Annotated in this window: 52 protein-coding genes and 1 pseudogene; 26 read left to right on the forward strand and 27 right to left on the reverse strand. The window is 61.6% G+C overall.

Annotated features, from left to right (window positions below):
• Nucleotides 1–46 precede the first annotated feature (46 nt).
• On the reverse strand, nt 47–1,291 hold the full coding sequence (locus tag ACTJJN_RS15080; RefSeq protein ID WP_003254615.1) for a putative porin: 1,245 nt from the start codon (nt 1,289–1,291) through the stop codon (nt 47–49).
• Nucleotides 1,292–1,553: 262 nt separating this feature from the next.
• Here ACTJJN_RS15080 and ACTJJN_RS15085 point away from each other — a divergent pair, with 262 nt between their 5' ends.
• The gene (locus ACTJJN_RS15085; RefSeq protein ID WP_003254614.1) at nt 1,554–2,681 is read left to right on the forward strand and encodes a GNAT family N-acetyltransferase; all 1,128 of its coding nucleotides are present in this window, start codon (nt 1,554–1,556) and stop codon (nt 2,679–2,681) included.
• A gap of 69 nt (nt 2,682–2,750) precedes the next feature.
• On the opposite strand, the gene ACTJJN_RS15090 is transcribed toward ACTJJN_RS15085, so the two are convergent.
• The 4 genes from ACTJJN_RS15090 to ACTJJN_RS15105 all read right to left on the reverse strand — a co-directional run bounded on the left by ACTJJN_RS15090 (nt 2,751) and on the right by ACTJJN_RS15105 (nt 6,946).
• Nucleotides 2,751–4,583 (reverse strand): ABC transporter ATP-binding protein, encoded by a 1,833-nt coding sequence (locus tag ACTJJN_RS15090; RefSeq protein WP_012051527.1) that lies wholly within the window; start codon nt 4,581–4,583, stop codon nt 2,751–2,753.
• Between the two features lie 62 nt (nt 4,584–4,645).
• Nucleotides 4,646–5,203, reverse strand: coding sequence for a peptidylprolyl isomerase (locus ACTJJN_RS15095; protein ID WP_003254612.1), 558 nt, complete (start codon nt 5,201–5,203; stop codon nt 4,646–4,648).
• Nucleotides 5,197–6,009: an alpha/beta fold hydrolase gene (locus ACTJJN_RS15100; protein ID WP_012051529.1), complete on the reverse strand. Its 813-nt coding sequence runs from the start codon at nt 6,007–6,009 to the stop codon at nt 5,197–5,199. Before ACTJJN_RS15100 ends, ACTJJN_RS15095 begins: the two co-directional genes overlap by 7 nt.
• A 13-nt stretch (nt 6,010–6,022) precedes the next feature.
• Nucleotides 6,023–6,946, reverse strand: a complete 924-nt coding sequence (locus ACTJJN_RS15105; protein ID WP_003254610.1) for a LysR family transcriptional regulator — start codon at nt 6,944–6,946, stop codon at nt 6,023–6,025.
• A gap of 48 nt (nt 6,947–6,994) precedes the next feature.
• Here ACTJJN_RS15105 and ACTJJN_RS15110 point away from each other — a divergent pair, with 48 nt between their 5' ends.
• The 3 genes from ACTJJN_RS15110 to ACTJJN_RS15120 all read left to right on the forward strand — a co-directional run bounded on the left by ACTJJN_RS15110 (nt 6,995) and on the right by ACTJJN_RS15120 (nt 9,152).
• A complete protein-coding gene (locus ACTJJN_RS15110; protein ID WP_012051530.1) occupies nt 6,995–7,309 on the forward strand; it encodes a hypothetical protein in 315 nt (104 codons plus the stop codon).
• Between the two features lie 112 nt (nt 7,310–7,421).
• Entirely contained in the window at nt 7,422–8,021 is a 600-nt protein-coding gene (locus tag ACTJJN_RS15115) for an FMN-dependent NADH-azoreductase (RefSeq protein WP_003254608.1), read from the forward strand.
• A gap of 255 nt (nt 8,022–8,276) precedes the next feature.
• On the forward strand, nt 8,277–9,152 hold the full coding sequence (locus ACTJJN_RS15120) for a carboxylate/amino acid/amine transporter (protein WP_003254607.1): 876 nt from the start codon (nt 8,277–8,279) through the stop codon (nt 9,150–9,152).
• A 41-nt stretch (nt 9,153–9,193) separates the two neighbouring features.
• Here ACTJJN_RS15120 and ACTJJN_RS15125 read toward each other — a convergent pair.
• The 5 genes and pseudogenes from ACTJJN_RS15125 to ACTJJN_RS15145 form a co-directional block, all read right to left on the reverse strand.
• A pseudogene (locus tag ACTJJN_RS15125) lies at nt 9,194–9,390 on the reverse strand (mechanosensitive ion channel family protein); the annotation flags it as partial.
• A gap of 84 nt (nt 9,391–9,474) precedes the next feature.
• The gene (locus tag ACTJJN_RS15130; protein WP_014755714.1) at nt 9,475–10,800 is read right to left on the reverse strand and encodes an ATP-binding cassette domain-containing protein; all 1,326 of its coding nucleotides are present in this window, start codon (nt 10,798–10,800) and stop codon (nt 9,475–9,477) included.
• Between the two features lie 2 nt (nt 10,801–10,802).
• Complete coding sequence (locus tag ACTJJN_RS15135; protein ID WP_041167296.1) at nt 10,803–11,519, reverse strand: DUF6875 domain-containing protein; 717 nt, start codon at nt 11,517–11,519, stop codon at nt 10,803–10,805.
• Between the two features lie 124 nt (nt 11,520–11,643).
• A complete protein-coding gene (locus ACTJJN_RS15140; protein WP_139139796.1) occupies nt 11,644–11,829 on the reverse strand; it encodes a hypothetical protein in 186 nt (61 codons plus the stop codon).
• A gap of 594 nt (nt 11,830–12,423) precedes the next feature.
• On the reverse strand, nt 12,424–13,725 hold the full coding sequence (locus ACTJJN_RS15145) for a mechanosensitive ion channel family protein (protein ID WP_041167298.1): 1,302 nt from the start codon (nt 13,723–13,725) through the stop codon (nt 12,424–12,426).
• A 103-nt stretch (nt 13,726–13,828) separates the two neighbouring features.
• Here ACTJJN_RS15145 and ACTJJN_RS15150 point away from each other — a divergent pair, with 103 nt between their 5' ends.
• Nucleotides 13,829–15,190: a DEAD/DEAH box helicase gene (locus ACTJJN_RS15150; RefSeq protein WP_012051553.1), complete on the forward strand. Its 1,362-nt coding sequence runs from the start codon at nt 13,829–13,831 to the stop codon at nt 15,188–15,190.
• A gap of 71 nt (nt 15,191–15,261) precedes the next feature.
• Here the strand turns inward: ACTJJN_RS15150 and ACTJJN_RS15155 are convergent, their stop codons facing one another.
• Nucleotides 15,262–15,534 carry a hypothetical protein gene (locus ACTJJN_RS15155; RefSeq protein ID WP_012051554.1) on the reverse strand — a complete coding sequence of 91 codons (273 nt, stop codon included), beginning with the start codon at nt 15,532–15,534 and terminating at the stop codon, nt 15,262–15,264.
• A gap of 215 nt (nt 15,535–15,749) precedes the next feature.
• Here ACTJJN_RS15155 and ACTJJN_RS15160 point away from each other — a divergent pair, with 215 nt between their 5' ends.
• The 4 genes from ACTJJN_RS15160 (at nt 15,750) to ACTJJN_RS15175 (ending at nt 17,764) form a co-directional block, all read left to right on the forward strand.
• Entirely contained in the window at nt 15,750–16,028 is a 279-nt protein-coding gene (locus ACTJJN_RS15160; protein WP_010955211.1) for a BrnT family toxin, read from the forward strand.
• Nucleotides 16,006–16,260, forward strand: coding sequence for a BrnA antitoxin family protein (locus ACTJJN_RS15165; RefSeq protein WP_004576871.1), 255 nt, complete (start codon nt 16,006–16,008; stop codon nt 16,258–16,260). Before ACTJJN_RS15160 ends, ACTJJN_RS15165 begins: the two co-directional genes overlap by 23 nt.
• A 76-nt stretch (nt 16,261–16,336) precedes the next feature.
• Entirely contained in the window at nt 16,337–16,732 is a 396-nt protein-coding gene (locus ACTJJN_RS15170; protein ID WP_003254595.1) for a hypothetical protein, read from the forward strand.
• Between the two features lie 105 nt (nt 16,733–16,837).
• Nucleotides 16,838–17,764: a DMT family transporter gene (locus tag ACTJJN_RS15175; RefSeq protein ID WP_014755720.1), complete on the forward strand. Its 927-nt coding sequence runs from the start codon at nt 16,838–16,840 to the stop codon at nt 17,762–17,764.
• A gap of 52 nt (nt 17,765–17,816) precedes the next feature.
• On the opposite strand, the gene ACTJJN_RS15180 is transcribed toward ACTJJN_RS15175, so the two are convergent.
• A complete protein-coding gene (locus ACTJJN_RS15180; RefSeq protein ID WP_014755721.1) occupies nt 17,817–18,989 on the reverse strand; it encodes an MFS transporter in 1,173 nt (390 codons plus the stop codon).
• 106 nt (nt 18,990–19,095) lie between these two features.
• On the opposite strand from ACTJJN_RS15180, the gene ptrR reads away from it, so the two are divergent.
• Together ptrR and ACTJJN_RS15190 are read left to right on the forward strand one after the other, a co-directional pair.
• A complete protein-coding gene (gene ptrR, locus ACTJJN_RS15185; protein ID WP_003254589.1) occupies nt 19,096–19,989 on the forward strand; it encodes a putrescine utilization regulator PtrR in 894 nt (297 codons plus the stop codon).
• A gap of 124 nt (nt 19,990–20,113) precedes the next feature.
• Nucleotides 20,114–20,242 carry a PA1414 family protein gene (locus ACTJJN_RS15190; protein WP_009683677.1) on the forward strand — a complete coding sequence of 43 codons (129 nt, stop codon included), beginning with the start codon at nt 20,114–20,116 and terminating at the stop codon, nt 20,240–20,242.
• Nucleotides 20,243–20,368: 126 nt separating this feature from the next.
• Here the strand turns inward: ACTJJN_RS15190 and ACTJJN_RS15195 are convergent, their stop codons facing one another.
• Both ACTJJN_RS15195 and speB read right to left on the reverse strand, forming a co-directional pair.
• Nucleotides 20,369–21,748, reverse strand: a complete 1,380-nt coding sequence (locus ACTJJN_RS15195) for a sodium:solute symporter (protein ID WP_012051556.1) — start codon at nt 21,746–21,748, stop codon at nt 20,369–20,371.
• 132 nt (nt 21,749–21,880) lie between these two features.
• Nucleotides 21,881–22,831: an agmatinase gene (gene speB, locus ACTJJN_RS15200; RefSeq protein ID WP_003254586.1), complete on the reverse strand. Its 951-nt coding sequence runs from the start codon at nt 22,829–22,831 to the stop codon at nt 21,881–21,883.
• 224 nt (nt 22,832–23,055) lie between these two features.
• On the opposite strand from speB, the gene ACTJJN_RS15205 reads away from it, so the two are divergent.
• From ACTJJN_RS15205 to ACTJJN_RS15215, 3 genes are all read left to right on the forward strand, one after another.
• Complete coding sequence (locus ACTJJN_RS15205; protein WP_003254585.1) at nt 23,056–23,949, forward strand: LysR family transcriptional regulator; 894 nt, start codon at nt 23,056–23,058, stop codon at nt 23,947–23,949.
• Nucleotides 23,950–24,086: 137 nt separating this feature from the next.
• Complete coding sequence (locus ACTJJN_RS15210; protein ID WP_070096451.1) at nt 24,087–25,652, forward strand: methyl-accepting chemotaxis protein; 1,566 nt, start codon at nt 24,087–24,089, stop codon at nt 25,650–25,652.
• A gap of 64 nt (nt 25,653–25,716) precedes the next feature.
• On the forward strand, nt 25,717–26,316 hold the full coding sequence (locus tag ACTJJN_RS15215) for a tRNA-uridine aminocarboxypropyltransferase (RefSeq protein WP_017148157.1): 600 nt from the start codon (nt 25,717–25,719) through the stop codon (nt 26,314–26,316).
• A 62-nt stretch (nt 26,317–26,378) separates the two neighbouring features.
• Here the strand turns inward: ACTJJN_RS15215 and ACTJJN_RS15220 are convergent, their stop codons facing one another.
• The 3 genes from ACTJJN_RS15220 to ACTJJN_RS15230 all read right to left on the reverse strand — a co-directional run bounded on the left by ACTJJN_RS15220 (nt 26,379) and on the right by ACTJJN_RS15230 (nt 29,009).
• Nucleotides 26,379–27,737 (reverse strand): TolC family outer membrane protein, encoded by a 1,359-nt coding sequence (locus ACTJJN_RS15220; protein WP_017148158.1) that lies wholly within the window; start codon nt 27,735–27,737, stop codon nt 26,379–26,381.
• Nucleotides 27,738–28,048: 311 nt separating this feature from the next.
• Nucleotides 28,049–28,414, reverse strand: a complete 366-nt coding sequence (locus ACTJJN_RS15225; protein WP_003254578.1) for a YbaN family protein — start codon at nt 28,412–28,414, stop codon at nt 28,049–28,051.
• Nucleotides 28,415–28,421: 7 nt separating this feature from the next.
• Nucleotides 28,422–29,009 (reverse strand): YecA/YgfB family protein, encoded by a 588-nt coding sequence (locus ACTJJN_RS15230; protein WP_010955200.1) that lies wholly within the window; start codon nt 29,007–29,009, stop codon nt 28,422–28,424.
• A 243-nt stretch (nt 29,010–29,252) separates the two neighbouring features.
• On the opposite strand from ACTJJN_RS15230, the gene recQ reads away from it, so the two are divergent.
• On the forward strand, nt 29,253–31,400 hold the full coding sequence (recQ, locus tag ACTJJN_RS15235) for a DNA helicase RecQ (RefSeq protein ID WP_088513405.1): 2,148 nt from the start codon (nt 29,253–29,255) through the stop codon (nt 31,398–31,400).
• Between the two features lie 151 nt (nt 31,401–31,551).
• Complete coding sequence (locus ACTJJN_RS15240; protein ID WP_003254575.1) at nt 31,552–31,989, forward strand: MarR family transcriptional regulator; 438 nt, start codon at nt 31,552–31,554, stop codon at nt 31,987–31,989.
• A gap of 33 nt (nt 31,990–32,022) precedes the next feature.
• Here ACTJJN_RS15240 and ACTJJN_RS15245 read toward each other — a convergent pair whose 3' ends face one another.
• On the reverse strand, nt 32,023–34,209 hold the full coding sequence (locus tag ACTJJN_RS15245; RefSeq protein ID WP_440781379.1) for a patatin-like phospholipase family protein: 2,187 nt from the start codon (nt 34,207–34,209) through the stop codon (nt 32,023–32,025).
• Between the two features lie 67 nt (nt 34,210–34,276).
• Between ACTJJN_RS15245 and ACTJJN_RS15250 the strand changes: the two genes are divergently transcribed.
• Nucleotides 34,277–34,558 (forward strand): SelT/SelW/SelH family protein, encoded by a 282-nt coding sequence (locus ACTJJN_RS15250; protein ID WP_003254571.1) that lies wholly within the window; start codon nt 34,277–34,279, stop codon nt 34,556–34,558.
• Here ACTJJN_RS15250 and ACTJJN_RS15255 read toward each other — a convergent pair whose 3' ends face one another.
• Together ACTJJN_RS15255 and ACTJJN_RS15260 are read right to left on the reverse strand one after the other, a co-directional pair.
• The gene (locus ACTJJN_RS15255) at nt 34,559–35,449 is read right to left on the reverse strand and encodes a DMT family transporter (RefSeq protein ID WP_003254570.1); all 891 of its coding nucleotides are present in this window, start codon (nt 35,447–35,449) and stop codon (nt 34,559–34,561) included. It abuts the gene before it with no gap.
• A gap of 218 nt (nt 35,450–35,667) precedes the next feature.
• Nucleotides 35,668–36,435 carry an AraC family transcriptional regulator gene (locus ACTJJN_RS15260; protein WP_440781380.1) on the reverse strand — a complete coding sequence of 256 codons (768 nt, stop codon included), beginning with the start codon at nt 36,433–36,435 and terminating at the stop codon, nt 35,668–35,670.
• 126 nt (nt 36,436–36,561) lie between these two features.
• On the opposite strand from ACTJJN_RS15260, the gene ACTJJN_RS15265 reads away from it, so the two are divergent.
• Nucleotides 36,562–37,359, forward strand: a complete 798-nt coding sequence (locus ACTJJN_RS15265) for a UDP-2,3-diacylglucosamine diphosphatase (RefSeq protein ID WP_003254566.1) — start codon at nt 36,562–36,564, stop codon at nt 37,357–37,359.
• A gap of 38 nt (nt 37,360–37,397) precedes the next feature.
• On the opposite strand, the gene ACTJJN_RS15270 is transcribed toward ACTJJN_RS15265, so the two are convergent.
• Nucleotides 37,398–37,709 carry a DUF962 domain-containing protein gene (locus ACTJJN_RS15270; RefSeq protein WP_003254563.1) on the reverse strand — a complete coding sequence of 104 codons (312 nt, stop codon included), beginning with the start codon at nt 37,707–37,709 and terminating at the stop codon, nt 37,398–37,400.
• A 153-nt stretch (nt 37,710–37,862) separates the two neighbouring features.
• Here ACTJJN_RS15270 and ACTJJN_RS15275 point away from each other — a divergent pair, with 153 nt between their 5' ends.
• Nucleotides 37,863–38,924, forward strand: coding sequence for an AraC family transcriptional regulator (locus ACTJJN_RS15275; protein ID WP_010955193.1), 1,062 nt, complete (start codon nt 37,863–37,865; stop codon nt 38,922–38,924).
• On the opposite strand, the gene ACTJJN_RS15280 is transcribed toward ACTJJN_RS15275, so the two are convergent.
• A complete protein-coding gene (locus ACTJJN_RS15280; RefSeq protein WP_004576878.1) occupies nt 38,881–40,335 on the reverse strand; it encodes a TrkH family potassium uptake protein in 1,455 nt (484 codons plus the stop codon). The two genes, ACTJJN_RS15275 and ACTJJN_RS15280, sit on opposite strands and share 44 nt — an antisense overlap.
• A 102-nt stretch (nt 40,336–40,437) precedes the next feature.
• On the opposite strand from ACTJJN_RS15280, the gene ACTJJN_RS15285 reads away from it, so the two are divergent.
• Nucleotides 40,438–40,995: an NAD(P)H nitroreductase gene (locus ACTJJN_RS15285; protein WP_003254557.1), complete on the forward strand. Its 558-nt coding sequence runs from the start codon at nt 40,438–40,440 to the stop codon at nt 40,993–40,995.
• A gap of 130 nt (nt 40,996–41,125) precedes the next feature.
• Here the strand turns inward: ACTJJN_RS15285 and ACTJJN_RS15290 are convergent, their stop codons facing one another.
• From ACTJJN_RS15290 to ACTJJN_RS15310, 5 genes are all read right to left on the reverse strand, one after another.
• Entirely contained in the window at nt 41,126–42,466 is a 1,341-nt protein-coding gene (locus ACTJJN_RS15290) for a sensor histidine kinase (RefSeq protein ID WP_012051566.1), read from the reverse strand.
• Between the two features lie 58 nt (nt 42,467–42,524).
• Nucleotides 42,525–42,941 (reverse strand): Spy/CpxP family protein refolding chaperone, encoded by a 417-nt coding sequence (locus ACTJJN_RS15295; protein ID WP_003254553.1) that lies wholly within the window; start codon nt 42,939–42,941, stop codon nt 42,525–42,527.
• A gap of 160 nt (nt 42,942–43,101) precedes the next feature.
• Entirely contained in the window at nt 43,102–43,779 is a 678-nt protein-coding gene (locus ACTJJN_RS15300) for a response regulator transcription factor (protein WP_003254551.1), read from the reverse strand.
• Between the two features lie 332 nt (nt 43,780–44,111).
• Complete coding sequence (locus ACTJJN_RS15305) at nt 44,112–44,411, reverse strand: YciI family protein (RefSeq protein ID WP_003254549.1); 300 nt, start codon at nt 44,409–44,411, stop codon at nt 44,112–44,114.
• A gap of 1 nt (nt 44,412) precedes the next feature.
• The gene (locus ACTJJN_RS15310; protein WP_010955188.1) at nt 44,413–45,006 is read right to left on the reverse strand and encodes a septation protein A; all 594 of its coding nucleotides are present in this window, start codon (nt 45,004–45,006) and stop codon (nt 44,413–44,415) included.
• 67 nt (nt 45,007–45,073) lie between these two features.
• Between ACTJJN_RS15310 and ACTJJN_RS15315 the strand changes: the two genes are divergently transcribed.
• The 6 genes from ACTJJN_RS15315 to ltrA all read left to right on the forward strand — a co-directional run bounded on the left by ACTJJN_RS15315 (nt 45,074) and on the right by ltrA (nt 51,335).
• Complete coding sequence (locus ACTJJN_RS15315; RefSeq protein WP_012051568.1) at nt 45,074–45,934, forward strand: PHP domain-containing protein; 861 nt, start codon at nt 45,074–45,076, stop codon at nt 45,932–45,934.
• 13 nt (nt 45,935–45,947) lie between these two features.
• Nucleotides 45,948–46,577 carry an L-threonylcarbamoyladenylate synthase gene (locus tag ACTJJN_RS15320; RefSeq protein WP_003254544.1) on the forward strand — a complete coding sequence of 210 codons (630 nt, stop codon included), beginning with the start codon at nt 45,948–45,950 and terminating at the stop codon, nt 46,575–46,577.
• A gap of 110 nt (nt 46,578–46,687) precedes the next feature.
• A complete protein-coding gene (locus ACTJJN_RS15325) occupies nt 46,688–47,428 on the forward strand; it encodes a segregation and condensation protein A (RefSeq protein ID WP_162470266.1) in 741 nt (246 codons plus the stop codon).
• Entirely contained in the window at nt 47,415–48,182 is a 768-nt protein-coding gene (gene scpB, locus ACTJJN_RS15330) for an SMC-Scp complex subunit ScpB (protein ID WP_088513401.1), read from the forward strand. Before ACTJJN_RS15325 ends, scpB begins: the two co-directional genes overlap by 14 nt.
• A 187-nt stretch (nt 48,183–48,369) precedes the next feature.
• A complete protein-coding gene (gene rluB, locus ACTJJN_RS15335; RefSeq protein WP_003254539.1) occupies nt 48,370–49,437 on the forward strand; it encodes a 23S rRNA pseudouridine(2605) synthase RluB in 1,068 nt (355 codons plus the stop codon).
• Between the two features lie 476 nt (nt 49,438–49,913).
• A complete protein-coding gene (gene ltrA / locus ACTJJN_RS15340; protein ID WP_221101214.1) occupies nt 49,914–51,335 on the forward strand; it encodes a group II intron reverse transcriptase/maturase in 1,422 nt (473 codons plus the stop codon).
• Nucleotides 51,336–51,406 lie beyond the last annotated feature (71 nt).

The raw sequence follows: 51,406 nt of genomic DNA on the forward strand, positions 1-51,406 counted from the left end.
TGGGGTCGGCGTTTCCCGCTTCAAGTGAAGCAGAGCAGGGTGTTGCTTAGAACTTGGCTTCCAGGTCTACCTGCAGGGTGTCGACGTCAGCATTGCTGTTCGGCAGCTGCGACAGGTCGGTCTTGGCCATCAGGTAGGCAGCACCCAGGGAGAAGTTCTTGTCGATCTCGTAACCGACCTTGAACTTATGACCGCGCGAACCGGTGTAGCCGTTGCCGAAGTCCGAATCGGTGAACAGGCTGACCACCGCGTTACGCTGCACATCGCGGTAGTTGTAGTCCAGGCTCCAGGCACCCATTTTGGTTTTCAGGCCAGCCAGCCAGGCCTGATCTTCGCCGTCGGTGCTGTCGGTGTTCTTCACGTACTGGCCATAGGCCGACAACGGAATGGCCAAGCCAGTGAAGTCGATCTGGCCAAAGCCTTCCACCAGATTGAACTCGTTGGTGGTGTTGCCGAACGACTGCAGGATGGCGGCTTCCTTGTCGTTGTCGTAACCATAGATGCTGGCACCCACGGTGAGCTTGAGCACGTCGGCCGGCGCGAACTTGGCGCCCAACTGGCCGTGGTAGACCTGTGCATCGTGCTTGTACTGGACGCCGTCACCATCGACGTTGTCCTTCAAGGTGTACTGACCGGCGCTGGCAAACACTTCGGCCCCGCCCAGGTCAGCCTTGTAAGTGGCCGCCACACCTTCCGGGTTGATGTCGCTATCCCAGATGATGTCGCCCATGCTCACCCAAGGCTGTTGCATCTTGCCGCCAATCAGGTGCAGGTTAGGGACTGCAGTCGGGTGCCAGTCGAGGTAGGCCAGGTCGACCCACAGCGACTTCTTGTCGAAGTAGTTGTCGAAGCTCTGGTTGGTCGAACGTCGGTCAGCGCTGCTGCCAGTGGCGATACGAACCCCAGCGTCAACCTGCGGGTTGATCTCGCTGTAGAAGCCGACACGGGCACGTACTCGCTGGCGGTCCTGGTTGCCGCTGCTGCTGTTCGGATCGTCGACGTTGACGTCTTCGTAACGCAGGCGCACGTCACCCTTGATCTGGGTCTTGGCGGCCCATGCCACTTTTTGTTCAAAGGAGCTCATACGTTCGGACTGAGCTTTCTGGTCGGCCTTTTCCTTGGTTTCTTTTGCCAGGTCGCCCTGCAGTTCGTTGTACTGCGCCTGGTTGATCGAGCCATTGGCGCGGAGCATTTCGAGCAGCTTGGCGTCGACAGCAGCACTGGCCGGGGCACTCAGAGCCAGCATCATGCCGGTGAGGCTTACTCCGGTAAGTGTGGAAACAAGACGCATAAGGTTCTCCCTACTGAAAAAAATGGGGGAGGCTCAAGCGCCTGCCCCTGCGTTGGCATGTCTTCGGAAAGGGCCTGAATAGACAGGTTCTAGGGTTCCGGAAAACAGGCGCAAGTATTGCGGGGGCCAATGACAGATTAATGTCTGATTAGTGGCACTGTTGTTAAGTAATTGAGTATTAAAGGACCCACCCGGCGTTCGTCATTTGAGCGACGGGCCTTCCTTGGGGATACTGACGGTCTTCAGACAGCGAGCCGAAAACGTGACCAGCCTGTACAGCCTTGCCCACTTGCGTGATCTGCCGACGGCCACCTGGGATGCCCTTGTGCCAGCCGGCCAACCCTTCCTGCGCCATGCTTTTCTCAGTGCAATGGAGGACAGCGGCAGCGTGGCGCGCAACACTGGCTGGGCCGCCGAGCACCTGGTGCTGGAGCGTGACGGACAGGTACGGGCGCTGTTGCCCGCGTACCGCAAGTGGCACTCGTTTGGCGAGTATGTGTTCGATCATGGTTGGGCCGATGCGTGTGAGCGGGCCGGTATCGCCTACTACCCAAAACTGCTTGGCGCTGTGCCGTTCAGTCCGGTCAGCGGCCCACGGCTGCTGGCGGCCGATCCGGCTGACGGTTTGTTGATGCTGCAGGCCCTGCCGGAGTATCTGGGCAAGGGTGGGCTGTCCGGAGCGCACATCAACTTCACCGACCCGGCGCTGGACGCGCAGTTGGCGGGCCTGCCTGGGTGGATGGAACGCCTGGGTTGCCAGTTTCACTGGCAAAACCGGGGGTATCGCGACTTCCAGGACTTTCTCGACAGCCTCAGCTCGCGCAAGCGCAAGCAGATGCGCAAGGAGCGCGAGCAGGTGGCGGGGCAGGGTATCGACTTCCGCTGGTACCGCGGTGATGAACTGGACGAGGCACAGTGGGACTTCGTCTTTCTGTGCTATGCCAACACCTATGCGGTGCGCCGTCGTGCCCCCTACCTGACGCGCGAATTTTTCAGCCTGCTGGCCGAGCGCATGCCCGAGGCGGTGCGCGTGGTGATGGCCCGCCAGGGTGGTCGTGATGTGGCCATGGCCTTGAGCCTGGTGGGGGGCGACAGCCTGTTTGGCCGCTACTGGGGCTGCCTGGATGAGTTCGACCGGCTGCATTTCGAGACGTGTTTCTACCAGGGCATGGACTTTGCCATTGCCGAGGGTTACCAGCGTTTCGATGCCGGGGCACAGGGCGAGCACAAATTGATACGCGGGTTCGAGCCGGTGTTGACGCGGTCGTGGCATTACCTGCTGCACCCAGGGTTGCGGCGGGCGGTGGAGGATTTTCTGCTGCAGGAACGGGAAGGGGTCAAGGGGTATGCCGAGGAGGCGCGGGGGATGTTGCCCTACCGCCGGGACTGAGAGATCTGTGTTGCCTGTGCCGGCCTTTTCGCGGGTAAACCCNTTACCCGCGAAAAGGCCGCACAGGTGTCAATCGACCCCGACAAAGCCTCCGGTCTGGTGATGCCACAACCGGGCATACAGCCCTTGCTGCTCCAGCAACTCACTGTGGCTGCCACTCTCGACAATTCGCCCCTTGTCCAGCACCACCAGCCGGTCCATACGGGCAATGGTGGAAAGCCGGTGGGCAATGGCGATTACCGTCTTGCCCTGCATCAGCGTCTCCAGGCTTTCCTGGATCGCCGCTTCCACTTCCGAATCCAGCGCCGAGGTGGCCTCGTCCATGATCAGGATCGGCGCGTTCTTCAGCAGCACCCGTGCAATGGCGATACGCTGGCGCTGGCCTCCCGACAGCTTGACCCCGCGTTCGCCCACATGGGCATCGAAACCGGTGCGGCCCTGGGCATCCGAAAGCTGTGGGATGAACTCGTCAGCCCGCGCGCGGCGCACAGCTTCGTGCAGTTCTGCATCGCTGGCACCGGGGCGGCCGTACAGCAGGTTTTCGCGGATCGAACGGTGCAGCAGCGAGGTATCCTGCGTGATCATGCCGATCTGTGCACGCAGGCTGGCCTGGCTCACCTTGGCAATGTCCTGGCCGTCGATGAGGATGCGCCCACCCTGCACGTCGTACAGGCGCAACAGCAGGTTGACCAGGGTCGACTTGCCTGCCCCGGACGGGCCAATCAAACCGATTTTCTCGCCCGGGCGGATGTCCAGGTTGAGCCCTTCTATGACATTGGTGGCCTTGCCGTAATGGAAGTCGACGTCATCGAAACGCACCGCGCCGCGGCTGACCTTCAGGGCCGGCGCATTGGGCAGGTCGGTGACGGTGACCGGCTGGGCGATGGTCTGCAGGCCGTCCTGCACCATGCCGATGTTCTCGAAGATGCCGTTGACCACCCACATGATCCAGCCCGACATGTTGACGATGCGGATCACCAGGCCAGTGGCCAGGGCGATGGCACCCACGGTGATCAGCGATTGGCTCCACAGCCACAGGGCAAGGCCGGTGGTGGCAACCACCAGCAGGCCATTGAGGGTGGTGATGACCACGTCCATGCTGGTGATCACCCGGGAGGCCAGCTGGGTTTTCTCGGTCTGCTCGCGGATTGCCTCACGCGCATACTGCTGTTCGTAGTCGGTATGGGCAAACAGCTTCAGCGTTGCGATGTTGGTGTAGCCGTCGACGATACGCCCCATCAGCTTGGAACGTGCGTCCGAAGACACCACCGAGCGCTCCTTGACACGTGGCACGAAGTAGAACAGCGCGGCAATGTAGCTGACGATCCACGCCAGCAGCGGCAGCATCAGGCGCCAGTCGGCCTCGGCGAACAGCACCAGCGAGGTGATGGCGTAGATCAGCACATGCCATAGCGCGTCCACCGCCTGCACGGCGGAATCGCGCAGCGAGTTGCCGGTCTGCATGATGCGCTGGGCAATACGCCCGGCGAAGTCGCTCTGAAAGAAGTTCAGGCTCTGCTTGAGCACATAGGTATGGTTTTGCCAGCGGATCAGGCTGGTCATGCCGGGGTTGATGGTCTGGTGCACCAGCAGGTCGTGCAGGCCGAAGAACAATGGCCGCAGCAGCAGAATCACCACCAGCATCCAGATCAGCTCGCCGCTGTGCTCGCTGAAGAAGTTGGCATTGGGCGTACCCTGGGCCAGGTCGATGATGCGGCTGAGGTAGCTGAACATCGCCACCTCGATCAGCGAGGCAACCAGGCCGACCACCAGCAGGGCCACGAAGCTGGGCCACACCTGGCGCAGGTAATACAGGTAGAACGGCCACACCGTGCTCGGGGGGGCTTCGCTCGGTGCCTCGCGGAAAATATCGATCAGTCTTTCGAAACGGCGGTACAGCATGGGCGACAACACTCCTGTTCGTCCGACCTTCAGGCGGTTTCACATCCTTGTGAAGCCTGCGGTCAGTCGATACGTTTGGCGGACTTGATATAGACCGGATCGGCCGGTACGTCGCGCATGCCTTTTTTGATCGTGGTCGGCGAGTTGACGATCTGGTCGACCACCTCCATGCCCTTGGTCACTTTGCCGAACACGGCATAACCGGCGTCGCGGCCCGGGTTGAGGAAGTCGTTGTCGGCGACGTTGATGAAGAACTGGCTGGTGGCCGAGTTCGGGTTGGACGTGCGCGCCATCGACAGGGTGCCGCGGGTGTTCTGCAGGCCGTTGCTGGCCTCGTTCTTGATCGGGGCCTTGGTATCTTTTTGCACCATCTGGTCAGTGAACCCACCGCCCTGGACCATGAACCCCGGGATCACGCGGTGGAAGATGGTGTTGTTGTAGAAGCCGCTGTCGACGTACTCCAGGAAGTTCTTGGTACTGAGCGGTGCCTTCTCGGCGTTCAGCTCGATTTCGACCTGGCCGAAGCTGGTGTCCAGCAGGACGTGCGGGGTCTTGTCGGACGCCATGACACTGGTGGCAAAGGCGACCGAGCAGGCGGTGAGCAGGAGTTTTTTCAGCATGGGCTCAAAGATCCTTGAGAGGTGGAAGCGGCTGCGAGGAACTGCAGCAGGGTCTGGTTGAAGACCTCGGGTTGATCGAGGGGTGTAGCGTGCCGGGAATCGTCGACGACGACCAGCCTGGCGTTGGGTATGAGGGCGACATAGCGCTGTTTCAGTTGTATCGGCGTGTAATCGTGGTCGGCGGCGATCACCAGGGTAGGACAGTGAATCTGCCCGATGCGTTCCTGCACGCCCCAGTCGACGATGGCGTCGAAGCTTTTCAGGTAGGCGCGTTTGTCATTGCGCGCCCAGCGCTGGGCCATCTTCTGCCGCAGGTCTGCTTGTTGTGGTTTGGGGAACAGCCGCTCGGCCAGCCCCTTGCCGACGGCTTCGACACTGAGCACACGCGCCAGGCTCCAGCGCTTGAACCACCATAGCCAGTCACTGCGGGTGCGACGCTTGACCTCGGGGGCGCTGTTGACGATGCACAGGCTGCGCAACCATTGAGGGTGGTCGACGGCAAACTGGAAGCCGACCATGCCGCCCATGGACAAGCCGACGAAGTGCACCGGGCCTGTGTGCAAGTGTTCGAGCAGGGCCAGCAGGTCGGCACTGAAGGTGGCGATCTGGTAACCGTCAGCGGGTTTGTCGGAGCGACCGTGGCCGCGGATGTCCATGAGTATCACCCGGTAGTGGCGGCTGAACAGCGGCACCTGCAACTCCCAATCCTGGCAGCTGGAGCCCAGGCCGTGCAGCAACACCAGGGGTTCGCCCTGGCCATATTCCTCGTAATGCAGCGTGCATCCTTCGTGTTCGAAATAGGCCATGGGCGCGGTCCTCTCAGGCTTGTGGGGGGGCTGCGAAGGGCACGTCCAGTGGCGCGGTGTCGAAATTGCGCAGCAGGTCGATGAGAATCTGCGTGGCCGGGCCCAGGGTCTTCTCTTTGCTCGAATAAAGGTAGAACAGTGGATGGCGGCTGCCACCCTGATCCAGCGGCAATGGCTTGAGCACGCCTTCGCGCAGTTCGCGCTCGATCATGTGACGGGGCAGCCAGGCAAAACCCAGGCCGCTGCTGACGAAGGTGGCGGCGGTGCCCAAGCTGCCGACGGTCCAGCGCTGCTCGGCGCCCAGCCAGCCGACGTCGCGCGGTTGGGCGCGGCCAGAGTCGCGGATCACCACCTGCAGCTGGCTTTCCAGGTCCTGGAAGGTCAGTTCGCGTCCCAGGCGGTGCAGGCTGTGCTCGGGGTGGGCGACGGCGATGAACTCCACTGCGCTCAATTCGGCGCCCAGGTAGCCGCCGATGCTGTAGCTGCTGATGGCCAGGTCGGCGATGCCTTCGTGCATCACTTCCTCCACGCCAGACAGCACTTCTTCACGCAGGCGTACCCGGCAGCCGCGGCTTTGTGGCATGAATGCAGCCAGCGCGCGTACCAGACGGGCGCTGGGGTAGGCGGCATCGACCACCAGGCGCACCTCGGCTTCCCAGCCCTGTTCCATGTGGTGGGCCAGGTCTTCGAGCTGGCTGGCCTGCTTGACCAGGTGGCGCGAGCGGCGCAGCAGCACATTGCCGGCCTCGGTCAGCACCGCCTTGCGGCCATCGATGCGCAACAGCGGGACGCCCAGTTGCTCCTGCATGCGGGCCACGGTGTAGCTGACCGATGACTGCGAGCGGTGCAAGGCCTCGGCGGCCTGGGCAAACCCGCCGTGATCGACCACTGCTTGCAGGGTTCGCCACTGGTCAAGGGTTACGCGCGGCGCTTTCATCTTTCGCTCCTGTTGTCCTAAGCTGCGCTCTTTCAAGGAGAGCGGCCCATGAAGAAATGTTGTGCGGCAATACTGATGTGCCTGCCCCTCGGGGCCATGGCTTATCCCATCGATGTGGAGAAGGAGCTGACCGGGGTCAAGCTCGACTACACCGCCTATGACACGGCCTATGACATTGGCGCCATCACCCTCAACAACTATGGGCAGGTCCCGGCTGCATGCAAGGTGACCTTCCGCAATGGCCCGGAGGCACCGCGGGTACGCCGTGTGAACGTACCGGCAGGTAAAAGCGTCGATGTCACTGCCAAATTCAATCGGCAAATCATCAAACTGCGGATCGCCTTGAACTGCAGTGCGGAATAAACGGATTAATCGATAGATTGGACCCACTTTTTACGCTTTTTTATCGATAGGTCAAGCCTTAATCTCACCTCCATCGAATCGCACCCTTTTTTGCCGATGGAGGCACCCCCCCATGTCCCGCGTACTGATCATCGAAAGCAGCGCCCGCCAGCAGGATTCCGTTTCCCGTCAGCTGACCAAGGACTTCATTCAGCAATGGCAGGCCGCTCACCCGGCCGATCAGATCACTGTGCGCGACCTGGCAGTAAGCCCGGTTCCCCACCTGGACGCGAACCTGCTGGGTGGCTGGATGAAACCCGAAGAACAGCGCAGCGCCGCCGAACTGGAGGCCCTGGCCCGTTCTAACGAGCTGACGGATGAATTGCTGGCTGCCGACGTACTGGTGATGGCTGCGCCCATGTACAACTTCACCATCCCCAGCACCCTGAAAGCCTGGCTGGACCATGTGCTGCGTGCCGGCATCACCTTCAAATACACCCCGACCGGCCCGCAAGGCCTGCTGACTGGCAAGCGCGCCATCGTCCTGACTGCCCGCGGCGGCATCCATGCGGGTGCCAGCAGTGACCATCAGGAACCGTACCTGCGCCAGGTCATGGCTTTCATCGGCATCCACGATGTCGACTTCATCCATGCCGAAGGCCTGAACATGAGCGGCGAGTTCCACGAGAAGGGCGTCAACCAGGCCAAGGCCAAGCTGGCAGCGGTGGCCTGAGGCTTCACGAATTCCCAAACCTGACACCTGTTTTTGCTCCTTTGGGTGTACCTGCCCGGCTTGTATGGCCGGGCTTTTTTATGCCTGGGGTTTTTTGGTGGTCAGTGCCGGCCTATTCGCTCGCCGGAAGATATGCAGGTCCCTGTGGGAGCGGGCGTGCCCGCGAAGAGGCCGGTACAGCCCCTACATTCCTCATGGTTGAACTTCTTCGCCGCAACCCGCTAAGGTCGCCGCCTTGATTCACGAGAGGCAACCATGGGCTACCTGATAATCGTCGCGCTGATCCAGGCGTTTTCCTTCAGCCTGATCGGCGAGTACCTGGCCGGGCACGTCGACAGCTATTTCGCAGTGCTCGCCAGGGTGCTGCTGGCCGGCCTGGTGTTCCTTCCGCTGACCCGCTGGCGCCAGGTCGAGCCACGCTTCATGCGTTCCATGCTGCTGATTGGCGCGCTGCAGTACGGCATCACCTATGTCTGCCTGTACCTGAGCTTCCGCGTGCTTACCGTACCGGAGGTGCTGCTGTTCACGATCCTCACGCCGCTACACGTGACCTTGATCGAAGATGCCCTGAACCGGCGCTTCAATGCTTGGGCGCTGGTGGCCGCGCTGGTCGCCGTGGCCGGTGCTGCCGTGATCCGCTTCGACAGCATCAGCGGCGAGTTTTTCATCGGCTTCCTGCTGCTGCAACTGGCCAACTTCACCTACGCTGCCGGCCAGGTGCTGTATCGTCACCTGGTCGCTCGCCACCCCAGCGACCTGCCACACTACGCCCGCTTCGGTTACTTCTACCTCGGTGCCTTGCTGGTGGTGCTGCCGGCCTTCCTGCTGTTCGGCAATACCCAGCACTTGCCGAGCACTGACGTGCAATGGCTGGTGCTGTTGTTCCTGGGGCTGTGTCCGACGGCGCTGGGGCTGTACTGGTGGAACAAAGGTGCATGCCTGGTTTCTGGCGGTACGCTGGCGGTGATGAACAACCTGCATGTGCCGGTGGGGCTGCTGCTGAACCTGTTGATCTGGAACCAGCACGAGCCGCTGGGGCGGCTGTTCATCGGCGGGGGGATCATCCTGGCGTCGGTGTGGCTGAGCCGCCTGGGTGGGCGCGCACAGGCGCCGCTGGCTGGCAAGGCCTGACTCGCCCTTTGATCCGGGGCTGCAGGGCAGCCCCGGCAATCTCAAGCCTCGCTCATATCTTCAATGCGACGCGGCATCGGCTCTGCCGCCGTGCGCCCGGCCAACCCCACGCGCATGTCATTGCCACTGGGCTGCTGGTACAAGCTCAAGCCAAACTCCGGCAACACCGCCAGCAGGTAGCGAAGATATCCCCCTGGATCCGTTCGTAATCCGCCCACACCGTGGTGGTGAAGCAGTAGAAACATCGCTGTAAACACGCTGAAAAAAAGGGTGCTGGTTTTACACATTTGTTTTTGGATGCAATCTCCATGGGAGCTGAAGTTTAGCGTCTATGCCTGGCCTCAATAACCACAATATTCTTTGCCGCCGAATCAAGAATAGCATTGAAGCGGCTAATGTTATCTAAATCTAAGTTGGCATCCCATTCGTCTAGCATTACGATTGGCGGTGGTGCGGACAAAACTTTCTCAATTTGTAACAATCTTCGCTCACCCGTGGAAAGATTGTTTTCCAGCTTAACAAATTGCGCCTCGGGCGTCATCAGGAGAGCGTCATGTACAGCAGCTTTAATTCGTTTAAGGTAGGAGGATTTTCCTGATCCGTTATTTCCGCTAAGTAGATAGCGACCCACTGTTGTTGAGCCGTTTTTTAGTTGGTCTAACAGTTCGGAAGGCGTAATGCTCTGAGAGGAGTTGCATTCTTCAATCTTGATGTTGCTCAAGTTCATGGAGGAAAGGTTTTCATGCTTTTCAAGTTCGGAAGCGAAACGGTAAAGGTTTCTCATTTTAGTACGAACCAAGAGGAGTTGACTAAAATAAATGCTCAAGGAGTGAATGTTCCCGAATACCTGCAAGCTTCTTGGTAGCATTGCCACCAAAGCGCCTATGTTTGCGGCAGTGATGATGTTTGGAGTCTGAATGGTCGCGGCTACAATAATGGTTGCAAGAGCAATAGGCAAACATGCAATGAACTGTTCTAGTAAAACGTATCTATTTACTTCGCCAAAATACGAACGCGCTTTTTTTTCTAAAGATTCAAAGCTATCTGCTTTCATTTTTCGGCTGCCTAAGGTCGCTGAGTCCCAAGTGAGCTCAATGGACAATAGCGCATCAAGTCGCTTTCGCTGCATGTTTCCGGCAGTATGCTTGATTCTGTTCTTTAAGATGCTCACTAATGCGGCAGATATTAAAAGTGAGATCGAAATGGCTATCGTAATCTCTAAACCGGTCGTGAAATAAAACACAGCTAGCGTCATGATCACATTCAGGCATGTCGATATTAACCCAACGTAAAAACCACAAGCATGTGTAATAGTAGAAGACGCCTCCCCGCTGATCCACTGCGCTAGACTTTTTTTGTTTTTATCTGATGCGTATCGCATGTCACTAGAGGCTTCACGTAGCACAGACTTCGTGTAGTTAAGCCATATGGCGTTTGCCGCTTTAGTAACATATATTGAAGACATGGAGCTCACAATATACGCAGCAAGCGCAAATCCAAAAAAAAGAGAAATGTAGCGTAAAATCAGCGTTAAATTACCATCGGCTAGCGTAGTCCCGGCCTTGGCAATGAAGTACGTGGAAAATGCAAGTAGGGTTTGCTGTGCAACAGCAAAAAAAATAGCAAGAACAAAGCTTCTGTCTTTCATGCTCAATTAATTCCTAATGCGAGCAAGGTACATAAAGCAACCGAGGCGCTCAATATGACTAAGGCTACAGTGTTTTTCATTCTGGTTTTTGCGTAAGCGTTCCTCAAAGCTTTTGCTTGAGCGAGCTGCTTGCCTGTGAAGCCCTTGCCATCATGGGGGCTGAATTTATTTATGAATGAGTCCAAAAACCCTATCTTTTGTTTGATGTTATAGTGATCAGGATTGAGAAATAATAAGTCCTGGGACGTGAGATCTCTAAGCACCAACGTGGGGGTGGTAGTTCTAAGGGGGAAATAGCTATTGGAATGCAAGCTTGGAGCTGGGCTGTCTTTGTATAGTGCGCCTATCATCAACTCGCTTTTTATACAAATCGGCTTCGCCTCGATGTGTATGCGAAGAAGGCGGCTAGTATCTAGATCTGGTTCGAAGAGAATTATAATGGCGCCCGGGGTTTTTCTTGCTCGCGCCTTATAGAATGTGATGCAATTCTCAATCAGTGAGATAATTTCTTGATCTGATCGGCGCTTTTCAATGCAAGAAAAATAAATCTCATTCGACAATAAAGCCTTTGGCATGAACGGGCACATTACCCCCTTTCTATAAGGGTGGGGCCCAGTTAAAAAGGTTTCTAAATAAGGCTTGATATTGTTATAGGCTTCAATTACGAATTCGGGTGCCTCAGCGGGAGGTGGCTGCTGGATCGTCCATAAAAATGTCATATCTTCTTCCTTGAAGCAATGAAACCCCTTTCAAGTTGGAAAGGGGTCTACTGTAGCCGATCAGTATTCTGACTCAAATTCAGTGAATTTGAGATTACAGGTAATCTAACTGCTTAGAGCTTGTTTACCAATTCCAGCCACCACTACCGCAGATATGAGCCCAACCTGGGGAGCATGGCGGATTAGCAAGGTTAAAAAGAGCAGATTTGAGTTTCTTGAGTAGGGTCTTTGGGCTTGCGTCGGCAAGCGTCATCCCCTTGTGCTCCGTTGTAAAAGCTTTAGACAAGGGATTTGAATAGTCGATTTTCATAAACACTCCATGTGAATGATAATTGAATGCATCAAGTAATGATGCGCATTCAGTATATAGGTGTTTAATCTGGGTTTTGATCTTAAATTTCGATGTTTTTTTTGATATTGAACATTTAAGGAATCAGAAAAATCGATATATAGTGGGGTGAGAGGTATTTTCTTGAAGCAAGCACGTTCATGCTGGTGCTGGCCACCACGCCGTGCGGCCTCGGTATTGCAGGGTGCATTCCTGGCAGAAAGCGTGGGGGTGCGCAAGCCAGCTCGTGGCCACTGGTGGGCTTGAAGCTGGTGGGGCAGCCGGCGCTGACTTGGGTGCTGGCATACAAGGTATTCAACCTGCCGACCGGCACCGGGCCGTTCATGCTGGCGGAGTATTCCAACCTTGAGGCGGGGTTGATTTCGCGGACGATCCTGTTGTCCCCCCTCGCTGGTGACCTTGACGGGGTTGTTGTACCTGCTGGGTTATGCGGAGTAGCTGCCGGCCCATTCGCGGGTCAACCCGCTCCCACAGGGTGGCAGCACGGCTGATGCTGTGAGGTCCCTGTAGGAGCGGGTTCACCCGCGAATGGGCTGCAAGGCAGCCCCGGCAATCTCAAGCCTCGCTCATTTCTTCCAGGCGACGAGGCAATGGCTCTTGGGCTGAACGCCCCGCCAAACCCACCCGCATGTCATTGCCACTGGGCTGCTGATACAAGCTCAAGCCAAACTCCGGCAACACCGCCAGCAGGTAGTCGAAGATGTCCCCCTGGATGCGCTCGTAATCCGCCCACACCGTGGTGGTGGTGAAGCAGTAGATCTCCAGCGGCACGCCTTCGGCGGTGGTCTGCATCTGCCGCACCATGCAGGTCATGTTCGGGTGCACGTTGGGATGGTTCTTCAGATAGGCCAGGGCAAACGCGCGGAAGGTGCCGATGTTGGTCAGCTTGCGGCGGTTGGCCGACAGGTCCGCCACCGGCCCCAGCGCCTCGTTCCAGTTTTGCAGTTCCTGGCGCTTGCCCGCCAGGTAGTCACTCAGTAGCTGCACCTGGCTCAGGCGCTGTTCTTCTTCGCGGGTGAGGAAGCGCACGCCGGCGGCGTCGATGAACAGGCTGCGCTTGATGCGCCGGCCACCGGACTGCTGCATGCCGCGGTAATTGCGGAATGACTCGCTCATCAGGCGCCAGGTGGGGATGGAAACGAGGGTCTTGTCGAAGTTCTGCACTTTCACCGTGTGCAAGGTGATGTCCACCACGTCGCCATCGGCGCCTACCTGCGGCATTTCGATCCAGTCCCCGACATGCAGCATGTCGTTGCTGGTCAGTTGCACGCTGGCGACGAATGACAGCAGGGTGTCCTTGTACACCAACAGCAATACCGCCGACATCGCACCCAGGCCGGACAGCAGCAACAGCGGCGAGCGGTCGATCAGGGTGGCGACGATGATGATCGAGGCGAAGATCCACAACATCATCTTGGCCAGTTGCACGTAGCCCTTGATCGAGCGGGTGCGGGCGTGTTCGGTGCGGGCATAGATGTCGAGCAGGGCATCCAGCAGGCATGACAGCGCCATGGTCATGAACAACAGGGTGAAGGCCAGGGCGACATTGCCAAGGAAGTGCTGAGCGGTGTCGGACAGCTCAGGCACCAGCTTCAGGCCGAACTGCAGCACCAGGGACGGGGTCGTTTGTGCCAGGCGGTGGAACACCTTGTTGTGGCGCAGGTCGTCCAGCCACTTCAGTGCAGGCTGGCGGGCCAGCAGGCGCGCGCCGTGCAGTATCAGGAAGCGCGCCAGGCGGCCGACTGCCAGGGAGATGAGCAGCAGTACTGCCAGACCGATGGCAGCGTGCAGCATAGGATGTTGGTCGAGGGTGCCCCACAGGTCGAGGGAGTCACGCCAGATTCGTTGGATATCCATGGGCTTGCATACAGTCTTGTTGCGAAACGAAGCCGTATTAGAGCGCGGATAGCGACAAAGTTGCCAAAAGAAATTCGGCTAAGGCTGCAGAAAACGTTACCCTATGCAACTGAATTTCCCGCACTTGTCTGAGGTTACCTCCGTGTTCTCCCAATTCGCCCTGCATGAACGCCTGCTTAAAGCCGTGGCCGAGCTTAAATTTGTCGAGCCAACCCCGGTGCAGGCCGCGGCCATCCCCCTGGCCCTGCAAGGGCGGGATCTGCGTGTGACTGCGCAGACCGGCAGCGGCAAGACGGCGGCCTTCGTACTGCCACTGCTCAACCGTCTGGTCGACCTCAGCGGTCCGCGTGTCGAGATTCGCGCGTTGATCCTGCTGCCGACCCGTGAGCTGGCCCAGCAAACCCTCAAGCAGGTGCAGCTGTTCTCGCAGTTCACCTACATCAAGTCGGGCCTGGTGACTGGCGGCGAAGACTTCAAGGAACAGGCCGCCATGCTGCGCAAGGTGCCCGACGTGCTGATCGGCACCCCGGGTCGCCTGCTCGAGCAGCTCAATGCCGGCAACCTCGACCTGTCCCACGTGCAGGTCCTGATCCTGGACGAAGCCGACCGCATGCTCGACATGGGCTTTGCCGAAGACATGGAGCGCCTGTGCAAAGAGTGCGAGAACCGCGAGCAGACCTTGCTGTTCTCGGCTACCACCGGTGGTGCGGCCCTGCGCGACATCATCGGCAAGGTGCTGAAAGACCCTGAACACCTGATGCTCAACAGTGTCTCGCAACTGGCTGAAGGCACCCGCCAGCAGATCATTACCGCCGACCACGACCAGCATAAAGAGCAGATCGCGCAGTGGTTGCTGGCCAACGAAACCTTCGACAAGGCGATCATCTTCACCAACACCCGCGCCATGGCCGACCGCATCTACGGTCACCTGGTGGCCAAGGACGTGAAGGCTTTCGTGCTGCATGGCGAAAAGGACCAGAAGGACCGCAAGCTGGCCATCGAGCGCTTCAAGCAGGGCAGCTCCAAAGTGCTGGTGGCGACCGACGTGGCAGCCCGTGGCCTGGATATCGACGGCCTGGACCTGGTGATCAACTTCGACATGCCACGCAGCGGTGACGAGTACGTACACCGTGTGGGCCGTACCGGCCGTGCCGGTGGCGAAGGCCTGGCGATCTCGTTGATCACCCACAACGACTGGAACCTGATGTCGAGCATCGAGCGCTACCTCAAGCAGCAGTTCGAGCGCCGGGTCATCAAGGAAGTGAAGGGCACCTACAACGGGCCGAAGAAGGTCAAGGCCTCGGGCAAGGCGGCCGGCAGCAAGAAGAAAAAGGTCGAGAAGAAGACCGGCGACAAGAAAGCTGCCGCCAAGCGCAAGCCTACTGCCAAGCCGAAGGCCAACGCGCCTCTGGCCAGTGCAGATGGCCTCGCACCGCTGAAGAAGCGCAAGCCTGCTGCTGAATAAGACTCACGCAGGCCCTTTGCAGAAGCGACGCAAGTTCGCATCTGCGAAGGGCGTGCGCAGGCGACGAACGATCACTCCGCCTTTTTCTCTGCCTGCTTCAACTCCTTGATCCGCTGGTCGATCAGCTGACATTTGTCGGGCAAGTCCTTGCTCGCCGTCCCCAGATCCATCCCCTGAAGCTCATCATTGATCTCCTTGGCCTTTTGCGGGTTCTGCTCGGTCAACTGAGTGACCAGCCCGGCCAGCTCCTCACGTTTCTGCGTTGCTTCTTCAGGTGTGCAGGCCCAAGCGGGCAGGGCGCAGAGCAGGGCAGTGGCACAGGCTATGGGCAGTAGCGGTTTCATCCTTCCAACCTCCGGCGGTGGTGATGCCCGGTGGAGGGCTGTGGGGGCAGGGAAGTTCAGGGCTTGCGACCGATGGAAGATTTCTTTGGTGGTGGTAGTCCGTTTCTGAAACGCTCCCGTATCCCTCCAGCGCCGTTGAGCAGCACGCTACATCGCTCTAGTCTCGAAGGAAAAGAGGGGGTATTGTATGTACAGCTGTAAATACAGGTCGTCCCATGTTCTTTGAATGGGACGAAGGGAAAAACCAGAGCAATATCCGCAAGCACGGCATCGACTTTGCCGACGTTCCTGACATGTTCAACCATCCCATGCTGATCCGGCGTGATGAGGATGTGGAATGTGCTGAAGAACGTTGGGTCAGCCTGGGATGGCTAAAGGCGCTGATAGGTGTCGTCGTGTACACGGAGAGGCGGGGTGAGGTGATACGCATCATTTCTGCAAGAAAAGCCACCAAACGGGAGGCCAGGTACTATGACCAAATCATCGAGAACTGACTGGAGCCGCCTGGCCCGACAGGACGACAAGGATATCGACACATCAGATATCCCTGAACTGGACCAGGACTTTTTCCGCCAGGCCGAGCTGCGCGTTCCCGCCAAGCAGACGGTGACCATTCGACTGGACTCAGATGTCCTCGCCTGGTTCAAGGAGCAGGGCAGCGGCTACCAGACCCGCATCAATCAGTTGCTGCGCCAGTACATGCAAGCGCAACAACGCCAGCGCTAAGCGCTTCGGAACGCTTGGCAACCCTGGCAGGTCCCAATCTGTGTACCCCTTTCGTCCACAGCAGGAGCCCGTAGCCATGAGCATCGCCTACGACTGGGACCTGATCGAACGCTTGCTGCACGAAGTGCAGAACGGCGCCGGTCACAGCTTCACACCCCGCCCTTATGCCGAACAGCATGCTGCTGCACTGGCCGCCAAGGGTGAGCCGGTGGGTGACGTGGATCACCTGAAAACCCGTGCATGCGAGTATGAAAAGCTGCTATTTGAGCGCGGATTCATTGAATGCCGGCCTGAAGAGGACGGCGGCAATGGCGAAAACTTCGTCCTGACCGAACGCGGCTCGCGCTTGATGAGCCTGATCGACAGCAGCATCCCCGGCTTCGAGCACCCGCGCCAGGTGCTGGATGAGCAGGAGGATGCGCTGGACGAAACGACGTTCGAACAGGTATCTGCAAAGGCTCAGATTGCTTGAGGTCGTTTTAAGGCTGGCAAGTGCAGCGTTCAAAACCCGATAATCGGTAGCTTCTGAACGCTGCCGAGCCTTGCCCATGCCTACGATCACCCCAGAGGCCCGCTTATGAGCGCGGTCCGCAAGAACCCTGACGCCTTTGCCTTCCAGGTAATGCTGGGCCTTTGCCTGATCTGGGGCTGCCAGCAGGTGCTGATCAAGACCGCCGCCGTCGACATCGCCCCGGTGATGCAGGCAGCACTGCGCAATGGCATTGCCGCTGTGCTGGTAGGCCTGATGCTGTGCTGGCGGGGTGGCTGGGAGCAGGTCGGCAGCACCTGGCGCGCAGGGTTGGTGGCGGGCGGGCTGTTCGGGGTGGAGTTTCTGTTCATTGCCGAAGGGCTGAAACTGACCTCGGCGGCGCACATGTCGGTGTTCCTCTATACCGCGCCGGTATTTACCGCCTTGGGCCTGCATTTTCGTCTACCCAGTGAACGCTTGCGGCTGCTGCAGTGGCTGGGCATTCTGCTGGCCTTCGGCGGCATTGCCATGGCCTTTGCCGGTGGCACTTCGTTCGAGCACATGGACAGCCGCACCTTGCTGGGAGATGCCTTTGGCGTGATCGCCGGGCTGGCCTGGGGCGCGACCACGGTGGTGGTGCGTTGTTCACGGCTATCGGAGGCGCCGGCGACCTTGACCCTGTTCTATCAGCTGGCGGTCGGTTTTGCCGGGCTGCTGCTGATTGCCCTGCTCAGCGGGCAGATCGGCGCGGTGTCGCTGACGCCGCTGGCGATGGGCAGTGTATTGTTCCAGGGGATTGTGGTGTCGTTTATCAGCTACCTCACCTGGTTCTGGTTGCTGCGCAAATACCTGGCGTCGAACCTCGCGGTGTTTTCCTTCATTACTCCGTTGTTTGGGGTGACCTTTGGCGTTTTGCTGCTGGATGAGCCGCTCAGTGCGAATTTCGTGGTGGGCGCGTTGATGGTATTGCTGGGTGTGATCCTGGTAAGTGCCGAGCCTTGGGTGAAACAACAATTGCGGCGGTTGGTAGGGTGATGGATAGCCTGTACCGGCCCCTTCGCGGGCGGCCGGAGCAGGCTACATCGACTCAGGATGCAGCCTTGGCCTGACAGGCGCTTCCCTGCTGTGCGTTACCCGGCAACTGGACCAGTACGCCAGCCACCGCCAACCCGCCCGCCGCCAGCATCAATGCCGGTTGCAGCCCGCCACTGTAATGGCTGCTGAGCGCCGCCAGCAGCGGCCCACTCAACTGCCCCAAGGCAAAGCACGCGGTCAGCAGCCCGGCATTGCGCTGTGTGGCATGTGGCGCCAACTCGCGCGAGCGCTGCATGACCAGTTGCATGCAGGCCAGGAACGGCCCGCCACACAGCGCAACACCCAGCACCAGCCCGATACCTCCACCCATCAGGCAGGCCAGCACACCCAGCCCTTGCAACCACAGGGTGGTGGTCAACCAGGTCGAGGTGCGGCCACCACGGCTTACGCTCACCAGCAAAACGCCCAGCGCCGCCGCCAGGCCAAACGCCGGCCAGAACAGGTCAGCCAGCCACTGCCCGCGAAACTGCTGATTGGCCATCTGTGACAGAAAGGTGGCTGGCAGGATGTAGCCCATGCCATACAGGCCATACACCAACCCCAGGCGGCCAGTGCCGACACTGCGCGTCGGGCCTTGTCGCACTGGCGGCCGAGCCGGTGCCGCTTGCAGTGCCCGTGGCAACCACGGCTGCACGGCCAGCAGCATCACCAAGGCAGCCACGGCATAGATCAGCCACAGTGCAGCCGAGCCCAACCCCTGCACATGCGCGGCCAGTGCCAGTAGCCCGGTCACGGCAATACCCAGGCCGGGTCCGGCGAAAACCAGCGCTCCCAGGCGCTGGCGGTTGTGGGCATTGGCTACTTGCTGGCTGAGGCTGGTGATCATCACCAGCACCCAGGCGCTGGCCACGCCTGTGCCGAAGCGCAGCAGCAGGTGGCCCCAAAAGCCGTCGGCAGCCCATGAGGCCAGGGTCAGCAGCACACACAGCCACAGCCCCCCGTGCAGGCGCAGCCGTACCTGGCCTGGCGAGCGGGCGAACATGGCGTCCACCGCACCCACGAAATAGCCCAGGTAATTAGCCGCCGCGACCAGCCCGGCGACTGTCAGGTCGAGCTGGCCTTCGGCAATGAGTTGTGGCAGTTGCGGGGTGAGGGCGAAACGGCCGATGCCCATGGCCATCATCAGCGCCACGGCGCTGGCGAGCAGTTGAATGAGTGGCGACATGACAGGTCTCCTGCGCGGATATAAGTGATGGCTGGCAGGTTAGGGTGCTTTTATTTTCAATAAAATTGAATAATGATGATCAAGTTGTTCTGTTTTGGAGAATGCTGTGGAGTTCAGCCAACTGCGTATCTTTCAGGCCGTGGCCGAGGAAGGCTCGGTTACCCGCGCCGCAGAGCGCCTGCACCGGGTGCCATCAAACCTCTCCACGCGCCTGCGCCAACTTGAGGAGCAGCTGGGCGTCGAACTGTTCCTGCGCGAACGTCAGCGCCTGCAACTGTCGCCAGCAGGCAAGGTGCTGCTGGACTATGCCAACCGTATGTCCGCCTTGCGCGACGAAGCGCTGGGCGCCGTGCGTGGCGGTCAGCCGGCTGGGGACTTCGTGCTGGGGACCATGTACAGCACGGCGGCGACCCACTTGCCGGCGTTGCTGGCGCGCTATCACCAGGCTTACCCGCAGGTGAACCTGCAAGTGCGTGCAGCACCCAGCGGCGAGTTGCTTGAAGGGCTGTTGAACCACTCCCTGGATGCTGCTCTTGTGGACGGGCCACCGAGCCTTGCCGGGTTGGATGGCGTGCCGCTGTGCGATGAGCAACTGGTACTGATCACCAGCCCCGAGCACCCGGCGGTCCTCACCGCCAAGGACGTGGCGGGCAAGGCGGTGTTCACCTTCCGCCAGGGCTGCTCGTACCGCATGCGCCTGGAGGCCTGGTATGCCCATGCCCATACGCCGATGGGGCGGGTGATGGAGATCGAGTCGTACCAGAGCATGCTGGCCTGTGTGATCGCGGGTGCGGGTGTGGCGATGATGGCCCAGTCGATGCTCGACAGCCTGCCTGGACGTGATCGGGTGAGGGTGCACCCGCTGCAGGCACCTTTCGATCAGGCGGTCACCTGGCTGATGTGGCGCCAGGGTATGCGCGGGGCTAATCTGCAGGCATGGATCGACCTGCAACAAAGCGAAACGATTAACCAGTCGTCGGAATGCGCCGCCACGGCTTGATCCGAGTCAAAATCGCCCTTATCTGTAGGAACAGAGGCATGCGTAATACAGGACATAGGGCTATGATCTGTATGAAACATCGCAGGATTGATTTGCCGTGAGGCTGACCCGTCAAGGGGGCATTATGAATAAACCACTGTCAAACTGGCTCCACGACCTGGCCGTCGCCTTGGGGCTGATTCCACCACCCTTGCAGCCGGTGCCGATCCCGACTGATGAAGAGCAGCGCAAACGTCAACCGCGTCGGCGCTGATTAACGACAAAGGCCGCTTCACCCGAGTGGGTGCAGCGGCCTTTTTGTGTCTGCTGATTGTCTATTGCGTGTACTGGCCCTTTCGCGCGTGCAAGCCTGCTACAAACGAAAGGGCCGGTACAGCAGTCAGGCCAGCTTCACCGCCGCCACCGACTTGCGCGACACCAGGCTCACGCCCACAAAGCTCACCAGCCCTACTGCCAGGCTGTAGTAGATCGGCGTATTAGCCTCCAGCCCGTCCAGGAACATGAACAGCAGGGCGGTGGCAAAGCCCAGCGACATGCTGGCAATCGCGCCTGCGGTGGTCGCACGCTTCCAGAAGATCGCCCCGATCAGCGGGATCAGCATGCCGCCGACCAGCAGGTTGTAAGCCAGGGTCAGGGCGTTGATCACATCATTCACCATCAGCGCGATGCCCAGCACCACCAGGCCGGTGAGCAGGGTGAACAGGCGGCTGGTGCCCAGGCTCGACTGCTTGCCGCCACGCAGCTTGGGCAGCAGGTCTTCGGTCACGGTGGTCGAGGCAGCCAGCAGACCGGCGCTGGCGGTGGACATCATGGCCGCCAGGGCCGCGGCCATCAGCAGGCCACGGATGCCATCGGGCAGGGTGGTCTTGATCATCTCGGCAAAGGCGTTGTTCGGATTGGCCAGGTCGGGCATCAGCACATGCGCAGCCATGCCGATCGCCGCACAGGCCAGGCCATACAGCACGCAATACACACCGGCGGTGGTGCCGGCTCGCTGACAGACCTTTTCGTCACGGGCGGTGAACACTCGCTGCCAGATGTCCTGGCCGATGAGGATGCCGAAGAAGTAGATCAGGAAGTAAGTGATGATGGTGTCCCAGCCAATGGTAGTCAGCTGGAAGCTGGCCGCTGGCAGTTTGGCCACCAGGGTGTCCCAACCACCGGCCTTGTACAGGCACACTGGCAGCAGGATGAACATCAGGCCGACGGTCTTGATCACGAACTGGACGATATCGGTCAGGGTCAGCGACCACATGCCGCCGATGGTCGAGTACAGCACTACCACGCCGCCGCCGAGCATCAGCGAAGCCCAGAACGGCAGGTCCAGCAGCACCTGCAGGACGGTGGCCATGGCCAGGGTCGAGGTGACCCCGATCATCAGCGCGTAAGCCAGCATGATGACGGCGCTGGCCTGGCGTGCGGTGGGGTTGTAGCGCTGTTCCAGTACCTGGGTCACGGTGAAGATGCGCAGGCGCAGCAGCGGTTTGGCGAGGAACAGGTTGATGGCGATGATGCCCAGGCCCAGGGCTGCGCACAGCCAGAAGCCGGAAATGCCGTGGACGTAGCCCAGGCGCACGGTGCCGACGGTGGAAGCGCCACCGAGTACGGTGGTGGCCATGGTGCCCATGTACAGCACCGGGCCGAGGTTGCGCCCGGCTACCAGGTAGTCTTCATGGGTTTTCGCGCGGCGCATGCCATACCAGCCAAGCCCGAGCATGCCGGCGGTGTAGATCATTACAACAATGATGTCCAAGGCCATTGGGGGTCTCCCGATTATCTTTATTATGGCGAGATCGACCGCGCGGGCGTTTGCACGGCGCCCGGCGGTCTTTTCTTGTGTTGGCGGGCCTCAGTGGCCCTCCCTCATGGCTCCTGCCGGGGTAGAGCGGTATTAGCGACGCACCACGCCAGGTAGCACGCAGAGCATCTCGAACAGCAGGTTGGCACCGAGCAGCGAGGTGTTGCCGGTGGTGTCGTAAGGCGGGGAGACTTCGACAAGGTCACAGCCGATCAGGTCCAGGCCGTGGCAGCCGCGAATGATCTCCATCGCCTGGATGGTGGTCAAGCCGCCGATCTCCGGGGTTCCGGTACCGGGCGCCCAGGCCGGGTCGATGCCATCGATGTCGAAAGACAGGTAAACCGGGCCACCGCCGACTTTTTCCCGCACTTCGGCCATTAGTGGCTCCAGTGACTTGTGCCAGCACTCTTCGGCCTGGACCACGCGGAAGCCCTGGCGACGGCTCCAGTTGAAGTCATCGGCGGTGTAGCCCTGGGCGCGCAGGCCGATCTGCACCACGCGGTCACAGTCGAGCAGGCCTTCTTCCACGGCACGGCGGAAGGTGGTGCCGTGGGCGATCTTCTCGCCGAACATGTGGTCGTTGACGTCGGCGTGGGCATCGATGTGTACCAGGCCGATCTTGCCGTGTTTCTTGTGCAGCGCACGCAGGATCGGCAGGGTGATGGTGTGATCGCCCCCCAGGGTCATGGGGATGACGTTGTGCTCGACGATCTCGTCATACGCTTCTTCGATGATGCGCACGGCGTCCAGCAGATTGAAGGTGTTGATTGCCACATCGCCGATATCGGCGACCGACAGCGAGTCGAACGGGGCGGCACCGGTCGCCATGTTGTACGGGCGGATCATCACCGATTCGGCGCGGATCTGCCGCGGGCCGAAGCGGGTGCCGGAGCGTAGCGAGGTACCGATATCCAGCGGTACGCCAATGAAGGCAGCATCCAGGCCTTCGGCGCTTTGCAGGTGGGGGAGGCGGAGCATGGTGGCGATGCCGCCGAAACGCGGCATTTCGTTGCCGCCCAGTGGTTGGTGGAGAGTCTTGTCCACGGTGGGCCTCATCAGTCGGTCGATTGTTGTGTTTGTTCGAACCTGTGCCGCCGCGCGCCATTCACGTTTGGTTTGCCGGCGGGCAGGGACATTTCGGCCAAGTCTGCTCAAGGGAGTACCGGGGAAGAATCGCTACCGACAAATACTTAGTTCAGGATTTTCTGAACTAAAGGCGGGTAGAGCAGTTAGACTGCGCGCACATACCCTTGTGGAACCGTTGCATCATGGCCTCGACCTTGCCCGACCTGAAACTGCTGCGCATCTTCATCAGCGTGGTGCGCCACCAGGGCTTTGCCAACGCCCAGCGCGAGCTGAACCTGTCGACCTCGGCCATCAGTACCTACATGAGCCAGCTGGAGGGCGCGTTGGGTATCGTGCTGTGCCACCGGGGTCGGGGTGGCTTCAGCCTGACCAGCAAGGGCGAGCTGTTCCATCAGGAAACCCTGCGCCTGCTGGCCGAGCTGGACGGTTTCGAGCAGTATGCCGCCGCCCTCAAGGGCGAACTGCGTGGCACCCTCAACCTTGGCGTGATCGACTCCACGGTCGGTGACCGCGCCTTGCCGCTGGCCGAAGCCATCGGTGCCTACAGCCAGGAGCACCCGGCGGTGCACCTGCACCTGTCGGTGTCCAGCCCCTACGAGCTGCAATTGGGTGTGCAGGACAACCGCCTGGACTTGGCCATCGGTGCGTTTTCTTCGCGGATGAGCGGCTTGCTCTACCAGCCGTTGTACCGCGAACAGCACTGGCTGTACTGCAGCAGCCGCCACCCGTTGTATGCCGAGCGGCGCATTCCCGAGCAGGTGGTGACCCAGCAGCGCATGGTCGGCCGTGGTTATTGGAGCCAGGCCGAACTGGCCCGGCATGGCTTCAAGCACAGTGCGGCGACGGTTGAAAGCATGGAGGCGCAGCTGATCCTGATCCTTTCCGGGGCCTATATCGGCTACTTGCCTGAACACTACGCCCAGGCCTGGGTCGACAAAGGTGACTTGCGTGTACTGTCGCCGTCGACCTTTGGTTACCAGGCCCCGTTCTCGCTGATCATTCGCCGCGGGCGCAGCCGCGAACCGTTGATCCAGACCTTCCGTGACCTGTTGAAAAGCCAGCTCAACGTGGGCTGAGATGCGACGCATTCATGCATTCCGTCGGGAGCGGGTTAAATTCCGGTAAACGCTGGCCGCTAACCTGATAGCGCTCTGCTACATATCAACTTGCGCTGATGATTTCCCCTTATTTCATCCTGCAAGGATCGCCCAAGATGCGCATGAATTTGCCCGTCACTGAGCACGAAAGAACCTTCCCCGGCGATCAACGCCTTATTTCCACGACTGACCTCGGCAGCCGAATCACCTACTGCAACGACGCCTTTGTGGCAATCAGCGGCTTTACCTATGACGAACTGGTCGGCCAACCGCACAACCTGGTGCGCCACCCGGACATGCCGCCTGCGGTGTTTGGCCACATGTGGGAGACCATCAAGCAGGGCAAACCCTGGATGGGCATCGTCAAGAACCGGGCGAAGAACGGCGATTACTATTGGGTAAGCGCCTATGTCACGGCGATATACGAACAAGGCCGGATCAGTGGCTACGAGTCGGTGCGCTCGGTGCCCACGCGCGAGCAGATCCGCCGTGCCGAGGCACTGTATGCGCGTTTGCGTGATGGTCGCGGCCCAGTGCCGTGGGCTGCTCGCCTGGGGCACGGCCTGGGCCATGGCTGGCCACTGATCGGCGCAGGCCTGCTGTCGGCGGCGGGTTACCTTTGGTTGCCCCCCTATGCGGCGCTCGCGGTGCTGATGGCAAGTCTGCTGCTGGCTTGGTACTGGGTCGAGCACCGGCAGAACCAGGCCATTCGCCGCACGTTGGCTGAGCATCCCAAGGCCTTTACCAGTCCGTTGGTGGCGCTGACCTACAGCGACAACCCAGGCCTGCAGGGCCAGCTCGACCTGGCCATCATCAGCGAAGAAGCCCGCCTGCAAACGGCCCTGACCCGGCTGGTGGATGCCGGTGTCGGGGTAAAGTCGCGGGCGGCGCAGTCTTCCGACTTGTCCGATGCCCAGGCGCAGATGCTCGACCGGCAGCGCAGCGAGACCGACCAGTCCGCCACGGCGATCGCGCAGATGGCGGCAACCATCCAGCAGGTCACCCACAACGTGCAGAGCACGGCACACGCGGCAGGTGATGCCGACCAACTGGCGCAGCAGGGCAGCGAGCTGGCCCTGAAGAGCCTGCAAGCCATGGGCAGCATGAGCGACGCGGTCAATGACATTGGTCAGGCGGTCAACGCCTTGGCCGAGCAGACCCAGTCGATTGGCAGCGTGGTCGACGTGATCACTTCGATTGCCGAGCAGACCAACCTGCTGGCGCTTAACGCCGCCATTGAAGCGGCGCGCGCCGGTGAGCAAGGGCGGGGGTTCGCCGTGGTGGCTGATGAGGTGCGGTCATTGGCGCAGCGTACCCGCGCGTCGACCGAAGAGATCCACCATATCATTGCCTCGTTGAGGGCCGGGGCGGAGCGAGCGGTGAGCACTGCCAGCCGGGGCGAGCAGATTTCCCGGGACAGTGTGCACAGTGTCGAGGCGGTGCAGGCGGCACTGAGCGGGATTGCCCTGGCGGTCAGCCGCATCACTGGCATGAGCCAGCAGATGGCCACGGCATCGGAGCAACAGAGCCATGTGGCTGAAGACATCAACCAGCAGATCGTGAGAATTGCCCAGCTGTGCGACCAGAGTGCCGGGCAAGCCAGGCAAGGCGCGGAAATCAGCCAGGACCTCGAGCGCATGGCGGAGTACCTGCATAGCCTGGCGGAAAGGTTCAACCGTTGAAATCGCGGGGCCCGCAAAGCGAGCCCCGGTTATGTGGCAAACTGTCCCCGCCAAGGAGACCGTCATGCCCAGACCCCGCTGCGAGCGCTGCCAGCGCCCGCTCGACCATTGCCTATGCCCACTGATCCCCGCGCTCGACAGCCGCACCCGTGTGATCCTGCTGCAGCACCCCAGTGAAACTGCCCATGCCCTGAACACGGCGCGCCTGGCTGCCCTTGGCCTGAACAATGCCGAGCTGCGGATTGGAGAGGTGTTCGATGACCTGCCTGACCTGCTCGCCACCCCCGGATACCAGCCGGTGCTGCTGTTCCCGGGTGATGACGCCCAGGTGCTGACAGCCTATGGCGAGGCGGGCGACAAACCTTTGCTGCTGATCGTGCCCGACGGCACCTGGCGCAAGGCGCGCAAGCTGCTGTACCTGAACCCGTTGCTGGGGGGGCTGCCACGGGTGACGCTGGCCCAGGCGGCCGCTTCACGCTATCGGTTGCGCAAAGCGCCGGAGGCGGGTGCATTGTCGACGATCGAGGCGGTGGTCGGGGCATTGAACACGCTGGAGCAACCGGCCTGTTTCGATGCACTGCTGGCGCCGTTCGAGGCGTTGATCGAGGGGCAGATCAGGGCCATGGGCGTAGAGACTTTTCAGCGTAATCATGGCCGCGAATGAGGGTTGGGGGCTGCTTTGCAGCCCATTCGCAGCACAAAGCAGCCCCGCTACCTAAAACCCGCTCAACGCATCTCAGGCAGACGCGCCTCGGTGCGGACTTCCGTGGTCGCCAGCGCCTCTGGTGGCAACGAAATATGCTGTTTGCTCAGCAATTCACCCATGGTCGCCAGTACGCGGTAGCGCGAGAACTCTTCGGTATAACGCACCTCGGTGTAGCGACGGTCTGCGTTGTACAGCTCGTTCTCACTGTCGAGGACGTCCAGCAGGGTGCGCTGGCCCAGGCCGAACTGGTCCTGGTAGGCCGCGCGCACACGTTTGGTGGTCTCGGCGTATTCGCGCGCGGTTGGCAGCTGCTTGCTGGCGTTGTTCATGGCGTTCCACGCCAGGCTCAGGTTTTCGGTCAACTCACGCAGGGCGTTGTTGCGAATGTCCAGTGCCTGGTTGATCTTGTGCGCGTCGGACTGCAGGCGAGCCTTGTCGCTGCCACCGCGGAACAGGTTGTAGTTCATCTCCACGCCAGCTTGCCAGTCGTTGTTGTTGTGGCCTTTCTCGCCGCCGGTGTTGTTGTTGGCACCGGTTGCCAGAACGGCGTCGAAGCGCGGGTAGAAGGTCGACTTGCCCACTTCGTACTGCCGCTCGGCGGCGTTGACGTCAGCCTGGGCAGACTTGATGTACGGGTTGTTCTGGCGCATGCCGTCGCGGGCTTCGTCGAGGGTGCCTGGCACCTCGCCCTTGATGCTCTGCGGGCTTTCCAGCTCGTCCGGGGCGCGACCGATCACGCTGAAGAAATTGGCCTCGGCATCGGCCAGGTCGACTTCGGCGGTGTCCAGGTTGTTTTCCGCCAGGGCGCGACGTGCGCGGGACTGGTCGAGGTCGGCGGTGCTGCCGACGCCGCGCTCGTTGCGCAGGCCAATCTGGTCGTTGACGCGCAGGTGAGCTTGCAGGTTGTTCTTGGCCAGCGTCACCAGTTCACGGCGTTTGAGCACTTCCAGGTAGACCTCGACTGCACGCAGGGCGACATCCTGGGCAACGGCCTGGGTGTAATAGGCGCGCGAGGTAGAGACCGCCTCGGTGCGGCCTACTTCATTCGCGGTGTTGAAGCCGTCGAAGATCATCTGCCGCAGGCGCAGTTCGGACTGGGTGTAGTTGAGGGTTTCCTTGTTGTGGTTACCCTCGGCACGGGTCGTGGCATTGTCCGAGCGCTGGCGGCCATAACCGGCAACCAGGTCCACGGAAGGGTAGTAGCCACCACGCGCGAACTTCACGTCTTCATCGGCCGACAGCTTGCTGTTACGGTTGGAGCTGACTTGTGGGTGGTAGTCCACGGCGCTTTGGACAGCCTCGGTAATCGACATCGCCTGTACGTTGGCACTCGCCAGGGCCAACAGTAAAGCACTGGTGATGGGGTTCAAAACGCGCATGGTACATCTCCCTGATCCTGGAATTGATCCTGCTGTTCGCCAAAAAAATGACGATAAACGTATCGCGTATAGTGTTGCAGGTTTTTAACAACACAGCTAAGTACATTCAACGCGATAGATAAGAAGATTTATTCATATCAAATTGCCATATAAGATCGTTGTTGTCTAATAGGTGTGTGTTCAAGGGCGCGGAACGAAGGCGGGAAATGCCTTGAAAACCCATGGATACAAGGTCTACACGCGGTTCCAGAACTAATTCGGATAAAGAAGGTGTTGATTAGGCGAAAGCGATATTTGGCGACAAAATATTGTCACTTTGGCTTGTGCAGGGTTTTCAGCCTGAGCAGGTACAGGGTAACCAGTACGGCACTGGTCAGCATGAAGGTACGTGCCCAGAACAGCGGGACCAGGTAGCACGAAAGGCCAATGCTGGCCCACATCAGGCCGATGGCGTAGACCTTGCCCTTGAGGGGGATGCCTTCACCACTGAGGTAGTCACGGATCCATGGCCCCAGCTTGGGATGATGGACCAGCCAGTGATGGAAGCGCGGCGAGCTGCGGGCAAAGCAGGCCGCCGCCAAAAGCAGGAATGGGGTGGTGGGCAATACCGGCAGGAATATCCCCAGCACCCCCAGCGCGACGCTGAGCCAGCCAGTGGCCAGCAGCAGGTAGCGCACAGGTAGCTCAGTGGTGGCGTGGCTTGAGCAGCGCCGGTTTTTCGTCAGGGGCGTGCAGCAGCAGGAACAGTGCGCTCAGTGCCTCAGGGATCTGCACGATCATGTCATCCTGCAGGTTGGCGTTGCTGGCGATGTCGGCGAACTCTGGTTGTTCGTCGAACAAGCCCGAACCCACCATGATCGGCAGCAGCATTTCGCTGACTTCTTCCTCGGCGTTTTCGAACCACGCCTCTTCCCGCAGGAACACGCCTTCCATGAAACCGATGCACCAGCCGCGCAGGTCGGAATCGTCCGGCTCATCGGTCAGGTCGAGGTCGCAGGGCAGGTCGAATTCTTCGTCGCTGGCCAGCTGGCGGGCAATGTGCGCCTTGAGCGCCACCAGGGTGGCCTCGATCTCGGTGCGCTGGGCTTCGCTGGCGTAGTGCGGCTCCTCGGCGAACAGGGCGTCGATCCACTCGCGCTCGGGCACGTCCTCGGCGTTGATCGAAAGAGCGGTGAGGTAGCCGTGTGCGGCGACATAGTCCAGCGCTTCTTCGTGCAGCTCGTCGGCGTCGAGGAAGGCTTGCAGGCGGGTCAGTTGCTCGGCGAAGGACATTACAGGGCTACCTTGGGGAATAAACGATAACGAATTCTAGCACCTTGCAGCGGCAGCGGGGCAAAGGGAACGTCTATCGCCGCGGTGCATGTGCAGCACGGTGCTGCGGTATACTTCGCGATTTTTCATCCAGGGGCAGGTTTTAACGGCTGCCTGGCAAAAACCGCTTACGCATTTGGCGTGTGCGGGGCGGGTTTTTCGTCCAGCCTTTATCCAGGATGGTACGGCGATTTGGAGTTGCACATGCTCGAACAGGCTCAGCGCGTTCTCAAGGACATCTTCGGCTACGACAGTTTCCGTGGGCGCCAGGCAGCGATCATCGAATGCGTGGCCAATGGCGGCGATGCCTTGGTACTGATGCCCACCGGTGGCGGCAAATCGCTGTGTTTCCAGGTGCCGGGGCTGCTGCGCCCGGGCCTGACGGTGGTGGTATCGCCACTGATCGCGCTGATGGACGACCAGGTCGCCACCCTTGACGAGCTGGGTGTGTCTGCGGCCGCCCTGAACTCTACCCTGACGGCGGAGCAGCAGCGTGAACTGGCCGGGCGCCTGCGCCGTGGTGAAGTCAAGATGCTGTACCTGGCGCCGGAACGCCTGGTGCAGCCGCGCATGCTCGACTTCCTGCGCGATCTGGACATCTCGCTGTTCGCCATTGACGAGGCCCACTGCGTTTCGCAATGGGGGCACGATTTCCGCCCCGAGTACCTGCAGCTGGGCCAGCTGGCCGAACTGTTTCCGCATGTGCCGCGCATTGCGCTTACCGCTACGGCCGACATGCGAACCCGCGAGGAGATCGTTCAGCGCCTGCACCTGCAGGGCGCCGAGCGCTTTCTGTCGAGTTTCGACCGGCCCAACATCTTCTACCGCATCGTGCCCAAGGAGGCACCGCGCAAGCAGTTGATGGCCTTCCTCGGCGAACGTCGTGGCAACGCAGGCATCGTCTACTGCCTGTCGCGCAAGAAGGTCGACGAAACCGCCGCCTTCCTCTGCAGTCAGGGGTTCCCTGCGCTGCCGTATCACGCCGGCCTGGCCGCCGAGACACGTGCGGCCAACCAGCACCGCTTTCTCAACGAGGAAGGGCTGATCATGGTCGCTACCATTGCTTTCGGCATGGGTATCGACAAGCCCAACGTGCGCTTCGTTGCTCACCTCGACCTGCCCAAATCGCTTGAGGCCTACTACCAGGAAACCGGCCGGGCCGGCCGTGACGGCCTGCCCTCCGATGCCTGGATGGCCTACGGGCTGCAGGACATGGTGATGCTCAAGCAGATGCTGCAGAACTCCGAAGGCGACGAGCGCCACAAGCGTATCGAGCAGCACAAGCTGGACGCCATGCTGGCGCTGTGCGAAGAAACGCGCTGCCGCCGCCAGTCGCTGCTGGCCTACTTCGACGAAACCCTCGAACAACCGTGCGGGCACTGCGACAACTGTGTCGACAACGTCCAGACCTGGGACGCCACCGAGCCGGCCCGCCAGGCGCTGTCGGCGGTGTTCCGCACCGGCCAGCGCTATGGTGTTGGCCACCTGGTCGATGTGCTGTTGGGCAAGGACACCGAGAAGGTGCGCAATTTCGGCCACGAGAAGCTGTCGGTATTCGGCGTTGGCAAAGGCTTGGCCGAGGTCGAGTGGCGTTCACTGTTCCGTCAGCTGGTGGCGCGCGGCCTGGTCGATATCGACCTGGAAGGCTACGGCGGTCTGCGCCTGTCCGACAGCTGCCGGCCGCTGCTGCGCGGCGAGGTGACCTTGCAACTGCGCCGAGATCTCAAACCGCAGACCACAGCCAAAACCTCGTCGTCCAGCGGCGGCAGCCCGGCCAGCCAGCTGGTGCGTGCCGAAGAGCGCGATCTGTGGGAAGCGCTGCGTACCCTGCGCCGCAAGCTGGCCGAAGAACACAGTGTGCCACCCTACGTCATCTTCCCCGACTCGACACTGCTGGAGATGCTGCGCAGCCAGCCGGTCAGCCTCAGCGACATGGCCCAGGTCAGCGGTGTGGGGGCGCGCAAGTTGGAGCGCTACGGGCAGGCGTTCCTCGAAGTGCTGAACAGCAGCGGTGGCACCGACGAGGCACCGAAAGTGGTGCTCGACCTGCGTCACGAACTGGTCAGCCTGGCCCGTGCCGGCATGACCCCGGCGCAGATCGCCGGGCAGCTCAACTGCAGCGAGAAGAATGTGTATAGCCTGCTGGCCGAGGCGCTGGGCCGCCAGGAGCTGAGTCTGGACCAGGCCATCGACTTGCCGGAAGACCTGATGATGGAGGTGCAGGACGCCTTTCTTGATGGCGAGGGTGAGCTGCCACCGGTGTCGGCCATTGCCCCGCAGTTCGGGGCGCGGGTGCCGGAGGGCGTACTTTATTGCGTGCGCGCAGCGCTGGCGGCGGAATTCGAATTGTAAACGCATGCAGGATCGAAGGCAGAAGCGCCATCTGCTGACCTTTGTCATGCTTTTTGACGATTATCGAACGCGTAACCATGGCCGAGCCTTGCCTCGTGGGGCAGGGCATGATTAGCTGCCTAATAATTAGATCTACTCCAATGAGTTCCTTATGCCCCTGAACGACAACCAACACCGCTTTGGCATGCAACTGGCCCAGATGTCCCGAGGTTGGCGTGCCGAGCTGGACCGCCGCCTGGCCGGGCTCAACCTGTCCCAGGCGCGCTGGCTGGTGTTGCTGCACCTGGCGCGCTTCGAAGACGCCCCGACCCAGCGTGAGCTGGCCCAGAGCGTAGGTGTCGAGGGCCCGACCCTGGCGCGTCTGCTCGACAGCCTGGAAGCGCAAGGGCTGGTGCGCCGGCAGGCGGTGCTGGAGGATCGGCGGGCGAAGAAGATTGTGCTGTGCCCGCCGGCCAAGCCGTTGATCGATCAGATCGAGACCATCGCCAACCAGCTGCGGGTAGAGCTGTTTACCGGCGTGGACGAGGCGGACTTGCAGGTCTGCATGCGCGTGCATGCCAAGATCCTGGCCAATCTCGAAAAGTCCTGAGCTCCCCCCATTGTTGCAGGTGCAGTGCAAGCCTCAGAAGGTGTGCCCAAGGTTCAGGTACACCGCCTGCTCATGCGCACTGTTGGCGCCGTAGCTGAAGTTTAGCGGCCCTAGAGGCGTCTCCAGCCCCAGGAAGATGCTCGCCGCATTGATGTACCCACTGTCGAATTCGTTGTCATTGTTCCACGCCCGCCCTCGCTCCAGCGAGCCGCCGATGTACAGCGGGAAGTCCAGCGGCACATAGGCCCGTGGCGTCAGCCGGCGGTAATAGACTATGCGCAGCAGGCTCACGTTCTGCCCCGATACCGAGTCCTGGCGGAAGCCTGACAGCTCTCGCGCCCCGCCCATCACAAAGCTCGACGTCACCACTTCGGTGTCGTCCAGCGTGCGCCCGTAGCGCCCACCCAGTACGAACGTGTTCGGCCCGCTGCTGATGGCCTTGTCCAGGGTGAACAGCCACTGCCGGTAATCCTGGTCGGAGTCCAGCGACTTGTCGTATTTGCGCAAGGTGAGGCCGATATCCTCGCCATGGTGCGGGAAGTACACGTTATCGAGGGTGTCGAACGAGTACTTCAGCTCGTAGAAACCTTCGTTGAAACTGACTTTGGGCAGGTCCTGGTCGCCGATGCGCACCTCAGCTTCGCCCCAGGCCTTGCCCACGCCCAGGCGCACTTCACCGCTGTTGCCGATCTGCCGGCCTACGTTCAGGCCAAAGCCATAGCGCTCCAGGCGATACTCGGCGACCGGGTCGTTGTCCAGGGTGGCTTCGATGTTCTGCGAGCCCAGGTCCAGGTACGGCGCGATGAAGTAGCGTGAGCCCACATCCAGGGGTTGGTAAAACTCGCTGTACAGCGCTTGCTGGTCACCGATCTGGCCGCGGGTCAGCCATTCGGCGCCAAGGCTGTTGATGCCGTTGACCCGGTAGCTGGCGCCCAGGTTGAAAGCGCTGTCGCCGCGCAGGTCATCGGACAGGTTCAGGCCCAGGCGCAGGTAGTCCGTGCCGCCGCGTCGGCCCCGGGCGTTGATCACCAGGGTATTGTCGTTGCCCTTGTGCACCACGCGGTACTGCACCCTGTCGAAGTAGTCCAGGCCATACAGCGTACCCATGTCGGTCTGCAGGCGGCCCAGTTCCAGCGGTGCGTCGATCGGCTGGCGGATGTACGAGCGGATTACATCATCGCTGACCTTGGAGTCGTTTTCGATCCGGATTGCGGTGATTACCGGCGTGCGCTGGCGCGGCGAGCGGGCCACGGCCAGGCTGGCGTCGCCCTCGAGCTGGCGCAGGGTGGCCAGGCGTGGGTCAAGCAGGCGAGTGGCGCGGTAACCGGCGTCGATCATGTCGCGGGCACGGCCGAAGTCAGTCACGCCGAAGGCGGTCAGCGATGGCTGGATGAGGATGTCGTCGCGGTGCAGACTGGCCAGTTGTTCTTCGGAGTTGCGCCGGGTCATCAAAGTGATCGACTGATTCAGCACGTCGACCACCGTCAGTAATTGCTTGCGATCGCGCAGCGGGGTGCCGATGTCGACCACGATGGCCAGGTCCACGCCCATTTCGCGGGCCACATCCAGCGGAATGTTGTCGACCATCCCGCCGTCCACCAGCAGGCGGCCGTCCAGTTCGACCGGGGCGAACACGGCGGGGATCGACATGCTGGCGCGGATTACCTGGGGCAGGTGACCCCGGCGGAACACGACTTTTTCGCCACTGGCGATGTCGGTAGCCACGGCGCGGAAAGGAATGGGCAGCTTATCGAAGTCGCGGGTGTCGGCGGTATGCGCCAGTTTGCTTTCCAGTAGCAGTGACAAGTTCTGGCCCTGAATCACACCCAGCGGCAGGCCCATGCTGCCGTCGTCGCGAAAGCTGAGCTTCTGCTTGACCAGGAAGTCACGGTCATCCTGCTTGCGCCGGAACGGCACATCCTTGCGCGGCGGGGCATCGGAGAGCGCCTGTTGCCAGTCAAGGGTGGTCGCGAGTTTTTCCAGCTCTTCGACACTGTAGCCCGAGGCGTACAGGCCGCCGACCACCGCGCCCATGCTGGTGCCGGCGATGGCGTCGATGCGCACACCCTGTTCCTCCAGTGCTTTGAGCACGCCGATGTGGGCCAGGCCACGGGCAGCACCGCCAGACAACACCAGGCCGACCTTGGGCCTGGCGGGTTCCGCAGCGATTGCCGTAAGCGAGGTGAGTGCGAGCAGAAAACAGAACAGCAGACGGCGCATCGTGACTCTCAAACCGTGGGCTAAAGACCGCTAGTATAAGCGGCCCCTTACCTGGAGATGTTTCACCATGGCTGACAACAAGCCGGAAATCGTCATCACCTATTGCACCCAGTGCCAGTGGCTGCTGCGTGCGGCCTGGCTGGCTCAGGAACTGCTCAGCACCTTTGCCGACGACCTAGGCCGGGTTGCGCTGGAGCCGGGCACCGGGGGGGTCTTCCGCATCACCTGCAATGGCGTGCAGATCTGGGAGCGCAAGGCCGACGGCGGTTTCCCCGAGGCGAAGGCACTGAAGCAGCGGGTGCGCGACCTGGTCGACCCGCAGCGTGACCTTGGTCACAACGACCGCTGATCAGGCGCCCTCGGTCAGTGGCCGCTGCCTGGGCGGCTGCTCGGCAGCCAGGCGGCTGGACAGCACGATGGCGAAGATGATCAGCGCGCCGCCCAGCAGCATGCGCACGGTAGGTGTTTCGGCGAACACTGCCCAGGCCACGGCAATGCCGTAGACCGGCTCCATGCCGAACACGACCGCAGCGGTGCGCGCCTTGATCACTGCCAGGCTGGCGACGAACAGGCTGTGCGCCACCCCCGTGCAGAAAATGCCGAGCAGGGCGATCCACAGCCAGTCCAGGGTCGCAACGTCGGCCAGGCCGGGCGCCGCGAACGGTAGCAGGCACAGGCCCACCACCAGGTTTTGCCACAGTGCGGCCTGCACTGCAGGCAAACGTCCGGAGCCGGCCCGGTTGGTCAGTGACAGCAGCGAGAACAGCAGGCCCGAGAGCAGTGCCCAGAGCAGGCCGCCGGTGGCTTCGCTGGCCAGGTCGAATGCCGGTGTGACCAGTATCAGGCCGATGCTGACCAGCACGACCAAGACGGCTTCGTTACGGTGGATACGCTCGCGGAACAGCAGGCTTTCGAGGATCACCGTAAAGGCCGGGAAGCTGGCGAAGCCGAGGGTGGCGATGGCTACGCCGCCCACTTTGACGGCGATGAAGAAACTGACCCAGTGGCCGGCCAGCAGCACACCGCCGAGCAGCAGGCGGCGCGTATCCTGGCGGCTCACGCGTTGCCAGCCCGGGCCGGCCAGGCTGGCGAACAGGGCCAGGGCGAGTACGGCGAAGGCGGCGCGACCGAAGACGATGATCGCCGGGCTGGCGCTGGCGGCCAGTTTGCCGAAGACGCCGGTAAGGCCGAAGAACAGCGCGCCAATGTGCAGTGCGCCGAGGGCGGTGCGGTGGTTCATGATGGGTCCTTGATGAAGATCTCTACAGGCAGTGCCGGCCCTTTCGCGGGTAAACCCTTTCCTACAGGTTGTGCCAGCGCTTTCGCGGGTAAACCCGCTCCTACAGGTTTTGCACAACCTTCAGGCGGGGGCATCCNAGGAGCGGGTTTACCCGCGAAAGGGCCGGTAAAGGCAAAGTCTAAAGCCTCAGGCGAACACGTTCTGTCGCAAGACTGCTGTCAGTTATCGCCAGACTCTCGCCGCAAAGCCAAAGGTGTACACCCGAACGCCCGTAGCATCGCCGCTGAAAAGGCACTTTGCGAGCTATACCCCACCTGCGCCGCAATTTCGCCTATCGGCAGCACGGTCTGCACGATTAGCCGCCGGGCCTTGAGCAAACGCCGCTGGCGAATGTAGTCCATCGGCGTCATGCCGCACTCAGTGGTAAAGCGCGCATGCAGCCGGGCACTGGACAGCCCGGCGATGCGCGCCAGGTCAGCTACCTGCAGCGGGTAAGCCGCATGCTGCTCGATATGCGCATCGAAGGCGCTGTAGGGCAGGCGCTGGCTGGCGTGCACGCTGGCTGCCGCTGTGGCGTTGAGGCTGGCCAGCAGCAGTGCCGCGCCTTGACGGGCAATCAGCGGGTCGTGCACGGGGCTGCTCGCCAGCCAGTCCACCAGTTGCTGCTGGCGCTCATCCAGGCTTACGGCGGCGGGGCGGTCGAGCAGGCGGCGGCTGGCATCGGCATGCTCGCCCAGGTGCTCGCGCAGCCAAGGCTCCCCAGGCACATCAAGCACCAGGCAATCACTGCCGGCATCGCTGGCGCACGTGTGATGAGCACCCGCCGGGACCACGATCAGCCCCTGGCGATCAATGCCGGCGCCATGCCCCTGGACCTCGAACTCCAGGCGGCCGCGCAGGCCGAACACCAGTTGCGGGTGTTCGTGGCTGTGGGCGATCAGGCTGTCGCGGTAATGGCGCAGCGAGAGGATCGGGCCGGCGGTCATGGGGCTTCCTCGCAGGGCAGGCGCCCATTGTGCCTCAATCCCTGCACGCCATCACTCGTCACTGTTTTGCCATGGCGCTGTCATGCGCGCCTGCCAGTCTCCAGCAAACTGCGCCGGAGCCTGCCCATGAGCCATGCCGAACTGTCCCGCCCCTCGCGCAAGCAACGCGTGCGTACCCTGTGGATCTCCGACGTGCACCTGGGTACCCGCGACTGCCAGGCCGAACACCTGTCGCAATTCCTCAAGGGCTACCAGGCTGATCGCGTCTACCTGGTGGGCGATATCATCGATGGCTGGAAACTGCGCGGCGGGATCTATTGGCCGCAAGCTCACACCAACGTGATCCGCCGGCTGCTGACCATGAGCAAGCGCGGTACCGAGGTGATCTACGTCACCGGCAACCATGACGAATTCCTGCGCCGCTACTCAAAGTTGATTCTGGGCAACATTCAGCTGGTAGACGAGGCCGAGCACCTGACAGCCGATGGCCGCCGGCTGCTGGTGGTCCATGGCGATCAGTTCGATGTGATTACCCGTTACCACCGCTGGCTGGCGTTTCTGGGTGATCGCGCCTACGAATTCACCTTGGTGCTCAACCGCTGGCTCAACCACTGGCGTGCGCGCTATGGCTATGGTTACTGGTCGCTGTCGGCGTACCTCAAGCACAAGGTGAAAGGCGCGGTGAACTTCATCAGCGACTTCGAGAATGCCATTGCCCATGAATGCACCCGTCGTGGGTTTCATGGAGTGGTGTGCGGGCATATCCATCATGCCGAGATCCGCAAGGTGGGTGAGGTGGACTACCTCAATTGCGGGGACTGGGTGGAGTCGTGCACGGCCCTGATCGAGCATTGGGATGGCAGCGTCGAACTGTATCGGCTGGCCGAAGCGCAGGCCGTGGCGGCGTTGCGCGAGCCGGCTTAGGGGCCGAGGGCAGAGTGCCGCCAAGCGGCCTCGGACGCTTACAGCCTGAGCTTGCCCAGCAGGATATCCCGGAACATCACGAAATCCCCGGCCAGGCTGTACAGCGGATAGGTAAAGGTCGCTGGCCGATTCTTCTCGAAAAAAAAGTGCCCAACCCAGGCAAAGCCATAGCCGAACACCGGCACGGCCAGCAGCAGCAACCATTTGCCACTGCCAATGGTGTAGGCCAGCAGCGCTATCACCAGGCTGGTGCCGACGAAGTGCAGGCGGCGGCAGGTGGGGTTGCTGTGCTCCCCCAGATAGTACGGATAGAACTCGGCAAAACTGCGAAACTGCGCTGTGCTGTTCATGGCAGTGCTCCGGGATTAATACTTCTGGACAAGATACACGGCGTGGAGCCTGATTCGAGTCTAGAGTGACTGACGGGGCCTACCAGTGACAATAGGCGCCAAATGAGTATCCTTGGGGTTCACCGCAGGAGCGGTTGGTAAAAGAAGCCTGTCATGAGCGAAAGAACAACGTCAGCCAGTTGGGCATCAGGGATCGTGAAGGCACTTGAACTGGAAGGGCTGGATTGCAGAGCCATGTTCAAGCAATTGGGGTTGGACTTTGCCGCCCTCGACGACCCCGATGCACGTTTTCCGCAAGACTCCATGACCCGCCTCTGGCAGCTGGCGGTGGAGCTGTCGGGCAATGAGGCCATCGGCCTGAACATGGCACGGGTGGTCCGCCCGGCGTCGTTCCATGTGGTGGGCTATGCGTTGATGTCCAGCCGCACCCTGGCCGAGGGCTTCGAGCGCCTGGTGCGCTACCAGCGCATCATCGCCGAAAGCTCCGACCTCAGTTTCGTCCTCGGTCCCGAGGGTTATTCGCTGATTCTGACCGTGCACGGTGACCACCTGCCGCCAACCCGGCACAGCGCCGAAGCGTCGCTGGCCTGTGCGTTGGCGCTGTGCAAATGGCTCAGTGGCCGGCCGGTCCAGCCGCGGCGGGTACTGGTGCAGGGGCCGCAGCCGAAGAATGTCGAGCCTTACAAGGTGGCGTTCCATTCGCCGCTGGTGTTCGGCGCCCCACATGATGCACTGGTGTTCGAGCGGGCCGACATGGAGGCGCCGCTGCCGACCGCGAACGAGGCCATGGCGGTGCTGCACGACCGGTTTGCCGGCGAGTACCTGGCACGCTTCTCCGAAAGCCGGGTTAGCCACCGCGTACGCCAGGTGTTGTGCCGCATCCTGCCGCAGGGTGAGCCCAAGCGCGAAACCCTGGCCCAGGCCCTGCACCTGTCGCAGCGCACCTTGCAACGGCGGCTGCAGGAGGAAGGCACCAGCTTCCAGACCTTGCTTGACGACACCCGCCGCGAACTGGCCGAACAATACCTGGCCCAGCCGGGCATGACCTTGCTGGAAACCGCCTACCTGCTGGGCTTTGCCGACCCCAGCAACTTCTATCGGGCGTTCCGCCGCTGGTTCGATGCCACGCCCAGCGAGTACCGCGCCCGCCTGGGCGCGGAAGGCGAAGTGCTCAGTGACGCCAGAACGCCGGCATGCACAACACCAACACCGTGATGATTTCCAGGCGACCCAACAGCATGCCGGCCGCCAGAATCCATTTGGCCGCGTCAGGCAGCGTGGCGTAGTTGCCCGACGGGCCGATCACTTCACCCAGGCCTGGGCCTACACCCGAAACCGTGCCGGCGGCACCGGTCAGCGCAGTCATCCAGTCCACGCCCAGCAGCGACAGCAGCAGCGCCAAGACACAAATGGTGATGGCGAAGAAGAACGAGAACGTCAGGATCGAACGCACGATGTCTTCATCGAGGCGATGACCGTTGTATTTTTGCTTGATCACCGCGCGCGGGTGAATCAGCTGGTTGAGGCTGGCCTTCAGCAGGATGTAGGCCACCTGGAAGCGGAAAATCTTGATACCGCCGGCGGTCGAGCCAGAGCAGCCGCCAACGAAGCCCAGGTAGAAGAACAGCATCAGCGAGAAGTTGCCCCACAGGCTGTAGTCCCCCAGGGCGAAACCGGTGGTGGTGACCACAGAGGTCACATTCAGCGCCACGTGGCGCAGGGCGTCGAGCCAGTGCAGGTTGGTGCTGTACCAGTACCAGGTGCCCAGTACCAGCCAGGTGACCACCAGCATGCCCAGCAAGCCTTGTACCTGCTGGTCACGAATCAGCGCCTTGCGGTTGCCGCGCAGGGTGGCTACGTAAAGGGTGAACGGCAGGCTGCCCATGATCATCACCACCACCGCCACCCAGTGCACGGCCGGGATATCCCATTTTGCCAACGACTGGTCGGAGGTGGAGAACCCACCCGTAGAGATGGCCGACATGGCGTGGTTGATCGCATCGAACGGGCTCATGCCTGCCCACCAGAAGGCCAACGCACCAAGGATGGAGAAACCGACGTAAACCGCCACGATCGACTTGGCGACCATGTGCGAGCGCGGCATGACTTTTTCCGAGCGGTCGGACGATTCGGTCTGGAACAGGCGCATGCCGCCGATGCGCAGCAGCGGCAGGATCGCCACCGCCATGGCGATGAAACCGATACCGCCGAGCCAGTGCAGCATCGAGCGCCACATGAGGATGCCCGGTGACATGTTATCGAGCCCGCTGAGTACGGTAGCGCCAGTGGCGGTGATGCCTGACATGCTTTCGAAGAAGGCGTCGGTGTAGCTGATGTGCTGGGTCAGCAGGAACGGTAGCGCGGCGAATACGCACACCACCAGCCAGCTGCTGACGGTCAGCAGGTACATGTCGCGTGGGCGTAGGTGTACATGCTCCGGGCGCCCCTGCACCACCAGGGCCAGGCCGGCGATGAAGGTGATCAGGCTCGACCAGAGAAACGACGGCATGTCACCGGTGCGCTCGAAGATCACCAGGGTCGCCATGGGCACGGCCATGCCGACGGCCAGGGTAATCAGGAAGATGCCGATGATGAAACCAATGATCCTTAAGGTCGGCAACGCCATGTGATCTGCTCAGACTCGAAACGGAAGGGCGCCATTCTACCTATGGGTCTGGTGATGTAAACGCTAGAATGGCCGCACATTCAACTGCCAGGAGGGTAGCCGATGGAGGCTCTCGACGCATTGCTCAACCGTGTTTCCGTGCCACGCCTGACCGACCCGGCGCCCAATGCCGCCCAGCGCGAGGCGCTGTTCCAGGCTGCCCTGCGCGCCCCGGATCACGGCCAGCTGCGGCCGTGGCGTTTTCTTACCATCGAAGGCCAGGGCCGCGAGAAGCTGGGTGAGCTGTTCGCCGAAGCCGTGCAGCACAAGGGCGATGCCAGCCAGGCTGCACTGGACAAGGCCCGTGCGATGCCGCTGCGGGCGCCGTTGCTGATCGTGGTGGTGGCCAGGTTGCAGGACCATTTCAAGGTGCCCAAGTCCGAGCAGCGCCTGGCGGCGGGCTGTGCGGCGCACGGTATTCTGATTGCTGCGCACGCGCAGGGGATCGGCGCGGTGTGGCGTACCGGTGACATGGCCTTCGATGCCCATGTGCACAAGGGGTTGGGGTTGGCCGAGAACGAGGAGCTGATCGGCTACCTGTACGTCGGCACGCCGCTGACCGAGCCGCGGACAGCGCCGGTGCTGGAAACGGCTGATTTCGTCAGTGGCTGGGGTGAGTAACCTGGCCTCGGGCTGATTCAGGTATCAAGGCTTCCGGCCTCTTCGCGGGTGAAGCCGCCCCTACAACGGCATCCACATCCCCTGTAGGAGCGGGTTTACCCGCGAAGAGGCCAGGTACCTTTACACCCCATCAACTGCCTGTCGCTTCAGCCAGGGGCAACTCCAGCCTGGCCACAAACCCACCCTGTGGATGATTCTCCAGCACCAGGCTACCGCCATGGCGCTCCGCGGCCTTGCGCGCAATCGCCAGCCCCAGGCCATGCCCCGGTGCTTCCTGCCCTGGCGCGCGGAAGAACGGCTCACCCAGTTGCGCCAGGTGCTCCGCTGCCGCCCCAGGCCCATGGTCACGCACGCTGATTACGATGCGGTCCTGCTCGCGTGCGGCGCTGACCTCGACCGGCTGGCCCGCCGGGTTGAAGCGCAGGGCATTGCGCAGCAGGTTGTCCACGGCACGCTCGATCAGCGTTGGCCAACCCTGCAAGCTCAACCCCGGCTGCGCCTCCAGGCGCACGTCCTGCTCCGGTGCGCTCAGCAGGGCGTCCTTGCGTACGCTGCCGAGCAAGGCATTGATGTCGACGGGTTCGGCATGAGCCTGTTCGGCATCCACTCGGGCCAGGGCGAGGATTTCGCTGATCAGGTCTTCCAGGCGGTCGCACTCGCGGGTCAGGCGTGGCCACAGCGCTTGCCGCTGCTCAGGCTCGGCGCGTTCGGCCAGGGCCAGGGCAATACGCAGCCTGGCCAGCGGCGAGCGCAGTTCGTGGGACACATCGCGTAGCAGCTGGCGCTGGCTGCCAATGGTGCTTTGCAGGCGCGCGCCCATCTTGTTGAAGTCCTTGGCCAGCACGCCAAACTCGTCGCGCCGCGCTGCCAGCCGTGCCAGGCTGTTCTGCTGATAGGTGGTCTGGCCCAGATCGTGTACGGCGCTGCGCAGGCGGCTTAACGGGCGGGTGATGGACAGCGTCACCAGCAGGCTGAACAGGGTCAGCACGACCAAGGCAATGCCCAGGGCGCTGAGTGGCCACAGCAGGCTTTCACGGTGCCAGGCATCCAGCGCCGGGTGGGGGATGCGGTAGATCAGCAAGTAGGTTTCGCCGGTGTCGGGGCTGGTGTATTCCTCGGTCAGCCGGCGCCATGGCAAGCGCCGCTGGTCATTGTGCTGGCGCGCTTCGAAGGCTGCCGCACGGCGTGGAAAGGTACCGGGCACCACGGCCTCACCGCTATCGTCGAGCACCTGCACGTCGATCTTGTAGCGGTCCTTGCGTCGTTCCAGAAAGTGCTGGGCCGCCTCCAGGCCTTCCTGCTCATAGTGCTTGGCCCACTTGCTGGCCAGGGTATTCAGGCCCGGGTGGCGGCTGAGGATCCAGGCGTCCTGGTTGAGCATGTGCCCCAGCAGGATCGACAGGCCTGCGACCAGGGTGATGGCCAGCCAGAAACTGGCCAGGATGCGCCAGAACAGTGAACGCAAGTGCACCTCCTAAACGGGAAAAGCCCGGCCCGCAGTGATGCGGGCCGGGCACGGGGCGGACAGCTTACTGGGCCTTGGCGCCTTTTTCAGCTTTCCAGGCCTGGAACTCCTGCCACTCGGCTTTCTTGGCGGCGCGTTCTTTTTGCAGTTCGTCAAACTTCTTCTGCTGGTCAGCCGTGAGCAACTTGCGCACTGCGCTGTCGGTCTTGTCGCGGTTGGCTTGCAGTTCATCCTTCATGGCTTTCTGGTCGGCGGCCGGCAGCTTGGACAGGTAGCGCTCGGTAATGTCGCGGCGCTGCTGCATTTGCTCGCCCATCAGCTTGCCGATCTGCTGGCGCTGATCGCGGCTCAGGTCCAGTTGGTGGAAAGGCGCATCACCGCGATGATGCGGGCCGTCGTGGCGCGGGCCGCCGTCAGGCATGGCCATGGCTACGGTCGGCAAAGCGGCAGCGAACATCAGGGCGATAAGGGTCTTGCGCATGGTGTCTCTCCTTTCATAGGCCGGTGATTACCGGATGAGCACAGTCTAGGGAGATCACCGTCAAGCGCAGTCAGGGGATGGTAAAGGCAAAGTAAAGATGATTGGCCCGTGCAGGCCCCGCCTTGTGCCGCCAATGGGGCGCGCAGCGGCCCCGGCGTTTTTACAGGCAGTAGTAATAGCCACGGCTACGCAACGCCACAATGCGTGGCCGGCCATCGGCGTGGGGGCCGATCTTCTTGCGCAGGTTGCTGACATGCATGTCCAGGCTGCGGTCGTACAGGGTCAGCTTGCGGCCCAGGCCGATCTGCGCCAGTTCCTGTTTGTCCAGCGGCTCGCCGGGCTGGCGCAGCAGCGCTTCAAGAATACGGCTTTCGGACAGGGTCAGGGTCATTTCGCGGCCATCGATGCTGGCCACGCCCCGCGCAGGGCTGTAGACCAGGTCACCCAGCTCCATCTGGCTGGTTGTGGCGGTGGGGTGGCTGCGGCGCAGCACCGCGCGCAGGCGGGCAGTGAGCTCGCGCGGGTCGCAGGGTTTGGCCAGGTAGTCGTCGGCACCCAGTTCAAGGCCGAGAATGCGGTCCAGCGGCTCGCCGCGGGCTGACAGCATCAGCACCGGTAGCTCGGCATGCTCGCTGCGCAGCTGCTTGAGAAGCTCCAGGCCACTGCCGTCGGGCAACATCACATCCAGTACCACGGCAGCAGGGGCATGCTCGGCCAGGGCCAGGCGTGCGCTCTGCCCATCGTGGCAGGCACGCACGGAAAACCCTTCCTGGGTCAGCCAGCTGCCGAGCAGCTCGCACAGTTCCTGGTCATCATCAATCAGTAACAGCTCGCTCATGACTCACTCAATTCAACCATTGACGGCGGTTATTCGGCCCGCCAGTGGCAAAGATACCGCAGACTGATGGCCTGAGTATAACTGCTGGTGCCGCGTGGCCCTCTTCGCGGGTAAACCCGCTCCTACAGCGGGCTGTGTCCAACCGCCGACGTGTGTCCACCACCAAATCTGTGTAGGAGCGGGTTTACCCGCGAATACGGTAGCGGCGGCAACGGTGAACGGCGGGTGGAGATTGGCCGGCAGGCCCGGCCTCTTCGCGGGTGAACCCGCTCCTACGGGCGATGGCACAGATCCGAAGGTTTGTGTAGCGAAGAAGGCCGTGCCGTCTCAGGTCAAGGCAGCACTTGCTTGAACGGCTTGACCACAACCTTGTCGTACACGCCGGCTGCGATGTACGGGTCGGCATCGGCCCAGGTCTGCGCCGCCGCCAGCGATTCGAATTCGGCAACGATCAGGCTACCGCTGAAACCCGCTTCGCCCGGGTCGTTGCTGTCGATGGCCGGGTGTGGGCCCGCCAGCACCACGCGGCCTTCGGCCTTGAGCTGCTGCAGGCGTTCGATGTGCGCCGGGCGGGCAGCCAGGCGCTTTTCCAGGGAGTTTGCGACGTCGCTGGCGATAATGGCGTAGAGCATGTCAATCCTTGGGTTTGGAGGTAGAAGGGTCATCGTGCAGGTGGCGCGACAGGTACACGCCTTGCGCCACCAGGAAGATCACGGTCATGCCCAGGCTGCCGAACACCTTGAAGTCCACCCAGAAGTCCTGGAAGGTGAAGGCGACGAACAGGTTGGCCGCGCCGCAGAACAGGAAGAAAGCGATCCAGGCCAGGTTCAGGCGCGTCCAGATGGCATCAGGCAGGGTCAGGGCGTGGCCCATGATGCGCTTGATCAGCACCCGATCGCCGATGAAGTGGCTGCCGGCAAAACCCAGGGCGAACAGCCAGTTCACGACAGGAGCCTTCCACTTGAGGAAGGTTTCGCTGTGAAAGGTCAGGGTCAGGCCACCGAACACCAGGCAGGCGATCAGCGTCAGCCACTGGCCCTTTTCCAGCTTGCGCTGGCGCAGGAACAGTGCGCCGTACACGACCAGCGAGCTGATGATCAGCATGGCCGTGGCGCTGTAGATGCCGCCAAATTCGAAGTGATGGCCGGCGACTTCCATGGGGCGCGGGTCAAGCTTGTAGACGATGAAGAACAGCAGCAGCGGGATGAAATCGATGAATTGTTTCACAATGGCAGCCAGAATCGGGATGTGACGGCATAATAACAAACATCGATTCCAGCGAAAGCGCTCCTCCATGAATGTTGATCTGCACTGTCACAGCACGGCCTCCGACGGCGCCCTGTCGCCTTCGGTACTGGTTGCCCGGGCCCATGAACACGGGGTGCAAGCGCTGGCACTGACCGACCATGACACCCTCGAAGGCCTGCCCGAAGCGCGCCAGGCCTGCGTTGACCTGGGTATGCGCTGGGTCAGCGGTGTGGAGCTGTCTTGCACGTGGGGCGGCGCGACCATTCACGTGCTGGGCTATGATTTCCCGCTCGACGCACCGCCATTGCTGGCGGCGATTCAAGCGTTGCACCGCGGCCGCTGGCTGCGTGCCGAAGAAATCGACAAACGGCTAGCGGCCAAGGGCATGCCCGGCGCGCTTGAAGGCGCGCGCGCCGTGCAGCACGAGCTGGGTGACAGCGGCAACGCCCCGGCGCGCCCGCATTTTGCCGAGTATCTGGTGCGTGCCGGGCACGTCAAGGACCGTGGTGAAGCGTTTCGCAAGTGGCTGGGCGCCGGCAAGCTGGGCGACGTCAAGCAGCACTGGCCGACGCTCGACGAAACCGTTGCCACGCTGAGGCAGTCCAACGCCTGGGTGAGCCTGGCGCATCCCATGCACTACGACCTGACCCGCAGCAAGCGCAGGCGGCTGATTGCCGACTATATTCAGGCAGGAGGGCAGGCGCTTGAAGTGGTCAACGGGATGATGCCTGCCGAGCAAGTGGGCACTATGTCCATTCTTGCCCGTGAGTTCGGCCTGCTGGCAAGCGCTGGCAGTGACTTCCACGGCCCCGGCACCTGGGGCGAGATCGGTGCCTATCGGCCTTTGCCCGAGGATCTGCCACCTTTGTGGCGTCGATTCAGCCATGAACAGCCTTTGGCGCTATGAACAGGACGATTACGTGAGCCAATTTTTCCAGATTCATCCGGAGAACCCACAAGCGCGCCTGATAAAACAGGCCGTCGAGATCATCCGCAAGGGGGGCGTGGTGGTGTATCCGACGGATTCGGCCTATGCGCTGGGTTGCCAGATAGGCGACAAGTCGGCAATCGAGCGGGTGCGGCGCCTGCGCGGGCTGGACAAGACGCACAACTTCACCCTGATGTGCTGCGACATGTCGCAACTGGGGTTGTATGCCAAGGTCGACACCGGCACCTTCCGCATGCTGAAGGCGCATGTACCGGGGCCTTACACCTTCATTCTCAACGGCACGCGTGAAGTGCCGCGTCTGCTGTTGCACGATAAGCGTCGCACCATCGGGCTGCGTGTACCGGACCACGCCATCACCCTGGCCTTGCTGGCCGAGTTGGGCGAGCCACTGATGAGCGTCAGCCTGATCCTGCCGGGCGACAGCGAGCCGATGACCGACCCTTATGAGATCCGTGAACGGCTGGAGCACCATGTTGACCTGGTGATCGATGGCGGGTTCGGCGACCTCAAGGCGTCGACCATCATCGACCTGTCCGGCGACGAGCCGGAACTGATCCGCGAAGGTTGTGGCGACCCCACGCCGTTCCTGGTCAACGCGTGAGCCAGCTGGAAGCGCCTGAGGCGCCGGCCGAATGGGTCGAAGCGCCTCGGCAACTGCAGTTGGCGCTGGTCTATGGCGAAGCCCTGACCGAGCTGCCGCTGGACCTGTACATCCCGCCGGACGCCCTTGAAGTCATCCTCGAAGCGTTCGAAGGCCCGCTGGACCTGTTGCTGTACCTGATCCGCAAGCAGAATATCGACATCCTCGACATCCCTGTGGCCGAGATCACCCGGCAGTACATGGGCTATGTGGAGCTGATGAAAAGCGTGCGCCTTGAACTGGCTGCCGAATACCTGGTGATGGCTGCCATGCTGGCCGAGATCAAGTCACGCATGCTGCTGCCGCGTTCCGCCGACGTCGAGGAGGAGGAGGGTGACCCTCGCGCCGAGCTGATCCGCCGCCTGCAGGAGTACGAGCGCTTCAAGGCCGCCGCCGAGGGCATCGACGAATTGCCACGGGTCGGGCGCGAGGTGGTGGTGCCGCGCCTGGAAGCGCCGCAGGCCAAGGTACGCAAGCTGTTGCCTCAGGTCAGCCTGGAAGAGCTGCTGATGTCCATGGCCGAGGTGATGCGCCGCAACGACCTGTTCGAAAGCCATCAGATCACCCGTGAGACCTTGTCCACCCGCGAGCGCATGAGCCAGGTGCTGGAACGTCTCAAGGGCGGTGCCTTTGTGCCGTTCATCGCGCTGTTTGCTGCCGAGGAGGGCAAGCTCGGTGTGGTGGTGACCTTCATGGCCATTCTCGAACTGGTGAAGGAATCGCTGATCGAACTTGTGCAGAATGAACCTTTCGCCGCCATTCACGTGCGGCTTCGCCCGGCGCCAGTTGAAGAACCCGATGAACCTGAATGAACCCCGCGACCTGGCGTCGCTGATCGAAGCCTTCTTGCTCGCTTCGGGCAAGCCGCAATCCCTTGAGCGCCTGTACGAGCTGTTCGAGGAAGCCGAGCGCCCCGAGCCCAAGGTGTTCAGGCAGGCCTTGGAGGTGCTGGGCAAGTCGTGCGATGGGCGTGCGTTCGAGCTCAAGGAGGTGGCCAGCGGCTATCGCCTGCAGATTCGCGAGGATTATGCCCCGTGGGTCGGGCGCCTCTGGGAAGAGCGCCCGCAGCGCTATTCGCGAGCGCTGCTTGAGACACTGGCCCTGATTGCCTACCGCCAGCCGATCACCCGTGGTGAAATCGAGGACGTGCGGGGCGTTGCGGTGAACAGCAATATCATCAAGACCATGATGGAGCGCGAGTGGATTCGCGTGGTCGGCTACCGCGAAGTGCCCGGCCGGCCGGCGATGTTCGCCACCACCAAGGCGTTTCTCGATCATTTCAACCTCAAGAGCCTTGAGGACCTGCCGGCCTTGGCCGAGCTGCGCGAAATGGAACCAGCGCCGCAACTTGACCCGGATGATGCGCCGGTGCCTGCGCACCTGCAGGCATTGGCGGATGCCAGCCTTGGGGAAGAGGAGGTTGGTGAGCCGAGAGAGGAGACCAGCTTCCGTAGCCTGTTGGTGGAGCTGGATGCCATGGAAGACGGTTTGAAAACCGATTTTGATGATTTGCGGGGAGAAGAGCCTGAGCCTTCGGTGGAGGAAGAGAACAAGGCACAGCCCTGATTGATCTGCTGCCTGTGCTGCCCGCGGAGCGGCCAGCACAAAGCCCATTGGGCAGAAAATCATGCCCAGCCCCACAAAACCCTCTACCCTCCAGTGCGTTCCCCTGATGAACCGCGTATGATGCGCGGCCTTTTGGCGCGTTCGTCGCCAGAAACCTGTTTTCATTCCTACACCGGGAGGTGCCCAGATGAGTGAGCAAGACCTGAAAGAAACCGAAATCACCCCGCCATCCGGCGAAAAGCTGCAGAAAGTGCTGGCGCGCATTGGCGTGGGCTCGCGGCGTGATGTCGAGGCCTGGATCAGCCAGGGTCGCATCAAGGTCAACGGCGTCGAGGCCACCCTTGGCCAGCGCGTAGACCTGCACGACGCCATCGCCGTGGACGGCAAGCTGATCAAGCGCGAGGAGGCCGCCGAGGCCACCCGCCGGGTGATCATGTACAACAAGCCCGACGGCGAAATCTGCACCCGTGACGACCCGGAAGGGCGCCCGACCGTGTTCGACCGTTTGCCACGGCCAAAAGAAGGCCGCTGGATCAACATCGGCCGCCTCGACATCAACACCACTGGCTTGCTGCTGTTCACCACCGACGGTGAGCTGGCCAACCGCCTGATGCACCCGTCCTACGAGATGGACCGTGAGTACGCGGTACGTGTGCGTGGTGAAGTCGACGACGAGATGATCGAGCGCCTGAAAGCCGGCGTAATGCTGGAAGACGGCCCGGCCAAGTTCACCGATATCCAGAAGGCACCGGGTGGCGAAGGCTTCAACCACTGGTACCACTGCGTGGTGATGGAAGGTCGTAACCGTGAGGTGCGTCGCCTGTGGGAATCCCAGGGCATGGTGGTCAGCCGCCTGAAGCGTGTGCGTTTCGGCCCGGTGTTCCTCAATTCGGACCTGCCGATGGGCCGCTGGCGCGAAATGACCCAGGGCGAAATCGACATCCTCGCCGCCGAAGTGGGCCTGCAGCCGGTCGCGCTGCCAGCCATGAAGCTCAAGGCCAAGGACAAGATGGAGCGCCTGCAGCGCAAGTCGACCCGCCCGCTGGGCCGTGGCGAGCGCGTGCGCAACCTGCGCCCGGCCCACGAAGGTGCCGCTACTGGCGAACGCCCGGCGCGTCAGCCGCGTGAAGAAGCGCCGCGTAAACCCACCCGTGGCAGCACGGTGGCTGAGCGCCCGAGCGAGATGCGCAAGCGTCCGGGCAAGCCTGATGGCGACAAGCCGGCAGGCCGTGGTCGCGGCAAGCCGCGTGGCTGATAAGCCAGTGTGGTCATCAAGGAACCAGCCTTCGGGCTGGTTTTTTTATGGTGCGCCAGGCATGGCGCGTTGCGCGATAGCGCAACCAGCTTGGCTGTGGTGGCCTCGCTGGTGACTTGGGGGTGAAAGTCCTCTACACACCCGGCAAGGGGAAGTGTTAGCCAGAGGCAAGGGTGTCGTGGGCGACTACGAATCTGAAGGAAGCCCGAGGCAAAATGCTGGCCTGACGAACAGGAAGCGGATCAGGCGGCGCAGCGGGGCAAGACGGCCATAATCGTCAAAGCCCAATACTTGCACGGAACGCTGCGACGTAAATCCGACAGGCATAAGCAGGAAGGTCACGCGAATTACCCTGGGAGATCTGTACGCTTGCCTTGGTGCTACCGAGCGTCGAGAGGCGACGGGATGAGCGTGCAGAAGTCAGCCGAGGCCGTAGTAAGTGGCGGTTAACCGCGTCACCAAGGGCCGAACAGGTTATGCCGCCAGTAGGCGTCACTGTCTCGTTGGTAGCCGCAATGCAGAAATTTCCTAAAACGGAATCTGTCACTCCGAATCCCGGCCAGAAGCCGAGGATGATGCCTGACAGCGCAAAGGTATCGACGGCGTCATCGGCGTGGACGAACGCAGAGCCGGACACGCTGATGGAGCGGGTGCTCGCACCGGCCAACCTCAGACGTGCGTATAAGCGCGTAGTCAGCAATAAGGGAGCGCCGGGTGCCGATGGCATGACGGTCGCCGACCTTGCAGGCTATGTGAATCAGTATTGGCCAATCCTCAAAGGCAGATTGCTGGCCGGTGAATACCATCCCCAAGCCGTACGTGCGGTTGAAATTCTCAAGCCGCAGGGCGGCACGCGGCAACTGGGAATTCCCAGCGTCGTGGATCGCCTGATCCAGCAGGCATTGCTGCAACAACTCACGCCATTCTTCGATCCTTTGTTCTCGGATTTTAGCTACGGCTTCCGTCCGGGCAGGAGCGCGCATCAAGCTGTCGAGATGGCCCGTGCCCATGTGGCATCGGGGCACCGGTGGTGCGTGGAAGTCGATCTGGAGAAGTTTTTTGATCGGGTCAACCACGACATCCTCATGGCCTGTATCGAGCGCCGGGTCAAAGATAAGTGCGTACTTAGGCTTATCCGTCGCTACCTTGAAGCGGGAGTCATGTCAGGCGGTGTCGTCAGTCCACGGCAGGAAGGGACGCCGCAAGGCGGCCCGCTCTCGCCGCTGCTGTCGAATATCCTGCTCGATGAATTTGACCGCGAACTGGAGCGGCGGGGCCATCGCTTCGTGCGCTATGCCGATGACGCGAACATTTATGTGCGCAGTCCTCGGGCTGGCGAACGGGTACTGGCTAGTGTCGAGCGCTTCCTGAGTCAACGTTTGAAACTGACGGTGAATCAGAAGAAGAGTCGAGTCGCGAGAGCCTGGAAGTGTGATTACTTGGGTTATGGGATGAGCTGGCATCAGCAGCCAAGGTTGCGGGTGGCAACGGTGAGCCTGAGTCGCCTGCGCGACCGGCTCGCAGAGCTGCTATGCGGCGCGCGGGGCCGCAAGATGGCAAACACCATCGAGCGGATAAACCCCGTACTACGAGGTTGGGCGGGTTACTTCAAGCTCAGCCAGAGCAAGCGGCCACTTGAGGAGCTGGATGGCTGGATCAGGCACAAACTCCGCTGTGCCATTTGGCGCCAATGGAAACAGCCCTCTACGAGGGCGCGCAACCTGATGCGTCTGGGCTTAAGCGAGGAGCGTGCCTGTAAATCGGCCTATAACGGCCGAGGCCCATGGTGGAACTCGGGGGCGCCACATATGAATCAGGCGCTGCCGAAGAAACTATGGGATCGACTCGGACTGGTCTCGATACTGGATACGATCAACCGGCTTAGCCGCATAGCTTGAACCGCCGTGTACGGAACCGTACGCACGGTGGTGTGAGAGGACGGCGGGTGTGAACCCGCCTCCTACTCAAT

The sequence above is a fragment of the Pseudomonas sp. 22515 genome, from assembly GCF_052044625.1.
GTDB classification, from domain to species: domain Bacteria; phylum Pseudomonadota; class Gammaproteobacteria; order Pseudomonadales; family Pseudomonadaceae; genus Aquipseudomonas; species Aquipseudomonas alloputida.

What these genes read in the sequence shown, in the direction of transcription:
- ACTJJN_RS15095 (WP_003254612.1), bottom strand. Translation starts at nt 5,203, where the DNA reads ATGCTGAAAAAACTCCTGCTCACCGCCTGCTCGGTCGCCTTTGCCACC.
- ACTJJN_RS15210 (WP_070096451.1), top strand. Translation starts at nt 24,087, where the DNA reads ATGCGCATGAATTTGCCCGTCACTGAGCACGAAAGAACCTTCCCCGGC.
- ACTJJN_RS15165 (WP_004576871.1), top strand. Translation starts at nt 16,006, where the DNA reads ATGACCAAATCATCGAGAACTGACTGGAGCCGCCTGGCCCGACAGGAC.
- ACTJJN_RS15215 (WP_017148157.1), top strand. Translation starts at nt 25,717, where the DNA reads ATGCCCAGACCCCGCTGCGAGCGCTGCCAGCGCCCGCTCGACCATTGC.
- ACTJJN_RS15315 (WP_012051568.1), top strand. Translation starts at nt 45,074, where the DNA reads ATGAATGTTGATCTGCACTGTCACAGCACGGCCTCCGACGGCGCCCTG.
- ACTJJN_RS15285 (WP_003254557.1), top strand. Translation starts at nt 40,438, where the DNA reads ATGGAGGCTCTCGACGCATTGCTCAACCGTGTTTCCGTGCCACGCCTG.
- ACTJJN_RS15265 (WP_003254566.1), top strand. Translation starts at nt 36,562, where the DNA reads ATGAGCCATGCCGAACTGTCCCGCCCCTCGCGCAAGCAACGCGTGCGT.
- ACTJJN_RS15175 (WP_014755720.1), top strand. Translation starts at nt 16,838, where the DNA reads ATGAGCGCGGTCCGCAAGAACCCTGACGCCTTTGCCTTCCAGGTAATG.
- ACTJJN_RS15270 (WP_003254563.1), bottom strand. Translation starts at nt 37,709, where the DNA reads ATGAACAGCACAGCGCAGTTTCGCAGTTTTGCCGAGTTCTATCCGTAC.
- ACTJJN_RS15305 (WP_003254549.1), bottom strand. Translation starts at nt 44,411, where the DNA reads ATGCTCTACGCCATTATCGCCAGCGACGTCGCAAACTCCCTGGAAAAG.
- ACTJJN_RS15295 (WP_003254553.1), bottom strand. Translation starts at nt 42,941, where the DNA reads ATGCGCAAGACCCTTATCGCCCTGATGTTCGCTGCCGCTTTGCCGACC.
- ACTJJN_RS15120 (WP_003254607.1), top strand. Translation starts at nt 8,277, where the DNA reads ATGGGCTACCTGATAATCGTCGCGCTGATCCAGGCGTTTTCCTTCAGC.
- ACTJJN_RS15150 (WP_012051553.1), top strand. Translation starts at nt 13,829, where the DNA reads ATGCAACTGAATTTCCCGCACTTGTCTGAGGTTACCTCCGTGTTCTCC.
- ltrA (WP_221101214.1), top strand. Translation starts at nt 49,914, where the DNA reads ATGCCGCCAGTAGGCGTCACTGTCTCGTTGGTAGCCGCAATGCAGAAA.
- ACTJJN_RS15100 (WP_012051529.1), bottom strand. Translation starts at nt 6,009, where the DNA reads ATGGCCTATTTCGAACACGAAGGATGCACGCTGCATTACGAGGAATAT.
- ACTJJN_RS15260 (WP_440781380.1), bottom strand. Translation starts at nt 36,435, where the DNA reads ATGACCGCCGGCCCGATCCTCTCGCTGCGCCATTACCGCGACAGCCTG.
- ACTJJN_RS15300 (WP_003254551.1), bottom strand. Translation starts at nt 43,779, where the DNA reads ATGAGCGAGCTGTTACTGATTGATGATGACCAGGAACTGTGCGAGCTG.
- ACTJJN_RS15205 (WP_003254585.1), top strand. Translation starts at nt 23,056, where the DNA reads ATGGCCTCGACCTTGCCCGACCTGAAACTGCTGCGCATCTTCATCAGC.
- ACTJJN_RS15145 (WP_041167298.1), bottom strand. Translation starts at nt 13,725, where the DNA reads ATGGATATCCAACGAATCTGGCGTGACTCCCTCGACCTGTGGGGCACC.
- ACTJJN_RS15280 (WP_004576878.1), bottom strand. Translation starts at nt 40,335, where the DNA reads ATGGCGTTGCCGACCTTAAGGATCATTGGTTTCATCATCGGCATCTTC.
- ACTJJN_RS15090 (WP_012051527.1), bottom strand. Translation starts at nt 4,583, where the DNA reads ATGCTGTACCGCCGTTTCGAAAGACTGATCGATATTTTCCGCGAGGCA.
- ACTJJN_RS15140 (WP_139139796.1), bottom strand. Translation starts at nt 11,829, where the DNA reads ATGAAAATCGACTATTCAAATCCCTTGTCTAAAGCTTTTACAACGGAG.
- ACTJJN_RS15190 (WP_009683677.1), top strand. Translation starts at nt 20,114, where the DNA reads ATGAATAAACCACTGTCAAACTGGCTCCACGACCTGGCCGTCGCCTTG.
- ACTJJN_RS15160 (WP_010955211.1), top strand. Translation starts at nt 15,750, where the DNA reads ATGTTCTTTGAATGGGACGAAGGGAAAAACCAGAGCAATATCCGCAAG.
- ACTJJN_RS15230 (WP_010955200.1), bottom strand. Translation starts at nt 29,009, where the DNA reads ATGTCCTTCGCCGAGCAACTGACCCGCCTGCAAGCCTTCCTCGACGCC.
- ACTJJN_RS15080 (WP_003254615.1), bottom strand. Translation starts at nt 1,291, where the DNA reads ATGCGTCTTGTTTCCACACTTACCGGAGTAAGCCTCACCGGCATGATG.
- ACTJJN_RS15220 (WP_017148158.1), bottom strand. Translation starts at nt 27,737, where the DNA reads ATGCGCGTTTTGAACCCCATCACCAGTGCTTTACTGTTGGCCCTGGCG.
- ACTJJN_RS15135 (WP_041167296.1), bottom strand. Translation starts at nt 11,519, where the DNA reads ATGACATTTTTATGGACGATCCAGCAGCCACCTCCCGCTGAGGCACCC.
- ACTJJN_RS15255 (WP_003254570.1), bottom strand. Translation starts at nt 35,449, where the DNA reads ATGAACCACCGCACCGCCCTCGGCGCACTGCACATTGGCGCGCTGTTC.
- scpB (WP_088513401.1), top strand. Translation starts at nt 47,415, where the DNA reads ATGAACCTGAATGAACCCCGCGACCTGGCGTCGCTGATCGAAGCCTTC.
- ACTJJN_RS15245 (WP_440781379.1), bottom strand. Translation starts at nt 34,209, where the DNA reads ATGCGCCGTCTGCTGTTCTGTTTTCTGCTCGCACTCACCTCGCTTACG.
- rluB (WP_003254539.1), top strand. Translation starts at nt 48,370, where the DNA reads ATGAGTGAGCAAGACCTGAAAGAAACCGAAATCACCCCGCCATCCGGC.
- ACTJJN_RS15250 (WP_003254571.1), top strand. Translation starts at nt 34,277, where the DNA reads ATGGCTGACAACAAGCCGGAAATCGTCATCACCTATTGCACCCAGTGC.
- ACTJJN_RS15110 (WP_012051530.1), top strand. Translation starts at nt 6,995, where the DNA reads ATGAAGAAATGTTGTGCGGCAATACTGATGTGCCTGCCCCTCGGGGCC.
- ACTJJN_RS15170 (WP_003254595.1), top strand. Translation starts at nt 16,337, where the DNA reads ATGAGCATCGCCTACGACTGGGACCTGATCGAACGCTTGCTGCACGAA.
- ACTJJN_RS15105 (WP_003254610.1), bottom strand. Translation starts at nt 6,946, where the DNA reads ATGAAAGCGCCGCGCGTAACCCTTGACCAGTGGCGAACCCTGCAAGCA.
- ACTJJN_RS15275 (WP_010955193.1), top strand. Translation starts at nt 37,863, where the DNA reads ATGAGCGAAAGAACAACGTCAGCCAGTTGGGCATCAGGGATCGTGAAG.
- ACTJJN_RS15130 (WP_014755714.1), bottom strand. Translation starts at nt 10,800, where the DNA reads ATGAAAGACAGAAGCTTTGTTCTTGCTATTTTTTTTGCTGTTGCACAG.
- ACTJJN_RS15195 (WP_012051556.1), bottom strand. Translation starts at nt 21,748, where the DNA reads ATGGCCTTGGACATCATTGTTGTAATGATCTACACCGCCGGCATGCTC.
- ACTJJN_RS15240 (WP_003254575.1), top strand. Translation starts at nt 31,552, where the DNA reads ATGCCCCTGAACGACAACCAACACCGCTTTGGCATGCAACTGGCCCAG.
- recQ (WP_088513405.1), top strand. Translation starts at nt 29,253, where the DNA reads ATGCTCGAACAGGCTCAGCGCGTTCTCAAGGACATCTTCGGCTACGAC.
- ACTJJN_RS15115 (WP_003254608.1), top strand. Translation starts at nt 7,422, where the DNA reads ATGTCCCGCGTACTGATCATCGAAAGCAGCGCCCGCCAGCAGGATTCC.
- ACTJJN_RS15155 (WP_012051554.1), bottom strand. Translation starts at nt 15,534, where the DNA reads ATGAAACCGCTACTGCCCATAGCCTGTGCCACTGCCCTGCTCTGCGCC.
- ACTJJN_RS15180 (WP_014755721.1), bottom strand. Translation starts at nt 18,989, where the DNA reads ATGTCGCCACTCATTCAACTGCTCGCCAGCGCCGTGGCGCTGATGATG.